Origin of the sequence: Streptomyces sp. NPDC001668 (assembly GCF_042893155.1) — a bacterium.
Lineage (GTDB): Bacteria > Actinomycetota > Actinomycetes > Streptomycetales > Streptomycetaceae > Streptomyces.
Map to the genome: position 1 here is coordinate 113760 of NZ_JBIAUQ010000019.1, position 56331 is coordinate 170090.

At 72.1% G+C, this 56331-nt stretch carries 51 protein-coding genes, 1 pseudogene and 1 riboswitch (2 of these 53 running past the window's edge); of the genes and pseudogenes, 34 read left to right on the forward strand and 18 right to left on the reverse strand.

All coding sequences use genetic code 11. The annotated features are described in order from the left end of the window. The 3 genes from ACFYZ8_RS39360 to ACFYZ8_RS39370 all read left to right on the forward strand — a co-directional run. A protein-coding gene (locus tag ACFYZ8_RS39360; RefSeq protein ID WP_359035858.1) for an MFS transporter crosses the window boundary here: on the forward strand, positions 1-424 show its 3' portion. The gene continues 764 nt to the left of window position 1, outside the view; 424 of the gene's 1188 nt are visible here — the last part of the coding sequence; the start codon falls outside the window, past its left edge; the stop codon is at positions 422-424. A gap of 377 nt (positions 425-801) precedes the next feature. Beyond that, entirely contained in the window at positions 802-1590 is a 789-nt protein-coding gene (locus ACFYZ8_RS39365; protein ID WP_388540339.1) for a carbon-nitrogen hydrolase family protein, read from the forward strand. Positions 1591-1660: 70 nt separating this feature from the next. Next, a complete protein-coding gene (locus ACFYZ8_RS39370) occupies positions 1661-3361 on the forward strand; it encodes a flavin monoamine oxidase family protein (protein ID WP_388540336.1) in 1701 nt (566 codons plus the stop codon). Here ACFYZ8_RS39370 and ACFYZ8_RS39375 read toward each other — a convergent pair. Beyond that, a complete protein-coding gene (locus ACFYZ8_RS39375; protein WP_388540334.1) occupies positions 3358-4290 on the reverse strand; it encodes an LLM class F420-dependent oxidoreductase in 933 nt (310 codons plus the stop codon). The two genes, ACFYZ8_RS39370 and ACFYZ8_RS39375, sit on opposite strands and share 4 nt — an antisense overlap. Before the next feature lie 34 nt (positions 4291-4324). Then, a complete protein-coding gene (locus ACFYZ8_RS39380; RefSeq protein ID WP_388540331.1) occupies positions 4325-5011 on the reverse strand; it encodes a DUF5995 family protein in 687 nt (228 codons plus the stop codon). Positions 5012-5186: 175 nt separating this feature from the next. On the opposite strand from ACFYZ8_RS39380, the gene ACFYZ8_RS39385 reads away from it, so the two are divergent. Together ACFYZ8_RS39385 and ACFYZ8_RS39390 are read left to right on the forward strand one after the other, a co-directional pair. After that, the gene (locus ACFYZ8_RS39385; RefSeq protein WP_359035923.1) at positions 5187-6320 is read left to right on the forward strand and encodes a glycoside hydrolase family 6 protein; all 1134 of its coding nucleotides are present in this window, start codon (positions 5187-5189) and stop codon (positions 6318-6320) included. A gap of 87 nt (positions 6321-6407) precedes the next feature. Continuing rightward, complete coding sequence (locus tag ACFYZ8_RS39390; protein WP_388540329.1) at positions 6408-6866, forward strand: acyl-CoA thioesterase; 459 nt, start codon at positions 6408-6410, stop codon at positions 6864-6866. Here the strand turns inward: ACFYZ8_RS39390 and ACFYZ8_RS39395 are convergent. After that, a complete protein-coding gene (locus tag ACFYZ8_RS39395; RefSeq protein ID WP_388540326.1) occupies positions 6826-8037 on the reverse strand; it encodes an MFS transporter in 1212 nt (403 codons plus the stop codon). The two genes, ACFYZ8_RS39390 and ACFYZ8_RS39395, sit on opposite strands and share 41 nt — an antisense overlap. Before the next feature lie 124 nt (positions 8038-8161). Here ACFYZ8_RS39395 and ACFYZ8_RS39400 point away from each other — a divergent pair, with 124 nt between their 5' ends. From ACFYZ8_RS39400 to ACFYZ8_RS39445, 10 genes are all read left to right on the forward strand, one after another. After that, positions 8162-9334, forward strand: a complete 1173-nt coding sequence (locus ACFYZ8_RS39400) for an ROK family transcriptional regulator (RefSeq protein ID WP_388540323.1) — start codon at positions 8162-8164, stop codon at positions 9332-9334. A 268-nt stretch (positions 9335-9602) separates the two neighbouring features. Next, positions 9603-9733: riboswitch (FMN riboswitch) on the forward strand. 145 nt (positions 9734-9878) lie between these two features. After that, the gene (locus ACFYZ8_RS39405; RefSeq protein ID WP_388540320.1) at positions 9879-10484 is read left to right on the forward strand and encodes a riboflavin synthase; all 606 of its coding nucleotides are present in this window, start codon (positions 9879-9881) and stop codon (positions 10482-10484) included. Then, positions 10481-11122: a nicotinamide riboside transporter PnuC gene (gene pnuC, locus ACFYZ8_RS39410; protein WP_359035840.1), complete on the forward strand. Its 642-nt coding sequence runs from the start codon at positions 10481-10483 to the stop codon at positions 11120-11122. Before ACFYZ8_RS39405 ends, pnuC begins: the two co-directional genes overlap by 4 nt. Then, on the forward strand, positions 11119-12408 hold the full coding sequence (locus ACFYZ8_RS39415) for a bifunctional 3,4-dihydroxy-2-butanone-4-phosphate synthase/GTP cyclohydrolase II (protein ID WP_359035838.1): 1290 nt from the start codon (positions 11119-11121) through the stop codon (positions 12406-12408). Before pnuC ends, ACFYZ8_RS39415 begins: the two co-directional genes overlap by 4 nt. A gap of 29 nt (positions 12409-12437) precedes the next feature. Continuing rightward, a complete protein-coding gene (gene ribH / locus ACFYZ8_RS39420; RefSeq protein ID WP_020128903.1) occupies positions 12438-12923 on the forward strand; it encodes a 6,7-dimethyl-8-ribityllumazine synthase in 486 nt (161 codons plus the stop codon). Positions 12924-12957: 34 nt separating this feature from the next. Then, positions 12958-13230 carry a phosphoribosyl-ATP diphosphatase gene (locus ACFYZ8_RS39425; protein ID WP_020117406.1) on the forward strand — a complete coding sequence of 91 codons (273 nt, stop codon included), beginning with the start codon at positions 12958-12960 and terminating at the stop codon, positions 13228-13230. Between the two features lie 44 nt (positions 13231-13274). Further along, on the forward strand, positions 13275-14123 hold the full coding sequence (gene hisG, locus ACFYZ8_RS39430) for an ATP phosphoribosyltransferase (protein ID WP_359035835.1): 849 nt from the start codon (positions 13275-13277) through the stop codon (positions 14121-14123). Positions 14124-14137: 14 nt separating this feature from the next. Further along, positions 14138-14596 (forward strand): PH domain-containing protein, encoded by a 459-nt coding sequence (locus ACFYZ8_RS39435; RefSeq protein WP_359035833.1) that lies wholly within the window; start codon positions 14138-14140, stop codon positions 14594-14596. A 179-nt stretch (positions 14597-14775) separates the two neighbouring features. Then, the gene (locus ACFYZ8_RS39440) at positions 14776-16116 is read left to right on the forward strand and encodes a hemolysin family protein (RefSeq protein WP_388540314.1); all 1341 of its coding nucleotides are present in this window, start codon (positions 14776-14778) and stop codon (positions 16114-16116) included. Continuing rightward, complete coding sequence (locus tag ACFYZ8_RS39445; RefSeq protein WP_388540311.1) at positions 16113-17189, forward strand: hemolysin family protein; 1077 nt, start codon at positions 16113-16115, stop codon at positions 17187-17189. The genes ACFYZ8_RS39440 and ACFYZ8_RS39445 overlap by 4 nt, the downstream gene beginning before the upstream one ends. A 63-nt stretch (positions 17190-17252) precedes the next feature. On the opposite strand, the gene ACFYZ8_RS39450 is transcribed toward ACFYZ8_RS39445, so the two are convergent. Both ACFYZ8_RS39450 and ACFYZ8_RS39455 read right to left on the reverse strand, forming a co-directional pair. Then, on the reverse strand, positions 17253-19118 hold the full coding sequence (locus ACFYZ8_RS39450) for an AAA family ATPase (protein ID WP_359035827.1): 1866 nt from the start codon (positions 19116-19118) through the stop codon (positions 17253-17255). A 431-nt stretch (positions 19119-19549) separates the two neighbouring features. Further along, positions 19550-20170, reverse strand: a complete 621-nt coding sequence (locus ACFYZ8_RS39455; RefSeq protein ID WP_388540492.1) for a uridine kinase — start codon at positions 20168-20170, stop codon at positions 19550-19552. A gap of 233 nt (positions 20171-20403) precedes the next feature. Here ACFYZ8_RS39455 and ACFYZ8_RS39460 point away from each other — a divergent pair, with 233 nt between their 5' ends. The 3 genes from ACFYZ8_RS39460 to ACFYZ8_RS39470 all read left to right on the forward strand — a co-directional run bounded on the left by ACFYZ8_RS39460 (position 20404) and on the right by ACFYZ8_RS39470 (position 22789). Beyond that, positions 20404-21765: a peptidase C39 family protein gene (locus ACFYZ8_RS39460; protein ID WP_388540309.1), complete on the forward strand. Its 1362-nt coding sequence runs from the start codon at positions 20404-20406 to the stop codon at positions 21763-21765. A gap of 154 nt (positions 21766-21919) precedes the next feature. After that, on the forward strand, positions 21920-22060 hold the full coding sequence (locus ACFYZ8_RS39465) for an SCO1431 family membrane protein (protein WP_359035823.1): 141 nt from the start codon (positions 21920-21922) through the stop codon (positions 22058-22060). A 66-nt stretch (positions 22061-22126) separates the two neighbouring features. Continuing rightward, complete coding sequence (locus ACFYZ8_RS39470) at positions 22127-22789, forward strand: TetR/AcrR family transcriptional regulator (protein WP_359035821.1); 663 nt, start codon at positions 22127-22129, stop codon at positions 22787-22789. A 62-nt stretch (positions 22790-22851) separates the two neighbouring features. Here ACFYZ8_RS39470 and ACFYZ8_RS39475 read toward each other — a convergent pair whose 3' ends face one another. Then, positions 22852-24084 (reverse strand): glycoside hydrolase family 18 protein, encoded by a 1233-nt coding sequence (locus ACFYZ8_RS39475; RefSeq protein WP_388540306.1) that lies wholly within the window; start codon positions 24082-24084, stop codon positions 22852-22854. Positions 24085-24444: 360 nt separating this feature from the next. Here ACFYZ8_RS39475 and ACFYZ8_RS39480 point away from each other — a divergent pair, with 360 nt between their 5' ends. Both ACFYZ8_RS39480 and ACFYZ8_RS39485 read left to right on the forward strand, forming a co-directional pair. Then, positions 24445-25617: an acyl-CoA dehydrogenase gene (locus ACFYZ8_RS39480; protein WP_359035817.1), complete on the forward strand. Its 1173-nt coding sequence runs from the start codon at positions 24445-24447 to the stop codon at positions 25615-25617. A gap of 338 nt (positions 25618-25955) precedes the next feature. Continuing rightward, positions 25956-26771: pseudogene (locus ACFYZ8_RS39485) on the forward strand (phosphotransferase family protein); the annotation flags it as partial. Between the two features lie 10 nt (positions 26772-26781). Here ACFYZ8_RS39485 and ACFYZ8_RS39490 read toward each other — a convergent pair. Further along, positions 26782-27213: a hypothetical protein gene (locus tag ACFYZ8_RS39490; protein ID WP_359035813.1), complete on the reverse strand. Its 432-nt coding sequence runs from the start codon at positions 27211-27213 to the stop codon at positions 26782-26784. A 268-nt stretch (positions 27214-27481) separates the two neighbouring features. Here ACFYZ8_RS39490 and ACFYZ8_RS39495 point away from each other — a divergent pair, with 268 nt between their 5' ends. The 4 genes from ACFYZ8_RS39495 to fxsA all read left to right on the forward strand — a co-directional run bounded on the left by ACFYZ8_RS39495 (position 27482) and on the right by fxsA (position 31569). Next, on the forward strand, positions 27482-27922 hold the full coding sequence (locus ACFYZ8_RS39495; protein ID WP_359035811.1) for an Lrp/AsnC family transcriptional regulator: 441 nt from the start codon (positions 27482-27484) through the stop codon (positions 27920-27922). 76 nt (positions 27923-27998) lie between these two features. Continuing rightward, the gene (locus tag ACFYZ8_RS39500) at positions 27999-29585 is read left to right on the forward strand and encodes an amidohydrolase (protein WP_388540302.1); all 1587 of its coding nucleotides are present in this window, start codon (positions 27999-28001) and stop codon (positions 29583-29585) included. A gap of 550 nt (positions 29586-30135) precedes the next feature. Next, complete coding sequence (locus ACFYZ8_RS39505) at positions 30136-30930, forward strand: polyprenol monophosphomannose synthase (protein ID WP_359035807.1); 795 nt, start codon at positions 30136-30138, stop codon at positions 30928-30930. Positions 30931-31002: 72 nt separating this feature from the next. Further along, a complete protein-coding gene (gene fxsA, locus ACFYZ8_RS39510) occupies positions 31003-31569 on the forward strand; it encodes an FxsA family membrane protein (protein ID WP_359035805.1) in 567 nt (188 codons plus the stop codon). Positions 31570-31686: 117 nt separating this feature from the next. On the opposite strand, the gene ACFYZ8_RS39515 is transcribed toward fxsA, so the two are convergent. The 4 genes from ACFYZ8_RS39515 to ACFYZ8_RS39530 all read right to left on the reverse strand — a co-directional run bounded on the left by ACFYZ8_RS39515 (position 31687) and on the right by ACFYZ8_RS39530 (position 35203). Next, positions 31687-32061, reverse strand: a complete 375-nt coding sequence (locus ACFYZ8_RS39515) for an RNA polymerase-binding protein RbpA (RefSeq protein ID WP_003977404.1) — start codon at positions 32059-32061, stop codon at positions 31687-31689. A 268-nt stretch (positions 32062-32329) separates the two neighbouring features. Beyond that, positions 32330-33685: an MFS transporter gene (locus ACFYZ8_RS39520; protein WP_388540299.1), complete on the reverse strand. Its 1356-nt coding sequence runs from the start codon at positions 33683-33685 to the stop codon at positions 32330-32332. A 64-nt stretch (positions 33686-33749) separates the two neighbouring features. Continuing rightward, entirely contained in the window at positions 33750-34517 is a 768-nt protein-coding gene (locus ACFYZ8_RS39525) for a glycerophosphodiester phosphodiesterase (RefSeq protein WP_359035801.1), read from the reverse strand. Continuing rightward, positions 34514-35203 carry a YitT family protein gene (locus ACFYZ8_RS39530; protein WP_388540296.1) on the reverse strand — a complete coding sequence of 230 codons (690 nt, stop codon included), beginning with the start codon at positions 35201-35203 and terminating at the stop codon, positions 34514-34516. Before ACFYZ8_RS39530 ends, ACFYZ8_RS39525 begins: the two co-directional genes overlap by 4 nt. Before the next feature lie 64 nt (positions 35204-35267). On the opposite strand from ACFYZ8_RS39530, the gene ACFYZ8_RS39535 reads away from it, so the two are divergent. Continuing rightward, entirely contained in the window at positions 35268-36767 is a 1500-nt protein-coding gene (locus tag ACFYZ8_RS39535) for a PLP-dependent aminotransferase family protein (protein ID WP_388540294.1), read from the forward strand. A gap of 74 nt (positions 36768-36841) precedes the next feature. On the opposite strand, the gene ACFYZ8_RS39540 is transcribed toward ACFYZ8_RS39535, so the two are convergent. Beyond that, positions 36842-38404 carry a hypothetical protein gene (locus ACFYZ8_RS39540; RefSeq protein WP_359035795.1) on the reverse strand — a complete coding sequence of 521 codons (1563 nt, stop codon included), beginning with the start codon at positions 38402-38404 and terminating at the stop codon, positions 36842-36844. A gap of 40 nt (positions 38405-38444) precedes the next feature. After that, a complete protein-coding gene (locus ACFYZ8_RS39545) occupies positions 38445-38639 on the reverse strand; it encodes a hypothetical protein (RefSeq protein WP_007380617.1) in 195 nt (64 codons plus the stop codon). A 217-nt stretch (positions 38640-38856) separates the two neighbouring features. Between ACFYZ8_RS39545 and ACFYZ8_RS39550 the strand changes: the two genes are divergently transcribed. The 5 genes from ACFYZ8_RS39550 to ACFYZ8_RS39570 all read left to right on the forward strand — a co-directional run bounded on the left by ACFYZ8_RS39550 (position 38857) and on the right by ACFYZ8_RS39570 (position 44354). After that, entirely contained in the window at positions 38857-39249 is a 393-nt protein-coding gene (locus ACFYZ8_RS39550) for an ankyrin repeat domain-containing protein (protein ID WP_359035793.1), read from the forward strand. Between the two features lie 300 nt (positions 39250-39549). Continuing rightward, positions 39550-40968 (forward strand): HEAT repeat domain-containing protein, encoded by a 1419-nt coding sequence (locus tag ACFYZ8_RS39555; RefSeq protein WP_388540291.1) that lies wholly within the window; start codon positions 39550-39552, stop codon positions 40966-40968. Positions 40969-41165: 197 nt separating this feature from the next. After that, positions 41166-42299, forward strand: a complete 1134-nt coding sequence (locus tag ACFYZ8_RS39560) for a glycosyltransferase family 4 protein (RefSeq protein ID WP_388540289.1) — start codon at positions 41166-41168, stop codon at positions 42297-42299. Continuing rightward, on the forward strand, positions 42296-43459 hold the full coding sequence (locus ACFYZ8_RS39565) for a glycosyltransferase (protein ID WP_388540286.1): 1164 nt from the start codon (positions 42296-42298) through the stop codon (positions 43457-43459). Before ACFYZ8_RS39560 ends, ACFYZ8_RS39565 begins: the two co-directional genes overlap by 4 nt. A 43-nt stretch (positions 43460-43502) precedes the next feature. Continuing rightward, the gene (locus tag ACFYZ8_RS39570; RefSeq protein ID WP_388540283.1) at positions 43503-44354 is read left to right on the forward strand and encodes an SGNH/GDSL hydrolase family protein; all 852 of its coding nucleotides are present in this window, start codon (positions 43503-43505) and stop codon (positions 44352-44354) included. Between the two features lie 66 nt (positions 44355-44420). On the opposite strand, the gene ACFYZ8_RS39575 is transcribed toward ACFYZ8_RS39570, so the two are convergent. The 5 genes from ACFYZ8_RS39575 to ACFYZ8_RS39595 form a co-directional block, all read right to left on the reverse strand. Next, positions 44421-45290, reverse strand: a complete 870-nt coding sequence (locus tag ACFYZ8_RS39575; protein ID WP_359035783.1) for a biotin-dependent carboxyltransferase family protein — start codon at positions 45288-45290, stop codon at positions 44421-44423. Continuing rightward, entirely contained in the window at positions 45287-45898 is a 612-nt protein-coding gene (pxpB, locus tag ACFYZ8_RS39580) for a 5-oxoprolinase subunit PxpB (RefSeq protein ID WP_388540281.1), read from the reverse strand. Before pxpB ends, ACFYZ8_RS39575 begins: the two co-directional genes overlap by 4 nt. Then, positions 45895-46653, reverse strand: a complete 759-nt coding sequence (locus ACFYZ8_RS39585; protein ID WP_388540278.1) for a LamB/YcsF family protein — start codon at positions 46651-46653, stop codon at positions 45895-45897. Before ACFYZ8_RS39585 ends, pxpB begins: the two co-directional genes overlap by 4 nt. Positions 46654-46722: 69 nt before the next feature. Further along, positions 46723-47544: a putative hydro-lyase gene (locus ACFYZ8_RS39590; protein WP_359035777.1), complete on the reverse strand. Its 822-nt coding sequence runs from the start codon at positions 47542-47544 to the stop codon at positions 46723-46725. After that, a complete protein-coding gene (locus ACFYZ8_RS39595) occupies positions 47541-48836 on the reverse strand; it encodes an MFS transporter (RefSeq protein ID WP_359035775.1) in 1296 nt (431 codons plus the stop codon). Before ACFYZ8_RS39595 ends, ACFYZ8_RS39590 begins: the two co-directional genes overlap by 4 nt. A 130-nt stretch (positions 48837-48966) precedes the next feature. Between ACFYZ8_RS39595 and ACFYZ8_RS39600 the strand changes: the two genes are divergently transcribed. The 4 genes from ACFYZ8_RS39600 to ACFYZ8_RS39615 all read left to right on the forward strand — a co-directional run. Then, positions 48967-49686, forward strand: a complete 720-nt coding sequence (locus tag ACFYZ8_RS39600; RefSeq protein ID WP_388540275.1) for a GntR family transcriptional regulator — start codon at positions 48967-48969, stop codon at positions 49684-49686. Positions 49687-49823: 137 nt separating this feature from the next. Next, positions 49824-51353, forward strand: a complete 1530-nt coding sequence (locus ACFYZ8_RS39605) for a hypothetical protein (protein ID WP_359035771.1) — start codon at positions 49824-49826, stop codon at positions 51351-51353. Between the two features lie 121 nt (positions 51354-51474). Continuing rightward, a complete protein-coding gene (locus tag ACFYZ8_RS39610) occupies positions 51475-52353 on the forward strand; it encodes a hypothetical protein (RefSeq protein WP_359035769.1) in 879 nt (292 codons plus the stop codon). Between the two features lie 37 nt (positions 52354-52390). Next, positions 52391-56331, forward strand: partial view of a hypothetical protein gene (locus ACFYZ8_RS39615; protein ID WP_388540272.1) — the 5' portion only. The gene runs 772 nt beyond the window's last position; 3941 of the gene's 4713 nt are visible here — the first part of the coding sequence; the start codon lies at positions 52391-52393; the stop codon falls past the right edge of the window.

Genomic DNA, 56331 nt, shown 5'->3' on the forward strand with positions numbered 1-56331 from the left:
GACCGTGCCCTACCTGGTTCTGCTGGTGTGGGCGATGGTGACCGTCGGCAGCCTGTTCGCCGGACCCGCCGAACACCTCGGCACCCGGGGGCTCGCCACCCTCCTCGCGGGCGCCGCGCTCACCCTGGCCGTGGGCGCCGGAATCCGCACCCCGGCCGGCATCGCCCTCGTCGGCCTCGCCTTCGCCGGCTTCCAACTCGCCGAGGTGCTCGCCGACGTCCGCCTCCAGCACCGCATCGACGACGCCCGCCGCGCCACGCTGACCTCGGTGGCGAGCCTGGGCACGGAGCTGGTCACGGTGACGGTGTTCGGGGTGTACGCCCTGCTGGGGGCGTCCCTGGCGCACAGCACGGTGTTCGTGATCCTGTCCGTGCCGTATCTGGTGACGGCGATGGTGCTGGGGTGGCGGGGGCGGCGGGGCTGACGGGTGTTCGGTGGGGCCCGTTCCGGCCGTGCGCGGGCGAGACGGGGCCCGTCCTGACGGTGCGCGGACAGAGTGCGGGGTGCGTCCCTGCCGCGCGTGGCCGAGGCGCGGCCGTGCGCGGCCGAGGCGCGGAACTCGTCTGGCCGTGCGTGGTCGAGGCGCAGGGCTCGTGCCGGCCGTGCGTGGTCGAGGTGCGGAAGCTCTCCCCTCCGCACGCACCGGACGCAACGAATCGCCGCCCCCCGACCCGCACACGCAACAAACCGCTCACCGGCGCGCAACGGCTCCTCCTTGTCCGCCCCGGTGAGCCGCCCGTACCGTCTACATGGCCCTTCCAGTGGCCCCCACATCCACCTTCCGCCCGGTGAGGATCACGCATGCGCACCGCCCTGCTCCAGAGCTCCGGCCGTCCCGGCTCCGTCGAGGGGAACCTCAAGGTCCTCGACGAGGCCGCGGGCCGGGCCGCCGCCGCGGGTGCCGTGCTGCTGGTCGCGCCGGAGATGTTCCTGACCGGGTACGCCATCGGCGACGACGTGGCCCGCCTCGCCGAAGCCGCCGACGGCGACTCCGCGGACGCCGTCGCGGAGATCGCCGAGCGGCACGGGATCGCGATCACGTACGGGTACCCCGAGCGCCGGGACGGCACGGTCTTCAACTCCGCCCAGCTGATCTCCGCCGACGGCGCCCGCCTCGCCAACTACCGCAAGACGCACCTCTTCGGCTGCTTCGAGCGCGATCACTTCGAGCCGGGCGAACAGCCGGTGGTGCAGGCGGAGTTGGGCGGGCTCACCGTCGGCCTCATGATCTGCTACGACGTCGAGTTCCCGGAGAACGTCCGCGCCCACGCCCTCGCCGGCACCGACCTCCTGCTCGTGCCGACGGCCCAGATGCACCCGTTCCAGTTCGTCGCCGAGTCCCTCGTGCCCGTGCGGGCCTGGGAGAACCAGATGTACGTCGCCTACGTCAACCGGGTCGGCAGAGAAGGGGAGTTCGAGTTCGTCGGGCTGTCCACGCTGGCCGGTCCCGACGGGGTGGCCCGGGCCCGCGCCGGGCGCGGTGAGGAGCTGGTGTTCGCCGACGTGGACCCCGCCCTCCTCGCCGACTCCCGTGCGGCGAACCCCTACCTGACGGACCGTCGGCCCGGCCTCTACGGGTCCCTCGTCTGACGCCCGGCACCCCGACACCCTGACGCCCGACGTCTGCAACACCCCCACCGCTTCAAGGAGTCCGCACCCCATGACGTCCACCGTGCCCAACGCCGTCGAGCACGCAGACGAGCAGCAGCCGCCGATCACCATGTTCGGGCCGGACTTCCCGTACGCGTACGACGACTTCCTCGCCCACCCCGCGGGCCTCGGCCAGATACCGGCCACCGAGCACGGCACCGAGGTCGCGGTGATCGGCGGCGGACTCTCCGGGATCGTGGCCGCGTACGAGCTGATGAAGATGGGCCTCAAGCCGGTCGTGTACGAGGCCGACCAGATCGGCGGGCGGCTGCGGACCGTGGGCTTCGAGGGCCAGGGCACGCAGGGCCTCACCGCCGAGATGGGCGCGATGCGCTTCCCGCCCTCCTCCACCGCCCTCCAGCACTACATCGACCTCGTCGGTCTCGAGACCCGTCCCTTCCCCAACCCCCTTGCGGAGGCGACCCCTTCGACGGTCGTCGACCTCAAGGGCGAGTCCCACTACGCCGAGACCATCGCCGACCTCCCGCAGGTCTACCGCGATGTCGCCGAGGCCTGGAACAGGTGCCTCGAAGAGGGCGCCGACTTCACCGACATGAACCGCGCCCTGCGCGAGCGGGACGTGCCGCGCATCCGCGAGATCTGGTCGCGGCTCGTCGAGAAGCTCGACAACCAGACCTTCTACGGCTTCCTGTGCGACTCGGAGGCCTTCAAGTCCTTCCGGCACCGCGAGATCTTCGGCCAGGTCGGCTTCGGCACCGGCGGCTGGGACACCGACTTCCCGAACTCCATCCTGGAGATCCTGCGCGTCGTCTACACCGAGGCCGACGACCACCACCGCGGGATCGTCGGCGGCTCGCAGCAGCTGCCGCTCAGGCTGTGGGAGCGTGAGCCGGAGAAGATCGTGCACTGGCCCTACGGCACCTCGCTCGCGACGCTGCACCGGGACGGCCTGCCCCGCCCGGCGGTCACCCGACTGCACCGCACGGCCGGCAACCGGATCACCGTGACGGACGCCCAGGGCGACATCCGCACCTACCCGGCGGCGATCTTCACCGCGCAGTCCTGGATGCTGCTGTCCAAGATCGCCTGCGACGACTCGCTCTTCCCGATCGACCACTGGACCGCGATCGAGCGCACCCACTACATGGAGAGCTCGAAGCTCTTCGTCCCCGTCGACCGGCCCTTCTGGCTCGACAAGGACGAGGAGACGGGGCGGGACGTGATGTCGATGACCCTCACCGACCGTATGACGCGCGGGACCTACCTCCTCGACGACGGCCCCGGCAAGCCCGCCGTCATCTGCCTCTCCTACACCTGGTGCGACGACAGCCTGAAGTGGCTGCCGCTGTCCGCGAACGAGCGGATGGAGGTCATGCTGAAGTCGCTCGGCGAGATCTATCCGAAGGTCGACATCCGCAAGCACATCATCGGCAGCCCGGTGACGGTCTCCTGGGAGAACGAGCCCTACTTCATGGGCGCGTTCAAGGCCAACCTGCCCGGCCACTACCGTTACCAGCGGCGCCTGTTCACCCACTTCATGCAGGACACGCTGCCCGAGGACAAGCGGGGCATCTTCCTGGCCGGCGACGACATCTCCTGGACGGCCGGCTGGGCGGAGGGTGCCGTCCAGACCGCACTGAACGCGGTCTGGGGGGTCATGCACCACTTCGGCGGCGAGACCGACGCGACCAACCCGGGTCCGGGGGACGTGTACGAGGAGATCGCGCCGGTCGAGCTCCCCGAGGACTAGATGCCGGCCGCGCGGACCGCTTCGTAGACCTCGGCGGCCACGTCCTTGAGCTCCTCGGCGTCCCGTGCGCCGCCCTGGAGTTCGAAGAAGAACGCGTCGAGGCCGGTGCCGGTGGCGTGGGCCGCGAGGTCCTCGACGATCTGCGCGGTGCTGCCCTGGAAGGGGGAGCGGTCCGTGCCGTCGTAGGCCTTGGGGGAGTACCGGGCGTTGATCCGCACCATCGTCCCGATCGGTTCGGTGCGGCCGCGCTCGGCCGCCAGCTCCTGCAACTGCCGCCACTGCGTGGCCAGTTGGTCGGCGCCCATGGCGATGGGCATCCAGCCGTCGGCGCGGTCGACGAGCCGGGTCATCGCCTTCCTGCTGTTGGCGGGCAGCAGGATCGGGATCGGACGGGCGGGCTTGGGCGCCACCACGGCCGAGGCGATCTTCGTGATCCTGCCGTCGTACGTCACCGGGTCCGGGCCCCACACCGCCCTGCAGACGCCGATGATCTCGTCCAGCACCCGGCCCCGCTCCTCGAACGGCGCCACGCCGGCCGCGGCGTACTCGTCGAGCGACCAGCCGGTGCCGAGGCCCGCCAGCACCCGGCCGCCGCTCGCCGCGTCGAGTGTCGCGAGGGACTTGGCCAGCTGGAAGGGGTTGTGCAGCGGCGCCACCAGGACGCTGGTGCCGAGCCGGGCCCGCTCGGTCGACGCGGCCGCCAGGGTCAGCGTCACCACAGGGTCGGGAACGCCGCGGTACATGTCGGGCCACGCCAGCCCCTCGATGCCGTACAGGCCCTGGGTCGCGGGCTCGGGGAACAGGGCCCGCTCGTAGACCCACAGGCTCTCGTAACCGATCCGTTCGGCGGTGCGGGCCACGTCGGGCACGTCACGTCCGATGTCGTACTGCCGTGCTTGGGGAAGGCTCAGTCCCAACCGGATGGCCATGGGTACGCTCCTTTGCGTCGGTTCAAGGGTCAACTTAATCCGGGAGGGGCGTCAGCAACATGCGGCCCGCGAAGCCGACGGCCGTATCCAGCCGCTCGGTGAACTCCCCGGCCACGTCCGGCAGTCCGCGCAGCGCCCACAGGGCCCGGGCCGCGGTCCAGGTGGCGTCGCGGGCGCGCTCCAGGCTCCAGGAGCCGAGGAGGTGGGTGAGCGGGTCGGCGATCTGGAGGAGGTCGGGACCGGGCATCAGATCTTCGCGGATGCGCTCCTCCAGCGAGACGAGGAGATCACCCACGCGGTCGAACTCGTCCTCGACGTCGGCCGGTTCGCAGCCGAGGCTACGACAGGTGTCCACCACGGCGAGCGCCAGGTCGTGGCCGATGTGCGCGTTGATGCCCGCGAGGGCGAACTGCAGCGGTCGTACGCCGGGATGACGGCGGAACTGGAACAGGGGCCGCCAGCAGGCCGGTGGACGGTGCTCGCGGGCGCCCGCGTCCACCGCCGCGAGATACCGCTCGGCGAACCGCACGTCCAGCGTGATCGCGGCCCGCGCGTCCGCGAACCGGCCCCCGTCGACGCACCGGTCGACCGCCTCGGTGACGGCGAGGTAGACGCGGTTGAAGACCGCTACGCCGTCCCGCTCCGGCAGGTCCTCGTCCATGGCGCGCATACGGGAGACGACCGCGTCGAGGGGAGTGGTGAACTGTTCCAATTGCGCCATGGCGGCAGGGTCCCAGTCCTAGGCTGGCCGCGGTACCGGCGGGCCGGGCGCTTCCCCAGAACGGGGGAACACGACGTCCGCCGCGCGAGGGGGGAGCGAGACGGTGTCAGGCTTACGTGCCCAGCGGCTGGCCGCCCGCCGCGCCGCCCGCAGACGGGCCGTGGGTCGCGCCGCGATGGTCGCCGCGGCCTCGATGGTGGTCGCCGTCGGCACCGCCACCGGGATGCTCTCCGCGCTCGACGACCGCGACGGCTCCCGCGAGGCGGCGCGGGCGCTCGTCAGCGGCTCCCCGAGTCCGGCCCCGCCGCCGGTCGTGCCGTCGGCGTCCGAGTCGGCCGCCGCGTCCGCCTCCGCCGCGCCCTCTGCGAAGGTGAGCGCGTCAGCGCCTCCGAGGAATCCGAAGAAGTCGAGCCCCGGTCCCACGAGAGCCCGCACCACGGCCGCCGCCCGCCTCTACCGCCACCCCGCCTCCCAGGTGCTCGACTGGGTGCGGGACAACCCGCGCGACTGGCGCGCCGACGTCATCGAGTCCCGCATCGCCGACCGGCCGGCCGCGGTCTGGTTCGCCGACTACACCCCGGCGACCATCACCTCCCGGGTCCGTGCGGTCACCTCGGGCGGCGCCGCGCAGGGCCGGGTCCCGGTCGTGGTGGCGTACGCGATCCCGGACCGCGACTGCGGCGGCGCCTCCCAGGGCGGGGCCCCGGATCTCGGCGCGTACGACGCCTGGATCGACCGGTTCGCAGCGGGCCTCGGCTCCGGCGAGGTCGTCGTCGTCCTCGAGCCCGACTCGATCGCCCAGTCCGACTGCCTCTCGGCGGCTCAGAGAGACGGCCGCTTCACCTCGCTGGCCCGCGCGGGCCGCGTCCTGAAGGCCGCGAACCCCAGGGCCCGCGTCTACTACGACGCCGGTCACTCCGGCTGGCGCCCCGCCGCCGAGCAGGCGTCCCTGCTGAAGCAGGCGGGTGCCGGCTCGGCCGCGTCCTCCGACGGGATCTTCAGCAACGTCTCCAACTTCCACACCACGGCCGCCGAGATCGCCTACGACCGTCAGGTCCTCGCAGCCCTCGGTGGACCGTCGAGCCTGGGCGCCGTCATCGACACCAGCCGCAACGGCAACGGCGCCCCGCCCGACGGCGAGTGGTGCGACCCGGCGGGCCGCAGGATCGGCCGGCCACCGACCCTGAGCACCGGCGAACCGGAGATCGACGCCTACCTGTGGGTGAAGCTCCCGGGGGAGTCGGACGGCTGCAAGGGCGCACCGGGCACGTTCAGCCCGTCGTACGCCTATGAGCTGGCCTCGCCGTAGACCGACGGCATCCGGGCCGGGCCGGGGCGCGGTGTGAGCGACTGCTTAGGATAGGGATCGTTGTCCCGTACATCCAGGAGTCCGCCCGTGACCGCCGAAGCCACCCTCGCCCCCGCCCTGTCCTACGGGCGGCTGATCCCGGTGACCGTCCACTTCGACGACCTGGACGCCCTGGGCATGCTCCACAACGCCCGCTACCCGCTGCTCGTCGAGCGGGCCTGGACGGAGTTCTGGCAGGAGCACGGCATCCGCTTCGACGGGGACTGGGCGAGCGCCGGGGACGCCTGCAACGTCGTCAAGGAGCTGCTGATCAGCTACGACGCCCCCGTCACCCGGTCCGGCGCCTACGCCGTCCACCTGTGGCTGGAGCGGCTGGGCACCACCGGCCTGACCTACGGCTTCCGGTTCTGCTCGGCGGACGGGGCCACGACCTACGCGCGCGGCACCCGGGTGCTGGTCCGGCTCGACGCCGGGACCCTGCGCCCCGCGCCGTGGAGCGAGGACTTCAGGGCCGTCGCTCGGGAACTGCTGCGGCCGCAGGACTGAGCTTCGGGCGGTCGCGGTCGCCGGCGCGCAGTACGCCCGCGAAGGCGACCAGGCCGCCGGCCAGGACGGTCACCAGCACGAAGGACACCGTCAGGCTGGTGGCCTGGGCCACCCCGCCCAGCAGGCTCGGCGCGATCAGCCCCGACGTGTAGGTGATGGTCGCGACGCCCGCGATCGCCTGGCTCGGATTGGGCCCGCTGCGTCCCGCCGCCGCGAAGCACAGCGGTACGACCACGGCGATGCCGAGCCCCATCAGGGCGAAGCCGGTCATGGCCACCGCGGGATGGCCCGCGACGACGATGAGCACCCCGCCGCCGGCGGCCAGGGCGCCGCCCAGCCGGACCGTGCGCACCGATCCGAAGCGGTTGACCACGGCGTCACCCGCGATCCGGGCCACCGCCATGGTGAGCATGAAGCCGGTCGTGCAGGCGGCGGCGAGTCCCGCCGAGGAGTCCAGCCGGTCCTTGAGGTACACCGCCGACCAGTCCAGGCTCGCCCCCTCCGCGAACACCGCGCAGAAACCGACCGTCCCGATCAGCAGGGCCGACTTCGGCGGCAGCGCGAACCGGGGCGGCGGCTCCTCGTCCACACCGGCCTGCACGTCCAGGACCCACTGGCACGCCAGCACGCCGAGCAGGGTGAGACAGGCCGCCGCCAGCGCGAAGTGCACGCGCGCGTCCGCGCCCAGATGCGCGGCGAGCGTGCCGCCCGCCGAGCCGACCAGCGCACCCGCGCTCCACATGCCGTGCAATCCGGACATGATCGACTTGCCCAGGAGGTTCTCGATCTCGACGCCCAGCGCGTTCATGACCACGTCGGCCATGCCGGCGCTCGCGCCGTACACGAACATCGCCAGGCACAAGGTGGAGAGATTGGGCGCGAGCCCCGGCAGGACCAGGGACAGTGTCCACATCACGATCAGCCCGCGCAGCGCCGTCCTGCTGCCGAAGCGGTGGCTGACCCGGGCGGCCAGCGGCATCGAGCAGGACGCGCCGAAGGCCGTGAAGGCCAGGGCGAAGCCCAGTTGCCCCGCGCTCACCGAGGCGTGGTCCTGGATCCACGGCACCCGTGTCGCGAACGAGCCGGTCACGGCCCCGTGCACGGCGAACACGGCGGCCACGGCGTACCGGGCCCGCCGTACCTCTGCCGGCGCGTGCACCACATCGCTCATTGTCGGGCCCCTCCCCGGATCCGCGTCTTTCCCTGCTTGCCGTTGTCGGCTGCCGTAAACTATCAGGAAGCCTGCCTGATAGATAGCGCATATTCGGCACTGCGGATCTGAGAGGATTCCCGGCATGCCCGCATCCCCGAGCACCGCCCGGGCCATCAACGACCGGCTCGCCCTGCGACTGCTCCAGCAGGAAGGCCCGCTGACGGCAGGGCAGTTGAAGCAGCTCACCGGACTGTCCCGGCCGTCCGTCGCCGACCTCGTCGAGCGCCTCGCCGCCGCCGGACTGATCGACGTGGTCGGGGAGTCGGGGGAGCAGCGCCGCGGCCCGAACGCCAGGCTCTACGGCATCGTGGCCGACCGTGCCCACCTCGCGGCCCTCGACGTCCGCACCGAGGGCGTCTCCGTCGTCGTCTCCGACCTGCTGGGACGGGTCCTGACCGAGGCGTCGGTGCCGATCGGCGGGGACACCGGGACCGGGCCCGCGGTGGAGCAGGCCGTCGCGCTGGTCGAACGCGCGGCGAAGGAGGCCGGGGTGGCCGAACTCCACACCGTCGGCATCGGCGCCCCCGGCCTGATCGACCCGGCCACCGGCGAACTCCGCGACTCCGGCGGCCTGCCCGCATGGCACCGGCGACTGGTGCTGGCGCTGCAGGAGCGGCTGCCCGAGACCCGCGTCCACGTGGAGAACGAGACCAACCTCGCGGCGCTGGCGGAACAGCGCGACGGAGCCGCCCGGGACCGGGACACCTTCGTCCTGCTGTGGCTCGGCCACGGCACCGGTGCGGCGGTCGTCCTGGACGGCACCCTGCGCAGGGGCGCGTCGGGTGGCACGGGCGAGATCGGTTTCCTGCCGGTGCCGGGCACGGCGGTCCTGCCGTCGGCGAGGGACTGCGAGGGAGGCTTCCACTCCTTGGCGGGCTCGGCGGCGATCGCGCGTCTGGCGGAGGAGTACGGCCTGGCGGCCGCGGACGACGCGTACGAACCGGTGGCCGCCGGGCTGGTGGGGCGGGCGGTGGCCGACGCCTCGACGGCCTTCCTCGACGCCCTCGCCGACCGCCTCGCCGTGGGAGTCGCCTCGGTCGCCGCGATCCTGGACCCCGGGTGCGTGGTGCTGGGAGGCGAGGTCGGCGAGGCGGGCGGCCCCGATCTCGCGGCGAGGGTGGAGCACCGGGTCCGCCGTATGTCACCGCTGCCCACCGAGGTGCGGGCCGGGGTACTGGGCGGCGGCGCGGTCCTGCGGGGAGCCCTGCTGACGGCGAGAGACCGGGCGCAGGACGACCTGTTCGCGCCCCGCTAGAGGCACGGCTCAGCGGCCGGTGCGGAGCCGGGAAGAAGACCCGGCGGCGGGCAAGGGCCGTCGTCACCGCCGCCGGGCCCGTCTCTACGGGTGTCCACGCACGGCGACCCTAAAAAGGACTAGACCATTTCGTCAATGGATCTGCGCCATCCGCCTGTTGGGAATCCGGGCCGTCGCACAAGTCCATCGACACGGCCTGTGAGCCACCCCACACCCTTCGCCTGTATGGACACCGATCAGGCGTGGCAGACTGGCTCTGTACCAGAAGCAGCGCACTCCGGGGTCGGTGAAAGTCCGAACCGGCGGTTACAGTCCGCGACCCGACCGCTTCCAGCGGCCGGTTGACCAGGTGAAATTCCTGGACCGACGGTTAAAGTCCGGATGGGAGGCAGTGCGCGCGGGCGGGCATTCGTGCGCGCCGCCGTATCCGTTCGTCCTGAAGGACGAGTGTGTCCGGCGTCGCCCCCGGTGCTCCCGCTCGTTCATTCTGTCGTCATCGACAGCCCCGGAGTCCGTGCCCGAAGAGGCAGGGAGGACCCGGGAAGTGTTCACCGGAATCGTCGAAGAGCTGGGCGAGATCACCGCCGTCGAGAACCTCGGCGACGCCTGTCGCTTCCGACTGCGCGGACCCGTCGTCACCGAGGGCGCGAAACACGGGGACTCCATCGCCGTCAACGGCGTCTGCCTCACCGTCGTCGACCACGAGGGCGACGAGTTCACCGCCGACGTCATGGCCGAGACCCTCGACCGCTCCAGCCTCGGCGCCCTGGGAGTCGGCTCCCGCGTCAACCTGGAGCGCCCCACCGCCGTGGGCGCCCGCCTCGGCGGGCACATCGTCCAGGGGCATGTGGACGGCACCGGCGAGGTCCTGGAGCGCAAGCCCTCCGAGAACTGGGAGATCATCAAGATCTCGCTGCCCGCTGACCTCTCCCGCTATGTCGTGGAGAAGGGCTCCATCACGGTCGACGGCATCAGCCTCACCGTCGTGGAGGCCGGCCCCGACTACTTCACCGTCAGCCTGATCCCCACCACCCTCGCCCTGACCACGCTCGGCCTCAAGCAGCCCGGCGCCCCGGTCAACCTCGAGGTCGACATCGTCGCCAAGTACGTCGAGCGCCTGCTCGCGAGCGGTCAGGGGGCGGGGAAGTGAACTCCCTCAACACCGAGGCCTTCACCCTGTTCGGCCAGCACATCCTCTGGTCGGACATGACCGGCAACATCCTCGGCCTCATCGCCCTCGCCCTCGGCTGGCGGCGCAACCTGTGGAGCTGGCCGGTGCAGTTCGCCTCCGGCCTCATCCTCTTCGGCGCCTTCTACGGGCACTTGACGGGCAGCGCCGGCAAGCAGGCCGTCGTCATGCTGGTCGCGCTGTACGGCTGGTGGCAGTGGAACCGCAACAAGGGCCAGTCCGGCGACGGACACATCGCACCGCGGTTCGCCACCTGGGCCGAACGCGCCGCGATGATCGGCGCGGCAGCCGTCGGGACCGTCGCCGTCGCCCTGCTCTTCAAGGCCTACCCGAGCCTGTCCTGGGACCCCTGGCCCGACGCCTACATCTTCGTCGGCACCATCGTCGCCATGTACGCCCAGGCCCGCGGCATGGTCGAGTTCTGGTTCGCCTGGCTCCTCGTCGACCTCGTCGGCGTCCCGCTGAACTTCGCCAACGGCTACGCCTTCTCCGGCTTCGTCTACGTCATCTACGGCGCGCTCGTCCTGTGGGGCATGCGCGACTGGTGGCTGCGCTCCCGTGAGTCCGCGCGGCCCGTCATGGAAGGAGCGCCGGCATGACCGCCGCACCGATTCTGTACAGCACCGACGGGTTCGAGGACTTCGCGCTGGACCCCGTCGAGCAGGCCATCGCCGACATCGCGGCCGGCCGCCCCATCGTGGTCGTCGACGACGAGGACCGCGAGAACGAGGGCGACCTGGTCGTCGCCGCCGAGAAGATCACCCCCGAGATCGTCGCCTTCATGATGAGCGAGTGCCGCGGCCTGATCTGCGCCCCCATGGAGGGCGACGAACTGGACCGGCTCAAGCTGCCGCAGATGGTCGACGACAACACCGAGTCCATGAAGACCGCGTTCACCGTCTCCGTGGACGCGTCCGGCGCTCACGGTGTGACCACCGGGATCTCGGCATCCGACCGCGCGACCACGCTCCGGCTCCTCGCGGGCGGCGACGCCGAGCCCACCGACTTCGTCCGCCCCGGCCACATCTTCCCGCTGCGCGCCAAGGACGGAGGCGTCCTCACCCGCAACGGCCACACCGAGGCCGCCGTCGACCTCGCCCGGCTCGCGGGCCTGCGCCCGGCCGGTGCCATCGTGGAGATCGCCGGCGAGGACGGCCGTATGCTCCGCCTCCCCGAGCTGATCCCCTTCGCCCGCAAGCACGGCCTGACGATCATCTCCATCGAGGACCTGATCGCCTACCGCCGCACCAGCGAGCCCACGGTCCGCCGTGAGGCCGAGACCCGGCTGCCCACCGCCCACGGCACGTTCACGGCGTACGGCTACCGCTCCACCGTCGACGGCGTCGAGCACGTCGCCCTCGTCCACGGCGAGATCGGCGACGGCGAGGACGTCCTGGTCCGCGTCCACTCCGAGTGCCTCACCGGCGACATCTTCGGCTCACTGCGCTGCGACTGCGGCCCCCAGCTCGACGCCTCCCTGGAGCGCATCCAGGAAGAGGGCCGGGGAGTGGTGGTCTACCTGCGCGGTCACGAGGGGCGCGGCATCGGCCTGCTCTCCAAGCTGCGGGCGTACGAACTCCAGGAACAGGGCCACGACACCCTCGACGCCAACCTGGAGCTCGGCCTGCCCGCCGACGCCCGGGACTACGGCGCGGGCGCGCAGATCCTGGAGGATCTCGGGGTCCGCAGCCTGCGCCTGATGACCAACAACCCCGACAAGTCCGACGCCCTGCTGCGCCACGGCCTCAAGGTCACCGGACGGGAGCCGATGCCCGTACAGGCGGGCGAGCACAACCTCCGCTACCTGCGCACCAAGCGGGACCGGATGGGCCACGACCTGCCCTGGCTGGACACCACCCCGGTGTCCACCTGCAGCAACCAGTAGCACAAGCACTTCGAGGAGAGTCTGAGAACGTGAGCGGCAAGGGTGCACCGGAGCTGTCCGTACGCAACGTGGGCGACCTGCGGGTCGCCGTCATCGCGGCGCAGTGGCACGAGAAGGTGATGGACGGACTGGTCGACGGCGCCCTGCGGGCCCTGCACGACCTGGGCATCGACGAGCCGACCCTGCTCCGGGTCCCCGGCAGCTGGGAGCTCCCGGTCGTCGCCAAGGTCCTCGCGGGCCGCGGCTACGACGCGATCGTCGCCCTCGGTGTCGTCATCCGCGGTGGCACCCCGCACTTCGAGTACGTGTGCCAGGGCGTCACCCAGGGCCTCACCCAGGTCTCGGTGGAGACCGGCGTGCCCGTCGGCATGGGCGTCCTCACCTGCGACACCGAGGAGCAGGCCCTGGACCGGGCCGGCCTCGAGGGCTCCAACGAGGACAAGGGGCACGAGGCGGTGACCGCCGCGGTGGCCACGGCGGCCACCCTCCGCTCAGTATCTGAACCATGGCGTTAGGTGGTGCGGGCTTACGCGTAAAGTGGGCGCCACCATGTCCAATAAGACGTTCGAGGAGCTCTTCACCGAGCTCCAGCACAAGGCAGCCAACGGCGACCCCGCCACCTCCCGCACCGCGGAACTGGTCGGCAAGGGCGTCCATGCCATCGGCAAGAAGGTCGTCGAAGAGGCCGCCGAGGTCTGGATGGCCGCCGAGTACGAGGGCAAGGAGGCGGCCGCCGAGGAGATCTCGCAGCTGCTCTACCACGTCCAGGTGATGATGGTCGCGCGCGGGATCTCCCTCGACGACGTCTACGCCCACCTGTAAGCCAGTCGCCGCAACAACCCCTGAGAGCAAAGGAAGCCGACCTCATGCTGCGCATCGCCGTCCCCAACAAGGGTTCCCTGTCAGGCCCTGCGGCGGACATGCTGCATGAGGCCGGCTACCAGCAGCGCCGCGAGTCCAAGGAACTGCGGATCGTCGACCCGGTCAACGACGTGGAGTTCTTCTACCTCCGCCCCCGGGACATCGCGATCTACGTCTCCTCCGGCCAGCTCGACATCGGCATCACCGGCCGTGACCTGCTGATCGACTCCGGCGCGGACGCCGAGGAGATCCTCCCGCTCGGCTTCGCCCGCTCCACCTTCCGCTTCGCCTCCAAGCCGGGCACCGCGAGCGGCGTCGAGGACCTCAAGGGTAAGACGGTCGCCACCTCCTACGAGGGGATCGTCGCCGGGCACCTCGCCGACAACGGCATCGACGCCTCCGTCGTCCACCTCGACGGCGCCGTCGAGACCGCCATCGAACTCGGGGTCGCCGAGGTCATCGCGGACGTCGTCGAGACCGGCACCAGCCTGCGCAACGCGGGCCTGGAGGTCTTCGGCGAGCCCATCATGAAGTCCGAGGCGATCGTCATCCGCCGCACCGGCGCCGAGGCGGAAGAGCCCAAGGTGCAGCAGTTCCTGCGCCGTCTCCAGGGCGTCCTGGTGGCCCGGACGTACGTGATGATGGACTACGACTGCCGAGTCGAGCAGCTCGAGAAGGCCGTCGCGCTCACGCCGGGCCTGGAGTCCCCGACCGTCTCCCCGCTGCACAACGAGGGCTGGGTCGCCGTCCGCGCGATGGTCCCCGCCAAGGAGGCGCAGCGGATCATGGACGACCTGTACGACATCGGCGCGCGGGCCATCCTGACGACGGCCATCCACGCCTGCCGTCTGTGAGGGGTGTTCCGCAGATGTCCTCCGAACCGCCCACCCTTCCCGTCACCTTCCGGCCGGGACGCACCCGGGCCGTACTGGTCGGCGCGGGGGTCGCCATCTTCGTGACGATCACCGTGATCGCGCTGCTCCTGGAGCAGCTGGGCCCCGGCGAGCGCCTGAGCTTCATCGTCACCGCGGCCCTGCTCGCCGCTGTGCTGTTCCTGCTGGCCAGGGTGAAGGTCGTCGCCGACGAGTCCGGTGTCACCGTCCAGAACATCGCCGGACGGCGGCATCTGGAGTGGGCCGAGATCATCCAGGTGAACCTCCGGCCGGGCGACCCGTGGGTCTTCCTCAACCTCAGCGACGGCACCAGCCTGCCCGCCCTCGGCATCCAGCCGGGCATCGCGAAGCAGCAGGCCATCGCCGACGCGAAGGCCCTGCGGGCGCTCGCCGAAGCCCGCTCCACAGCCCGTCCCGACGAAGATCAGGGCTGACTCGGGGACTTTCACCCTGCCGCAGTCGCCCTTGTCTTGATTAATCTGTTGGCGGAGGCGTTTTCATCGCGCCTCCGCCTCTCGTTGTTCCTGCTACCCGAGGAGTGACTCCCTCCAGCGATGGACGGATCGTCCTGTAGTACCTGCGCCGCCCCCTCCCGGCATATCGAGGCGGCGGCATGACCATCCCCCTGCTCCTCCTTGGAGCCGCGTTCCTGCTGATCCTCGCCAACGGCTTCTTCGTGGCGGCCGAGTTCGGCCTCGTCACCGTCGAGGCCACGGACGCCGAGAAGGCAGCCGCGGAAGGCGACCGTCGTGCCCGCAGGGTCGCCGACTCGCTCAAGGAGCTGTCGTTCCAGCTCTCCGGCACCCAGCTCGGCATCACCATCACCTCCCTGGTCGTCGGCATGCTCGCCGAACCGGCCCTCGCGGAACTGCTGCACGGCCCGTTCACGGCCCTCGGCATCCCCAAGGGCGCGGTCTCCGGAGTGGCCGTCGTCGTCGGCATGCTGCTGGCCTCGGCCGTGCAGATGGTGATCGGCGAACTCGTGCCCAAGAACTGGGCGGTGTCCAAGCCCATGCAGGTCGCCCGCTTCGTCGCCGGCCCGCAGCACGCCTTCGCCCGCCTGTTCCGGCCGGTGATCGCCGCCCTGAACGCGGTCGCCAACCGCCTCGTCCGCGCGCTCGGCATCGAGCCCGCCGAGGAACTGGCCTCCGCGCGCACCCCGGGCGAGCTGGTCTCCCTGGCCCGCCACTCGGCCCAGGCCGGCACCCTGGAACAGGACACCGCGGACCTCTTCGTGCGCACCCTGTCGCTCGGCGAGCTCACCGCGCAGCACGTCATGACCCCGCGCGTGAAGGTCAGCTCGCTCCAGGCCTCGGCCACCGCCGAGGACGTCGTCAATCTCACCCGGGCCACCGGTCTGTCCCGCTTCCCGGTCTACCGCGAGAAGATCGACGAGATCGTCGGCATGGTCCACCTCAAGGACGCCCTGGCCGTCCCGGTCCAGGACCGGTTGCGCACCCCCGTCGGCCGGATCGCCCGCCCGGCGCTGCTGGTGCCCGAGACCCTCCCCGTCCAGCCCCTCCTCGCCCAGCTGCGCAGCGAGCAGCCCATCGCCGTCGTCGTCGACGAGTACGGCGGCACGGCCGGCGTGGTCACCCTGGAGGACATCGTCGAGGAGATCGTCGGCGAGGTCCGCGACGAGCACGACGACGCGTCCAACGAAGGCCCCGAACTGGCCCCGGCCCCGCCGGAGGACGGCCGCCTGACCTGGGACGCCGACGGCAGCTGCCGGGTCGACATCCTCCAGCGCATAGGCCTCGACGTCCCCGAGGGGCCGTACGAGACCGTCGCCGGACTGGTGGCCGACCTGCTGGGCCGTATCCCCGCCGTCGGTGACCGGGCCGAGCTGCCCGGCTGGCGGCTCACCGTGCGCCAGGTCGGGCACTACCGCGCCGAGCGGGTCCGCCTGGTGCGCCTGGTCCCCACGGTCAACGTCATGGAGGCGGCCCGATGAGCGTGCTCCAACTCCTCTTCGCCGCCCTGCTCGTGCTCGCCAACGGCTTCTTCGTCGGGGCCGAGTTCGCCCTCGTCTCCGTGCGCCGCAGCCAGATCGAACCACTCGGCACCGCACGGGCCCGCCAGGTGCTGTACGGCCTGGAGCGGCTGCCCCAGATGATGGCGGCGGCCCAGTTCGGCATCACGGTGTGCTCACTGACGCTCGGCGCGGTCGCCGAACCGACGGTCGCGCACCTGCTGGAGCCGGTCTTCGAGTGGATCCACCTGCCGCAGGGCATGATCCATCCGCTCGGCTACATCATCGCCCTGGCCGCGGTGGTCTTCTTCCACCTCGTCATCGGCGAGATGGTCCCGAAGAACCTCGCGATGGCGGCGCCGGAGAAGGCCGCGCTCTGGCTCAGTCCCGGCCTGGTCTACTTCGCCCGGCTCTGCAGGCCGATCACCATCGCCCTCGGCGCCTGCGCCCGGGCCATCCTGCGGCTCTTCCACGTCGAGCCCAAGGACGAGGTCGAGGCGGTCTTCACGAGCGAGCAGCTGAACCGGCTGGTCGAGGACTCCGGCCAGGCGGGCCTGCTGGACCCCGAGGAACAGGAACGCCTGGAGGACGCGCTGGAACTGGGCTCCCGCCCGGTGACGGACGTCCTGCTGAAGCGGGAGTCCCTCGTGACGGTGCGCCCCTCGGTGACCCCGGGCCAGATCATCGAACTCACCGGCCGCACCGGGTACTCCCGCTTCCCCATCGCCGCGGACAACGGCGCGTTCATGGGCTACCTGCACGTCAAGGACGTACTGGATCTGGAGGACTCGCAGCGGGCGGTGCCCCAGCAGATCTGGCGCCCGATGACGAAGCTCCGCTCCGACCTGCCGCTGGACGACGCGCTCACGGTGATGCGGCGGGCGGCCACGCATTTGGCCCAGGTGGCGGACGGGTCCGGGAAGGTGCTGGGCCTGGTCGCGCTGGAGGATGTGCTGGAACTGCTGGTCGGTGAGGTACGGGACCCTGCGCACCGGGAGGTGCCGGAGGTCCGGGTCACCGAGCCCCGGAGCAGTGAGGAAGCGCTGGCGTCGTAGGGGTCGTCGTACGGCTGCGGGCCGGTGGGGCTTCTCGCCCCCACCGGCCCGCAGCCGGACAATTCACGTCGCCGACGGATCCTGGGGCCCCCGCCCCGACAAGACCTCCCCGTACGCCTGCATCAGATCCGGCAGACGCAGTGTCGACAAGTCGTCCCGTGTCAGCATCCCGGGATACACGGACAACCGAAGATCCCGGTACGCGCAGCTCTTCTCGTACAGCGTGCGCAGGAACCGTCCGTTGCCCAGCTCGTCGATCCAGCCCTGGTCCACCACATGCCCGGCGATGGAGCGCAGCTCGTCCAGGGCCTCCTCGTCCCAGACGTCCCCGTTCTCATTCGCCAACACCTCGCCGATGGAGGTGAGTTCGAGGGGACGGTACGACGGGAAGTCCACCCGGGTCGTGAAGCGCGAGGACAACCCGGGGTTCGCGGCCAGCAGCCGGTCCATGCCCTCCGGATAGCCCGCCAGGATCACGACCAGGTGATCCCGGTTGTCCTCGGCCCGCTTCAGCAGCACCTGGAGTGCCTCGTCGCCGTACGCGTCGCCCTTGCCGTAACCGGAGTTGGAGAGCGAGTAGGCCTCGTCGACGAAGAGGACACCGCCGAGGGCCGAGTCGATGAGCTCGTTGGCCTTCACCGCGGTCTGGCCGAGGTACTCCCCGACGAGATCCGCCCGCTGCGCCTCCACGAGGTGGTCGCCGCCGAGCAGCCCGAGGGCGTAGAAGACGCGGCCCAGGATGCGGGCCACCGTGGTCTTGCCGGTGCCGGAGGGGCCGGAGAAGACGAAGTGACGCTTGGGTGGCTGGACCGGAAGGCCCTGCCCGGCGCGGAGCCGGGCCATGTTCAACTGCGCGGACAGAGCCTTGACCTGGCGCTTCACCGGCTCCAGGCCCACCATGCGCTCCAGCTCGGTGAGCGCCTCCTCCAGTAAGACCGGATCGGTGGGCCCCGCCGGCAGCGGCCCCGCCCCCGCGCCGGACCTCTCGCGCCCGGCCGGGTCGGTCAGCGAGGGCAGCGGACCGGTGGGCGGCGGCTCCGGAGCGGAGAGCTTCAGGTCCCGCCCCTCCATGCCGAACAGCGGATCGATGCCGTCGGGCCCCTCCAGCACGTCCTGCCCGAACCCGGTGAGTGTGATCGCCGCGAGGTCGGCGGAGTCGTCGTACCCGTCCCCCTCGGCGATGGCGGCGAGCCGGGCCGAGGTGTCCATGAAGGCGGGGTCCACGCGGTGCACGGCCCGGTAGAGGGGGAGGGCGGCCGCGGACCGGCCCGTGCCCTCGTGCGCCCGGGCCAGCCAGTACCGCAGCTCCTTGCGCTGGGGCTGTTCGCTGCGGCAGCGCATCAGGGCCGCCGAGAGCAGGGGTTCGGCCTGGCCGTACATCTCCAGGCGGACCCGGGCCATGCCGCCGAACAGACCGGCCTCGATGCCGAGCATCGGGTCGTCGATCAGCGGGTCGGTGTGCCGGACCAACTGCTCCCAGTCCTTGACGAGATAGGCGCGGCAGGCGTGCAGGAAGCGGACCTGGTGGTCGGTGTCCACCGGGGGCAGGCCCGCGAGGGCCCGGTCCAGCTCCGGGACATGGCGGCCGTCCAGCCAGTGCGAGGCGTGCGCGAGCAGCAGGTCACGCGGGCTCTCCAGGACCGGCTGCACCCACCAGCCCAGCCAGTACCAGGAGTTGAGGGTCCGGCGGTGCCGGGTGCGCTGTTCGCCGAAGCGTTCGCGGTGCCGGTACATCCTGAGCAGCGCGGTCGTCGTGTCGACGCGCAGCGCGTGCAGTCCGAGCCAGCCGTCGGCCATCCCGGGATCGATCCGCACCGCGGCCCGGAACTCCTCCTCCGCCTGCGGATAGGCGCCCATAGTGTAGGCGTCCACACCTCGCAGCCAGGCGAGGTCGGCCGGGGCCTCGGGGCCCCGCGTGCCGAAATCCATCACGTCCCCCACAAACCGTGCCCCCGTGGTTCACCACCGGGCCGACGCCCGGTGGCCGCCTTCGTCCAACCGCTGTGCCGCGGACCGGAGTTGCAACGGTGCGCAGAGCAGTTGTCCGTAGGTCGCACCGAGGGCATCGTACCTGCGGTGGTGTCGCCCGCCGTAGGGTGCCGCACAGGCCATTTGGCGAGGTGGGAGCGGATGGGGCGCACCGGGGGTGGTGACCGAGCGTGAGCGAATCGCGCCTCACGGCGTCCGGAAATCCGTGTGAGGGCAGAACGAAGCCCCCGATCACGGGGGAACAACCGGGGGCTTCGCGACTGCGGGCGGTCTCGAACGGCCGCACATTGAGAACGTAAGACCTGTACGGCCCCTCGGTCAAGCGGAGTTGGGCGACTGAGGCAAGTTCCTACCGGCGGGTCTTCACAGGTTCAACACATTGGCGCCGGACCGTCACCGTGCGTGACACTCCGGTCCGGTCCAACCGTCTCCGCAGGCCCGGGAGTTGTCTCGTACCCCTTCTGGCACTGCCGTACCAGGAGATCCGCGAAGGGGCGGGACGGGTCTTCGGCGAAATGCCGTCGCTCCGCCACGACCCAGCCGTCCCAGAACTCCCTTTGTTCCGCCCCGTCCCGGGAGCGTCCGCGGGCCCAGGACTCCTCGCGGGACACCTCCATCCACAGCAGCTGGGCCAGGTGCGGCCGCAGCGCGCGCCGGCCCGCGCCGACGCCCTCCAGCAGGATCACCGGCGCGGGTGGAAGGGGCCGGGGCGGTCCGAAGCGGCGGGTGTGCCAGTCGTAGGGGGCGTAATACGCCCTCTCGCCGCGGCCGAGCGGTGCGATCAGCTCGTCCAGGAGCCGGCCGGTCCAGCCGAAGAGCTGGTCATGGCTGGCGATGTCGTCGAGGTGCAGCACGGGAGCGCCGTCGAGGGCGTCGGCCAACTGCCCCGCGAACGTGGACTTTCCGGAGCCGGCGTGTCCGTCGACGCCGATGAGTCGGACGGGGCCGCAGGACGGAGGGAGCCGACGGAGCCGGGAGGCGAGCAAATGGATGACGATTCCTGGGGGTGCTCATACGGACGGGCGGTCGTGCCCGTCCAGTCTAATGAGGGGCCCGTGATCTCCGACGGAATCGCAGCCTCCCAGGTCATGCCAGTGGACGAGACCAATATTCATGGGCGTGGCACGGGTCGAAGTGCTGGCAGGAGCATGGCCCCTCATTCATAGTTGGCGCACACACGTGCATTGGACCCGCCCGACTCGGACACCTGGGGGATTTCCCACCCATGAGCAGAGCCGAACAGCCGTCCCGCAGAACCGTTCTGGCCGTCGCGGTCGCCGCCGCCGTGGCCGGTGCCGCGGGCCCCGCGGCCGCCGCAGACAGCGTGACCGACGCGGCACCCGACGAGGCCGCCACCCACCCGGTCGACAACCACGCCTGGATCACGTACGGCGACTGGCGCGCGGGCAGCGCGCAGGGCACCCGTGCCGTCGCGGGCAGCCGCCCCGGAGTCGTGATCAATGCCCCCGCGGGCACCACCGACTACACCGACCCGCACACCGGGACCACCGCCACCTGGGAGTACGCGACCTGGACCGGCCCGGTCCACCGGCTCGCCGTGCCCTCGACCGAAGTGATCGCCTCCTGGAACGCGCACACCCCGGCCGGCACCTGGATCCAGATCGAGCTCAAGGGGACGTACTCCGACGGCACGGCGACCCCCTGGTACGTGATGGGCCGCTGGGCGGCCGGTGACGGGGACATCAAGCGGACCTCCGTCGACGACCAGACCGACGGCAGGAGCAGCGTCTGGACGGACACCTTCGCCATCGACGACCCGTCGACCGGGCTGCGCCTGGCGTTGTACCAGCTGCGCCTGACGCTGTACCGCAAGCCCGGCGCCAAGAACACGCCCACCGTCTGGCGGCTCGGCGCGATGGGCTCGGACGTCCCGGACCGCTTCACCGTCCCGGCCTCCACGCCCGGTCTCGCCAAGGAGCTGATCGTCCCGCGCTACTCGCAGGAGATCCACAAGGGCCAGTACCCGGAGTACGACAACGGCGGCGAGGCCTGGTGCAGCCCCACCTCCTCGCAGATGATCATCGAGTACTGGGGCGGCCGGCTCACCAAGGAACAACTGGCCTGGGTCGACCCGTCGTACGCGGACCCGCAGGTCTGCCACGCGGCCCGGTACACCTACGACTACCAGTACGCGGGCTGCGGCAACTGGCCGTTCAACGCGGCCTACGCGGCCACCTTCGAGGATCTCCGGGGCGTGGTCACCCGGCTCGGCTCGCTCACCGACCTGGAGACGCTGATCGCGGCCGGCATCCCGGCCATAACGTCCCAGTCGTTCCTCAAGGAGGAGCTCACGGGCGCCGGATACGGCACCTCCGGGCACCTCATGACCGTGATCGGCTTCACCGCCGAGGGTGATGTGATCGCCAACGACCCGGCCTCGCCCAGCGACGAGGAGGTACGGCGCGTCTACAAGCGGCGCGAGTGGGAGAACATCTGGCTGCGCACCAAGCGGTACAACGCGAGCGGCAAGGTCGTCTCCGGCACCGGAGGCGTCTGCTATCTGTACTTCCCGGCCTGTCCGACCCCGCGCCAGCGCAAGGCGCTCGCGGCGGTGGGCGTGCGCTGAGTCGTCCGTGCGCTGAGTCGTCCTCGCGGCCCCCGGCATGCGTCGGGGGCCGCGCGCTGTGAGCAAGGTCTCGGCCGCAAAAGCCGCCAGAAGTGGCAAGGTGGACGGATCGCCGGGGGGATTCCGACCAGTACACCGAGATCAGCGAGACGCCATGACCGCACACACTGCCACCGCCGCCCGCGCCCGGACCGGCGGCCCCGAGGACGACGGTCCGAAGATCCTCGAACACGTAGCGGGCTGGGTCCTGGTCGCGGTGATCGCGATGCTCGTCACGCAGCTCGGTCTGCTGTGACCTGATCCACAGGTGACCTGACATACTGCCGATGTCCCGCCGCCAGCCCGAGACCAGGGTCGAAATGTGAATATCAGTGATCAGCGTGAAGCCGCCCGGCCGCGGGCCCGCGGCACCGAGCGCTCGGTTGCGCGCCGTGCCGAACTCATCGCCATCGGGCGGAAGTTGTTCGCGGACACCTCCTACGACGCGCTCTCCATGGACGACATCGCCAGGCAGGCGCATGTCGCCAAGGGGCTGATCTACTACTACTTCCAGTCCAAGCGGGGCTACTACCTGGCGATCATCCAGGACTCCGTCGCCGACCTGGTCACCTACGCGGCGAGCGGCCTCGAGATGGGGCAGGTCGACCGGGTCCAGCGCACCCTGGACAGCTATCTGCGCTACGCCGAGCACAACCAGGCGGCCTACCGCACCGTCGTCAGCGGCGGTGTCGGCTTCGACGCCGAGGTGCACGCCATCCGGGACGGGGTGCGCGAGGCGATCGTCGCGACCATCGCCGAAGGGGCGTACGGCCGTACCGACATCTCCCCGCTGGCCCGGATGGGCCTGCTCGCCTGGGTGTGCAGTGTCGAGGGCGCCACCCTCGACTGGATCGACCGTCCGCCCCAGCTCTCCCGCGACACCATGCGCGACCTCCTGGCGAAGACGCTCGGCGCCTCGATGCGGGCCATCGAGGAGATGGACCCGACCCATCCGGCGCCGGCACCGGCCCGCCGCGACGGCTGACACGGCGGACGGGTTGGGGCGGAGGCTCGTGGTCCCCCGCCCCAAGTCGCTGCCGGGTTCGGCTAGTTGATCGCCCTGATCAGCTCGCCGCCCGAGGTGTCCCCGCTCAGCTCCCAAAAGAAGGTGCCGCCCAGACCCTGCTGGTTCTTGTACGTCATCTTCGTCGCGATGGTCGCGGGGGTGTCGTAACTCCACCAGTTGTTCCCGCACTTGGCGTACGCGGTGCCGCCGACCGTGCCCGTCGCCGGACACTTCGACTTGAGCACCTTGTAGTCGTCGATGCCCTGCTCGTAGGTGCCGGCAGCCGGGCCCGTCGCGGTGCCGCCCGGCGCCGACTGGGTCACGCCGGTCCAGCCACGGCCGTAGAAGCCGATGCCCAGCAGCAGCTTCGAGGCCGGGATGCCGAGGCCCTTGAGCTTGGCGATGGTGGCCGAGGTGTGGTAACCCGCCCTGGGGATCCCGGAGTAGGAGTTCAGCGGGGAGTGCGGGGCCGTCGGTCCTGACGCGTCCCAGGCGCCGAAGTAGTCGTACGTCATCGGGTTGTACCAGTTGACGTACTGGGCCGCGCCCGCGTAGTCCGCCGCGTCGATCTTGCCGCCGGCCGTGGCGTCCGCGGTGATCGCGGCGGTGACGAGCGCACCGCTCCCGAACTTCGCACGCAGCGCCGCCATCAGGTTCCTGAACGCCTCCCTGCCGCTGGTGTCACAGGTGTTGCCGCAGGCGTTCGGGTACTCCCAGTCGATGTCGATGCCGTCGAACACGTCGGCCCACTTGGAGTTCTCGACCAGGTCGTAGCAGGACTGGGCGAACGCGGCGGGGTTGCGGGCGGCCTCGCCGAAGCCGCTCGACCAGGTCCAGCCGCCGAACGACCAGAGGACCTTCAGTCCCGGGTGCTTCTTCTTCAGCTCGCGCAGCTGGTTGAAGTTGCCCCGCAGCGGCTGGTCCCAGGTGTCGGCGACGCCGTCCACGGACTCGGCGGCCGTGTAGGTCCGGTCGGTCGCCGCGTAGGCGTCGCCCATCGCGCACCTGCCGCCGGTGACGTTGCCGAAGGCGTAGTTGATGTGGGTCAGCTTTGCGGCCGAGCCGGAGGTCTCGATGTTCTTGACGTAGTACTTGCGGTCGTAGGTGCCCCATTCGGTGAAGTAGCCGACGATCTTGGAGCCGGCGGCCTTCGCGCGCGGAGCCTCGGGTGTCGCGGTCGCGCTGCTCGCGCCGGCGAGCAGGCCCGCGCCGAGGACCGCGCAACACGCGGCGGAGATCAGCGCCCGGAAGCGGGCGCGGTGGGGAAGGTGCATCGGTGTCTCCTCGTGGGGGAGAGGGGAACGCCGGCCGATTGGCATGAACGCGGCCGATTGGCATGAACGCGGTAAAGCGTTGCCGGAACAGTAGGAGGACTAGACCACCTCGTCAATGGTTCGGACCAATACCGGTTCGATTCGAGGCGGCTGTCGGCGCGCCGGTATATCTTGAAGTAAGCGGTCGTTAACCAGTGACCGGGTGTCTCCTTTCGGGCATACTCACAGGGCGCAGCCGCTGGTCAGCAGCTTCCGTGACCCGGGAGACGCGAGCAGCGGCCGGCGCTCAGTGAGACCAGCGGAGCCGCCCCACCCCACGGCGTGCGCCCGCCAGCGCCCTACAGGGAGGAGAGCGTCGCCATGCCCGACCGCGCCCCGCAGCCGGTGGACCGGCAACTGCCCACGGACGAGGCCCGGGATCTGATCTCGCTCGTCCGCGACATCGCGCAGCACGAGATCGTCCCGCGCGCGGCCGAGGAGGAGGACGCCGGGCACTTCCCGCGCGAGGTCTTCACCCTGCTCTCCCGGACCGGACTGCTCGGCCTGCCCTACGCCTCCGAACACGGCGGCGCCGACCAGCCGTACGAGGTCTACCTCCAGGTCCTCGAAGAACTCGCCGCCGCCCGCCTCACCATCGGCCTCGGCGTCAGCGTGCACACCCTCGCCTCCTACGCCCTCGCCACCTACGGCACCAAGGAGCAGCGGGTCGAACACCTGCCCGCGATGCTCGGCGGTGGACTGCTCGGCGCTTACTGCCTCTCCGAGCCCTCCTCCGGCTCGGACGCGGCCTCGCTGCGCACCCGGGCGGTATGGGACGGCGACAACTGGGTGATCACCGGCACCAAGGCCTGGATCACCCACGGAGGGGTCGCCGACTTCTACACCGTCATGGCGCGCACCGGCGAGGAGGGGCCGCGCGGCATCACCGCGTTCCTGGTGCCCGCCGACGCGGACGGCGTGAGCGCCGCGGCCCCGGAGAAGAAGATGGGCATGAAGGGCTCGCCCACCGCCCAGGTCCACTTCGACGGGGTGCGCGTCCCGGACGCGCGGCGCATCGGCGACGAGGGGCAGGGCTTCGCGATCGCCCTGTCCGCGCTCGACTCGGGGCGGCTCGGCATCGCGGCCTGCGCGATCGGACTGGCCCAGGCGGCCCTCGACGAGGCGGTCGGCTACGCGACCGGGCGACAGCAGTTCGGGCGGCCCATCGCCGACTTCCAGGGGCTGCGCTTCATGCTCGCCGACATGGCCACCCAGATCGAGGCCGGGCGGGCGCTGTACCTCGCGGCGGCGCGGCTGCGGGACGCCGGGCGGCCCTTCGCCAAGCAGGCGGCCATGGCCAAGCTGCACTGCACCGACACCGCGATGAAGGTCACCACCGACGCCGTCCAGGTCCTCGGCGGCTACGGCTACACCGCGGACTTCCCGGCCGAGCGGTACATGCGCGAGGCCAAGGTCCTGCAGATCGTCGAGGGCACCAACCAGATTCAGCGGATGGTCATCGCGCGTCACCTAGCGGGTCCGGAGACGCGCTGAACTGTCCCGGCCTGACCTGCGGCGCCGCGAGCCGTACCCACTCCGGGTCGTGGCGCCCCGGCAGGGTCCGGCCGCGGGTCGCCCAGGTGTGCATCAGGTCCCGGTAGATCGGCGGGTCCTGGGGCGGCGGCGGGGCCGGGCGGAAGGGCGACGGGGCCGGTGGAAGCGATTCTGCGACCGGTGCGAAGGTACGGGTCATACCGGGGCAACGCGGAAGTCGGCGACGGGGTCACCGGTGTCCGCAATCGCGCGTGCGTTCACGGGCGTCCGGCCGGACATCTGGCCACCTGCCGGGGTCTGACGTACCGCCAGCCAACCGCCGCCAGGGAGGTGGGCCGCGCCGCACGGACCTTCCCGTACCGAAGGTGCAGTGGCTGGAGGAGGACCCCGGACCGCTCGGGGCGCCCTTCTTCGTGATGGAGCGCGTGCCGGGGCGGGTGCCGCCGGACGTCATGCCCTACACCTACGAGGGCAACTGGCTGCATGCCGCGAGCGACGCCGAGCGAGAGCACGTGGAGGCGGCCACGATCGGGCTGTTGGCCCGCATCCATGATCAAGTCCCCGTGACGGAGGCCCAGTTCCTCACGCTGCCCGGCGAGGGCGACGCACTGCGCCGCCATGTCACCGCCCAACGCGCCTACGACGACTGTGTGGTGGACGGACGCGCCCGCTCACCCCTCATCGAGCAGGCCTTCGACCGACTGGAGCAGCTCTGGCCGCACGACCCGTGCCCGCCCGTCCTCAACTGGGGCGACGCACGCATCGGCAACGTGATCTACGACGGGTTCGACCCCGTCGCCGTACTGGACTGGGAGATGGCGGCCCTGGCCCCGCGCGAGGTCGACCTCGGCTGGACCGTTTACCTGCACCGCTTCTTCCAGGACCTGACGGTCGCCTTCGGCCGGCGGGGACTGCCCCGCTTCCTGCGCCGCGACCGGATCGAGTCCCGCTACGCCGAACTCACCGGGCACACACCGCACGACATGGAGTTCTTCACGCTGTACGCCGCCGCGCTGCGGCACGCGATCGTCATGCTGCGCATCGCCTGCCGCCAGGCGCACTTCGGCGAGGTGGCCGTACCGTCGGACCCGGACACACTGATCCTGCACCACGGCAGCCTGCGGGCCATGGTGCAGGGCAGCTACTGGGACTGAGCGAGGCGGCTCAGGCGGCCTGGCGGCGCATCACCGGCACGCGCATGGGGCGCGAACCCGGGCCACCGACGTGCGAGAAGGGCTGGGTCCGCCAGTCGAGTCCCTGAGGGAGCGTCAACAGCAGGGCGGTGTCCTGCTCCTGGGGCTCGGCCGACTCGTCCGCCGACCGGGCCTCGGAGGCCTTGCGGCCCGTACCGGTGCAGACCGTGAGGCCGAACGGATTCCACGGCGAGGCGCACAGCGCGTGCTCCGGCAGCACCTCCTCGTCCGCCAGCAGGGCGATGGACTGAGCGCAGTCCGGGCAGATCACCCGGAACATCTCGAAGGTGTCGTACGCGTCGAACTCGTCGTCGAGGGCGTCGGGTTCGACGCCCTCCGGCTCGGACTCGACAACCGCCAGGCGCTTGGGCGCGGTACGACCAGGACGCTGAAGACTCTGCATTGGGTTCTCCCCCTCGGGCTGGGCCGTGAAGGCACTGCGGCCTCGACCACAGCAAGCACTTCCCGTCCCGTCATGGAGGTAATCACGAGAACATCACGGAGGCTCCCCGGGGGGTGTGGCCTTCGTCACATGCCGCTCGCAGATGCCCGTGGCGGTCGCTTTGTCCCCCAGGCGGCGCACAGGCGCCTCCCGGGCACATCACGAACCGGGCATGACCTGGGGCGCTCAGGTATCGGAGGAGATCAGGCGCACTGTAGGTTCTTGCGCCATGGAGGAGCTGGACCGACAAATCGTGCAGCTGCTCGTCAAGGACGGGCGGATGAGTTACACGGACCTGGGCAAGGCCACGGGCCTGTCCACCTCGGCCGTGCATCAGCGGGTGCGACGGCTGGAGCAGCGTGGTGTCATCCGCGGGTACGCCGCGGTGGTCGACCCCGAGGCGGTGGGCCTGCCCATGACCGCCTTCATCTCGGTGAAACCGTTCGACCCCAGCGCCCCCGACGACATCGCGGACCGCCTGAAGGACGTCCCCGAGATCGAGGCGTGCCACAGCGTGGCGGGCGACGAGAACTACATCCTCAAAGTGCGGGTGGCGACGCCGCACGAACTGGAGGAGCTGCTGGCTCGCGTGAGGTCGCTGGCGGGCGTCTCGACCCGCACGACGGTCGTGCTGTCCACTCCCTACGAGGCCAGGCCGCCGCGCATCTGATCAGGCGGTGTGTCCGTTCCCTTCACCGGGCGACCCGCGCCCCGGTGGCGGGACGGCCCCTGGAACACTGTCCCCCATGAGTGAACCGAACACCGTCCTCCTCCGCCGCGGCGAGGTCCACAGCCCCGCCGATCCTTTCGCCACCGCGATGGTCGTCGAACGGGGACAGGTGGCCTGGGTCGGTTCGGAAGGCGCCGCCGACGCCTTCGCGGACGGTGTCGACGAGGTCGTGGACCTGGACGGAGCCCTGGTCACTCCGGCGTTCACCGACGCACATGTGCACACGACCACCACCGGTCTCGCCCTCACCGGCCTCGACCTCTCGAAGGCCCCCTCCCTGGACGCGGCCCTGAGCCTCGTACGGGACTTCGCGACCGCCCGCCCGAGCGACCGTGTCCTCCTCGGGCACGGCTGGGACGCCTCCCGCTGGCCCGGCGGACGCCCGCCCACGCGCGCGGAACTCGACGAGGCGACCGGCGGCCGCCCCCTGTACCTCAGCCGCATCGACGTCCACTCGGCGGTCGCGACGACGGCGCTTCTCGACCTGACGTCCCTGGGCCCCGTGGACGGTCCCCTGACCGCCGACGCCCATCACACCGTCCGCGCCACGGCACTCGGTTCCGTCACGCCCGCCCAGCGCGTCGAGGCCCAGCGGGCCGCCCTCGCGCACGCCGCGTCCCTCGGCATCGGCACCGTTCACGAATGCGCAGGCCCCGAGATCTCCTCCGAGGACGACTTCACCGGTCTGCTGCGGCTCGCCGGCGAGGAGCCCGGCCCGAGAGTGGTCGGCTACTGGGCCGAGCAGGACGTCGACAAGGCACGCGAACTCGGCGCGCTCGGCGCCGCCGGGGACCTCTTCGTCGACGGTGCCCTCGGCTCCCACACGGCCTGCCTGCACGAGCCGTACACCGACGCCGGCCACACCGGGGTCGCCTACCTGGACGCCGCCGCCGTGGCCGCCCATGTCACGGCCTGCACCGAGGAGGGCCTCCAGGCCGGTTTCCACGCGATCGGTGACGCGGCGGTGACCGCCGTGGTCGAGGGTGTCCGCGCCGCCGCCGAGAAGCTCGGCCTCGCCCGCGTCCGCGCCGCCCGGCACCGCGTCGAGCATGTCGAGATGCTCACCCCCGAGACGATCGCCGCCTTCGCCGAGCTCGGCCTCACCGCGTCCGTCCAGCCCGCCTTCGACGCCCTGTGGGGCGGCGAGGACGGGATGTACGCGCGGCGCCTGGGCCGGGAGCGGGCGGGCCGCCTGAACCCCTTCGCGGCCCTCCTGCGCGCCGGTGTCCCGCTCGCCTTCGGCTCGGACAGCCCCGTCACCCCGCTCGACCCGTGGGGCACGGTCCGCGCGGCCGCCTTCCACCGGACCCCCGAGCACCGCGTCTCGGTGCGTGCCGCCTTCACCGCGCACACCCGCGGCGGCTGGCGGGCGGTCGGCCGGGACGACGCGGGTGTCCTGGTGCCCGGCGCCCCCGCCGACTACGCCGTGTGGCGCACCGGCGAACTGCTCGTGCAGGCCCCCGACGACCGGGTCGCCCGCTGGTCCACCGACCCCCGTTCCGGCACGCCCGGCCTGCCCGACCTGACGCCGGGCCGTGACCTGCCCGTCTGCCTGCGCACCGTGGTCGGCGGACGGACGGTCTTCGTACGGCCGGGCGAGTGATCTCCGGGGGCGGCGCGCGGTGACCGCCCGCCGCCCCGCTCTCGCGCGACCTGCGCATCCTCCCCACTGACCTGGGCGTTGCCGACAGACGGGCAGGTCAAACGGCTGTTGACAGCCGACGGCAGGAGGCGGGTAGGTTCGGCCGGGTCCACCACCGGACGCCCGACCGGGGAACCTCCGCCCAGTCGTCGCAGCGCCGCTGGGTCAGGGACGGTGTGCCGCACCGGAGCACCGTCACTGGGAGCCAGGCTCAGCGCTCGCGCCACGGCGAGGGAACGTTCCATCCGGCCGGGAAGGTGTGACCCGGGTGGGGCCCGGGCGCTCAGTAGACAACGGCTTTCGGTCGACCCGCACCCAGCGGGCCCCAGGTCGGCCCGAAGGGCGCCGGGCCCCCATCCGCAGCGAAGGTGAAGATCCGGCCATAGCGGCCGAAAATTATACTCTTACCCCGCTCTTGTGGAAACGACACCAGCATACGAACGCCTTGTCACGTCATCGCAGGCCGTGCGCACTATGGTGGACGCCTGCGTATTGACTCGAAGGGGCAGCAGTGAACGAGGGCGACGGGACCCACACGGGCCAGGAGAGGCGATTCGGCCCGCTCGGCACGGCTTTGGTGATCATTCCGACCTACAACGAGGCGGAGAACATCAAGGCGATCGTCGCCCGGGTGCGCAAGGCCGTCCCGGAGGCGCACGTCCTCGTGGCCGACGACAACAGCCCCGACGGCACCGGCAAGCTCGCCGACGAACTCGCCGTCGGGGACGACCATGTCCAGGTCCTGCACCGCAAGGGCAAGGAAGGCCTCGGCGCCGCCTACCTCGCGGGCTTCCACTGGGGGCTGGAGCACGGCTACGGCGTCCTGGTCGAGATGGACGCTGACGGCTCCCACCAGCCCGAGGAACTGCCCCGTCTGCTCACCGCCCTCAAGAGCGCCGACCTGGTCCTCGGCTCCCGCTGGGTGCCCGGCGGGCGCGTCGTGAACTGGCCCAAGTCCCGCGAGTTCATCTCCCGCGGCGGCAGCCTCTACTCGCGCCTCGCCCTCGACCTTCCGCTGCGTGACATCACGGGCGGCTTCCGGGCCTTCCGCCGCGAGACCCTCGAAGGCCTCGGCCTCGACGACGTCGCCTCCCAGGGCTACTGCTTCCAGGTCGACCTCGCCCGCCGCGCGGTCAAGGCCGGCTACCACGTCGTGGAGGTGCCGATCACCTTCGTCGAACGCGAACTCGGCGACTCCAAGATGAGCCGCGACATCCTCGTGGAGGCCCTGTGGCGGGTCACCACCTGGGGCGTGGGGGAGCGGGTCGGCAGAATCACGGGACGGGACAAGCGCCCACAGGCGTAGTCCCACGACCTCACAGCCGCGGTTGATCGTCCCCTTATGCCGTGTTGAGCCGCGCCCAGGCACACTGGACGTATGACGACAGGCGCTCCGACCCCCACGTACCCCACCCGGCCCCGCCGCTCCCGTGTGCGCACCTTCCTGCCGCTGGGCGTCGCCGCCTGGCTGGTGCTGGAGATCTGGCTGCTGACCGTGGTCGCGGGCGCGGCGAGCGGATTGACCGTGTTCCTGCTGCTGGTCGCCGGCTTCGTGCTCGGCTCGGTGGTCATCAAGCGGGCCGGCCGCCGCGCCTTCCAGAACCTGAACGAGGCGCTCCAGCGGGGCGGCGCCCCGTCGAGCTCCGGCAGCGGTGGCAACGGCCTGATGATGCTGGGCGGCCTGCTCCTGATGATCCCCGGCCTGATCTCGGACGCGGTGGGTCTGCTCCTGCTGCTCCCGCCGGTCCAGAAGGCCGTGGGCCGCTACGCCGAGCGCACCTTCGACCGCAAGCTCCGCGAGGCCGTCCCCGGCACCCTGGGCGACGCGTTCCAGCAGGCCCGGATGCACCGCCCGGACGGCAAGGTGGTCCAGGGCGAGGTGATCGTCCGGGACGAGCCGGGCGACGGCACCCCGCGGGACACCCGCCCGCCGCTCACCCGCTGAGCCGGACCGCCTGCGCCGGACCCGGGCGGACCTGACCGCGGACAGCGCAAACCGCGGGCGCGGTACGTGGATCACGTACCGCGCCCGCGGTTACTTGTTGTATGCGCTGTTTCCCGCTCAGGCCGACTTGCGGCTGTCCCGGGGATGAACAGCGATGTTCATCGCGCCGGAACGCAGAACCGCCAGACGCTCCTCGAGGACCTCTTCGAGTTCCTCGCGGGTGCGTCGCTCCATCAGCATGTCCCAATGTGTACGCGCGGGCTTGGCCTTCTTCTCTTCAGGGCCGTCGCCGTCCACGAGGAGTGCCTGGGCCCCGCAGACCTTGCACTCCCACTCCGGCGGGATCTCCGCCTCGACCGAGAAGGGCATCTCAAAGCGGTGCCCCTTCTCGCATGCGTACTCCACGGCCTGGCGCGGGGCCAGGTCGATGCCGCGGTCCGTCTCGTAGCTGGTCACCACGAGGCGCGTGCCGCGAAGAGCTCGCTCACTCATGAATCGTGCCTCCCGGGCTTGTCGCCCACAGGACAGGTGTCGCTGTCGTCGTCATACCGGTCAACGTCCGGTCGGCGGTAAAGATTCCCGTTCCGGGTCCCGTCCCGGGCAATGCGTCGCCGTCGTAGCCGCCCCTTGTTGTACCCACCAGCGCCCGGTTTGTCACATCTGCTAGCAGATGTCACCCAGCGTTTCGGCTTCTTTGACGCGCAGTAACGGTACGCCTGGCAGGCCAAACGCGTACACTACAGCGCTTTGGTGTTGAACGCTAAATCCTTTCGGGTACGGGATTGCCCGCGTCGCTGATCGCCCGCCGCACCGGAACCCTCGTGAGCAGGGCGAATCCGATGACGAAGAAGGCCACCAGCGAGATGATCGCGTCCCGATAACTTCCGGTCAGCTGGTAGGTGATCCCGAACAGCAGCGGGCCCAGCCAGCTCATGCCACGGTCGCTCATCTCGTACGCCGAGAAGTACTCGGCCTCCTTGCCGGGCGGGACGAGATGGGAGAACAGGGAGCGGGACAGGGCCTGGCTGCCCCCGAGGACGAGTCCGATGCCGGAGGCCAGCACGAAGAACCACACGGGCGCTCCGGCGGGCAGGAAGAACCCGGCCCCGAGGATCACGGCCCAGGCGACCAGCGAGCCGAGAATCGTGCGTTTGGCCCCGTAGGTCCGGGCGAGTCGGCCCAGCGCCAGCGCGCCCGCCACCGCGAGCACCTGGACCAGGAGCACGGCCGCGATGAGCGTCGACTGGCCGAGCCCCAGTTCCTCGGAGCCGTAGACCGACGCCTGGGAGATCACGGTCTGGATGCCGTCGTTGTAGATCAGGTACGCCAGCAGGAAGGCGAGCGTGAGCGGGTGGCGGCGCATGCCGCGCACGGTGGCGGCGAGCTGCCGGAAGCCCGGGGCCGTGGGTTCCTTCGCGTCCCGAGCGGACGGGCGGCGGTCACGCAGCCGGCGTAGCGGGATCAGCGCGAAGCCGCCCCACCAGAGCCCCGCCGAGGCCAGGCAGACGCGGACCGCGGCGCTCTCGGAGAGGCCGAAGGAGTCGTGGCCCATGTAGAGAACCAGGTTCACGACCAGCACCAGGGCGCCCGCCGCGTAGCCGAAGGCCCAGCCCTTGGAGGAGACGGCGTCGCGCTCCTCGGGCGGGGCGATCTGGGGGAGGTAGGAGTTGTAGAGCATCGTCCCCACGGACTGCGCCGCGTTGGCGACGACCAGGAGGACGCCACCGAGGAGATAGCGGTCGCCGCCGAGGAAGAACATGCCGGTCGTCGCGGCGGCCCCGGTGTAGGCGGCGGCCGCCAGGAGCGGCTTCTTGCGGCCGCCGCGGTCGGCGGCGGCGCCCACCAGGGGCATCACCAGGACGGCCACGATCACCGACAGGGACACCGAGTACGCGAAGAAGGAGCCTGTCCTTACCGGGATGCCCAGGGGGTGGACGTATCCGTCGGCGTCCGCCGCGTGTTTCGCGACCGACGTCAGGTAGGGGCCCAGGAACACGGTGAGCACGCTCGTCGAGTAGACGGAGCACGCCCAGTCGTAGAAGTACCAGCCGCGTTGCTCACGCCGCCGGTCGGCGGCCTCGTCCGCCGCGCCCGCCCGCACGGTGTCGGTGCCCACCCGTGCCCTCGCTTCCCCGTGAAGGTGCCGTGCGCGGCACGGGGACGGGCGGGTCGGCCGTGGGTCAGACCCAGACGCCCCGGTCCTCCATGACCTTGCGCAGTGTGTCGATGTGATCGGTCATGATGCCATCGACTCCCAGGTCCAGAAGCCGGTGCATGCGATCGGCTTCGTTGATGGTCCACACATGTACCTGCAGCCCGCGCGCGTGGGCGGCGCGCACGAAGCGGTGGTCGACCACCTGGATGCCGGACTGGACCTCGGGCACCTGGGCGGCGACGGCCGAGCGGCGCAGGGCCGCCGGGACCCCCCAGGAGCGCAGCCGGAGATTGAGCACGCCCCGGGTGCCGTACGAGGTCGCCAGGCGCGGTCCCGCCAGGTGCTGGGCGCGGATCACCCGGGCCTCGGAGAAGGAGCCGACGCAGATCCGGTCCCAGGTGCCGGTGCGCTCGACGAGGTCCAGGAGCGGATGCAGGGCCGGCTCGGCCTTGAGGTCGACGTTCCAGCGGGCCTCGGGGAAGGTCTCCAGGAGCTCCTCGAACAGCGGCACGGGTTCCCTGCCCGCCACCCGCGCGTGCCGTACCTCGGCCCAGGGCAGGTCCGCTATCCGGCCCGCCCCGTCGGTCACCCGGTCCAGGGTCGCGTCGTGGAAGGCGACCAGCTTGCCGTCCGCGGTGGCGTGGACGTCGGTCTCCAGATACCGGTAACCCGCCTCCACGGCCCGCCGGAACTGGAACGCGGTGTTCTCCAGGCCGTCCGCCGCCCCGCCCCGGTGGGCGAAGGGGATGGGGCCCGGATGGTCGAGGTAGGGGTGGCGTATCGGCGCGGTCACGGACGCAGTATCGCTCCGCGCGGTTGCCCGGTGGCAACGACCGTGCTGCCGTCGGATGCCGGGGGAACGGCGAACACGCGCAGGAAGACCTGGGCGAGCGGGCCGATGGACACCGCGTAGAGGACGGTCCCGGCGCCGACGGTGCCGCCGAACACGAACCCCGTGACCACGACGGCCACTTCGACCGCGGTCCGCATCAGCCGGATCGAGCGTCCGGTCCGCCGGTGCAGTCCGGTCATCAGACCGTCCCTGGGACCCGGGCCGAAGCTGGCGGCGATGTAGAGGCCGGTGGCCACACCGTTGAGCACGATGCCGGCCAGCAGGAGCGGGATCCGTACGGCGAGACCGTGCACGCCCGGGACCGCGGCGAGGGTGGCGTCCATGGCGATGCCGACCACGAAGACGTTGGAGACCGTGCCGAGGCCCGGCCGCTGGCGCAGCGGGATCCACAGGAGCAGCACCACCGCGCCCACGACGATCGACACGACCCCGATGGACAGACCCGTCAGCTCGGCGAGGCCCTGGTGCAGCACACCCCAGGGTTCCAGGCCCAGGCCCGCCTCGACGAGCAGCGCGGAGCTGGCTCCGTACAGGGCGAGTCCGACGTACAGCTGGATCAACCGTCGTCCCAGACGGCTCTGCGTGGACAAGGTGGGTCCCCCCGTGGTGGTAGTGGCCTGACGCATGACACCCTGTGGCTTGGGATGGCACGCCATCCATGGCCAATCCGGGGAAGGTGGACTGATTTCAGTGGCGCAGTGGACCTCGGCGGTGGGTGCGGCGCAGCTCGCCCGACTGCTCACCTCCCAGCAGGACCGCCCGGCGGGCCCCGGCACCCGCCGCCCGCCGGCCTACCGCGCGCTCGCCGACGGCATCCGCCTGCTGGTCCTGGAGGGCCGGGTCCCGGTGGCCGCCCGCCTGCCCGCGGAACGCGAGCTGGCCCTGTCCCTGTCCGTCAGCCGTACGACCGTCGCGGCGGCCTACGAGGCGCTGCGGGCCGAGGGATTCCTGGAGTCCCGGCGCGGTGCGGGCAGCTGGACGGCCGTTCCGGCCGGGAACCCGCTCCCCGCGCGCGGGCTCGAACCCCTCCCGCCCGAGGCCCTCGGCTCGATGATCGACCTGGGCTGCGCCGCACTGCCCGCCCCCGAGCCGTGGCTCACCCGCGCGGTCCAGGGCGCCCTGGAGGAGCTGCCGCCGTACGCCCACACCCATGGCGACTATCCGGCGGGCCTGCCGGCGCTGCGCGCGATGATCGCCGAGCGGTACACCGCGCGCGGGATCCCGACGATGCCCGAGCAGATCATGGTCACGACCGGCGCGATGGGCGCGATCGACGCGATCTGTCACCTCTTCGGGGGCCGGGGTGAGCGCATCGCGGTGGAGTCCCCGTCCTACGCGAACATCCTCCAGCTGATGCGGGAGGCGGGTGCCCGGCTCGTGCCCGTCGCGATGGCGGAGGGGCTGACCGGCTGGGACATCGACCGCTGGCGTCAGGTGCTGCGGGACGCGGCACCGCGGATCGCCTATGTCGTCGCCGACTTCCACAATCCGACCGGTGCGCTGGCCGGTGAGGACCAGCGGCGGCAGTTGGTGGAGGCGGCGCGCTCGGCGGGGACCGTGCTGGTGGCGGACGAGACAATGACCGAGCTGTGGCTGGACGAGGAGGTCTCGATGCCGAAGCCGGTGTGCGCCTTCGACCCGGCAGGCTCCACGGTGGTGACCGTCGGCTCCGCCAGCAAGGCGTTCTGGGCGGGGATGCGGATCGGCTGGGTCCGGGGGGCACCGGACGTGATCCGCAGCCTGGTCGCCGCGCGGGCCTACGCCGACCTGGGGACGCCGGTCCTCGAGCAGCTCGCCGTGAACTGGCTGTTCAGCACCGGCGGGTGGGAGCAAGCAGTGGAGCTGCGCCGTAGCCAGGCCCGGGAGAACAGGGACGCGCTGGTCACGGCGCTGCGCAAGGAACTGCCGTCCTGGGAGTTCGAGGTGCCGCAGGGCGGTCTGACGCTGTGGGTAAGGGCTGGAGGCCTCTCGGGCTCGCGGCTGGCCGAAGTGGGGGAGCGGGTCGGGGTACGGGTGCCGTCGGGCCCGCGGTTCGGTGTCGACGGGGCGTTCGAGGGATATGTGCGCCTGCCGTTCACGGTCGGTGGAGCGGTGGCCGAGGAGGCGGCGGCACGGCTGGCCGCGGCGGCGCGGGTGGTGGAGAGCGGCGGGTCGGGCGGCGGGGAGTCCCCTCGTACCTTCGTCGCGTGAAGCGCCCCTCAGGGGCGCGGGGAACTGCGCGACCAGCCCCCACCGGCCGGTAGCCGCCCGACCGCCCTGTGGTATCACGGCGCTTCCGCGACCACCGCTCCCGAGGGGACCGCTTCCGCGTCGGCCGGAGTCGTCCGCTCCGGCAGCAGCGCCAGCACCGCCTGCCGGTCCGTCTCGCTGGTCGCGTCGTCGTACGGATCCGGAGTCGCCGGTACCTGGAGGCGGTGCACCGGCCCCGCCCCCAGGCGGGCGTACCCGCGGCCCGGCGGGACCTGGGCCACCGGGGTCGTGTGCGGAGGCGCCCCCAGGGCCGCCTCCAACTGGTCCGGCGTCGCGGGTCCCAGCACGACACGCGCGCGCGTGTGCTGTCGTACCGGGTCGCTCAGCGCCTCCGCGCTGTCGAGCTGATCGGCCACCACCACCGTGACATTGGCCGCACGCCCGTGCCGCAGGGGGACCTGGAGCAGGGACTGCGGATCCTTGCGGCCGTCCGCTGCGGCCAGGTGGGTGAAGGCGGTGGGGCGGTCCAGGAGGATCCACAGCGGGCGCTTGGTGTCCTCGGGCGGCGGGTGGCCGGCCTGCCGGGCCCGGTTGGTCGCGATCAGACGGCGCTCCGTCTCGGTCGCGGCCCACTCCAGGCTCGCCAGCGCCCCCGTCAGCCCGCACTCGACCGCGAGGACTCCGTCCCGGCCGGTCAGGCACGCGTACTCGCCGGTGCCGCCGCCGTCGAGGATGACGACATCGCCGTACTGGAGGGCCTGGAGCGCGATGGAACGCAGCAGGGTGGAGGTGCCGCTGCCCGGCTGGCCCAGGACCAGCAGGTGCGGCTCGGTGGAGCGGATGCCGGTGCGCCAGACGACCGGCGGGACATCGCGCTGCCCGTCGCCGTAGCCGAGCGGGAGGGTGCGCTGGACCTGGGTGGGGTCGGTGAAGCCGAGGACCGTCTCGCCCGGGGCGGTGACGAAACGCTGGGCCGCGATGTCGGTGGGCAGCGGGGCGAGGACGGTGACGGTGAGTTCGTTGCCCTCCTCGTCCCAGCTGAAGTGGTACTCCCGGCCACGGCCCGACTTGGCGTGCAGCAACTGCTCGATGCGGGCCCGGGACTCGGCCTCGCCGTCGGTGAAGTACGCCGGGTAGCGGATCAGCAGGTGGGTGATGCGGCCGGTGCCGTCGAAGTCGTACGCGGGGAAGGCTTTCTCCCACTCGCCGCCGTGCGTGTACAGCGGGGCCGGGTCCTCGGCCGCCGAGAAGTACGGGACGAGCGCTTCGTACAGCGACTGCAGGCGCTGTGTCTGCGACTCGTCGGGTCCTTCCGGCTCCGGCGGCTTGCGGTCCCGGCCCTGCCAGGCCGCCGCCGCCATCAGGCTGATGACGGCGAGCAGCGGACCGTACGGCACGAGCGCCACGACCAGGATCACCGAGGCCACCAGGAAAAGCAGCGGGCCGCGCTTGTCCTTGGGGGTCTCGGCCCATCTGCGCCGCCCGGCCGAGGCCAGCCGGCGCAGACCGCGGGTGAGCGTGATCAGCGGGTGGAGGACGTCGGTGGCGCTGTCGGCCGCCGTCCGGGCCAGCTCCCGGCTCCGGGCGATCTGCGCGCTGCCTGTGCTCAGGATGCGGGGGAGGGGGCGGCGGGCCACTGCTGTCTCCTGGAGGTGCGTACGGACGGGACGGGCGGCGTCAGAACTTGATGCCGCCGAGGAGGCTCGCCAGGCTCTCGCCGCCGGCCTTGATGCTCGGTGCGATGGCCGTGCTGGCCAGGTAGAAGCCGAACAGCGCCGAGATCAGGGCGTGCGAGGCCTTGAGCCCGTCCTTGCGGAAGAAGATGAAGACGACGATGCCGAGCAGTACGACGCCCGAGATGGAGAGGATCATTTGGGTGCTCCTGGTTCGTGGGGACAGTCACCATGAGTACTTCCAGGATCACAGCATGTATCCATACGACAAAAGGTGCAAATGGATGAATTTCCCGGGATTTCACCGGGTTGGCAGAGCCGTAGTGGTCCTTACCTCCGGCACTTCGGGTCATGTACGGCGCGAGCCAGTACCCTTGCGATTCACCTGAACGGTTGTATGAGAGGCGGACCGGCCGATGACTGAAGCCCCCGACCCGGAGGTCGTGGAGCTGGCGACCAAGATCTTCGATCTGGCCCGGCAGGGGCAGACCGAGGCGCTCGTGGCGTACGTCGACGCGGGTGTTCCGGCAGGCCTCACCAACGACCGCGGGGACTCGCTCGTGATGCTCGCCGCCTACCACGGTCACGCGGACGCGGTGCGCGCGCTCGTCGCCCGCGGGGCGGCGGCCGGCGGGGTCAACGACCGGGGGCAGACGCCCCTCGCCGGGGCTGTCTTCAAGGGCTCCCCGGACGTCATCGAGGCCCTGCTCGAAGGCGGCGCCGATCCGGCCGAGGGGACCCCCTCGGCCGTCGACACGGCCCGCATGTTCGGCCGGACAGAACTGCTCGAACTGTTCACCGCCCACTGACACACATGTTCTGACCAGCGAAAACACAGACAACGGGGGAGGCGGTACAGGGCCGCCGAAATTTCGGTCGCGGCAGATGGAAGTGCCGAGTCATCATGACGTCGTGATTCACGGACGTGAGGGCTGGGCAGGTGATGCCGCACCGCGCGGACCGTGACGCGGTCCGCATGGGCCACCGACGAGAGGCAGAGGAAGATGGCTTGCAGCAAGCAGGAAACGGCGGGCGCCCCGACGTGTTGTCACGCGGCCAGGTAATGCACGTCCCCGGTTGCGTCGACGCTTGATGTGAGGCTGTTTCCCATGTTCGATCCGGTCATAGCGCCCAGCGGTACGCTGCTCGGCCTGCTTCAGCGGGGCCGCGGCGACGGCACACTGCACGCGCTCACCGCCCCGCGCGCCGAGGCGCTCGCGGCCCTGAACCACTGCGTGCTGCGCGATCCCCGCCACGACTGGCAGGTGGAGAACCGCTCCCTGTACTACGCCCGTCTCTTCCTCGACCTGGGTGGCGAGCTGGACGAGATCGAGGCGCACCTGTTCGAGGTCGACGACGTCTTCGACACCGAGGAGTCCCGCACGGGCCTCGCTCTCGCCGTCCTCGGCCACCTCGCCTCCTACGGCAGGCGCGACGCGCTCGAACTGCTGCGCAGGTACGCCGCCTCGGGCTCCAACTGGGCCTGGGCGCTGGACGAACTCGCGCTGCGGGACGACGACGCCGGTCTGCGTGCCCTCGCCGTGCCCGTGCTCGCCCGCTTCGGGACCGATCCCGAGGGCGAGGCCGAGCTCGCCGCCGCCGTACGTGACGCCTTCGAACCGAGGCCATGGCGGCTGTGGGCCGACGATCCCCGCGAATCCGTCTCCACGCGGGTGCGTGCCGCTCACGAGGCCGGCTGTTTCGACCGCTGGCAACGCCAGATGCGACCCGCCGGACCCCGTCCGGGCTGGAGCGTGCAGGCCGTCTTCGAGTGGGCCCAGCAGGGCCTCGAGCGCGGGGCCGCGCTGCATGTGCCCGCCGCGCGCTGTCTGGCGGCCGTCGCGGGCCCCGAGGACCACTCGGACATCCTCGCGGCCGCCAAGGACGGCACCGAGGGGGCCCGGGCGACCGCCCTGCGCTATCTCGCCGACAGCAATGATCCCGACGCCTTCGATCTGATCGAGCTGGCCGTCGCCACGGGCACCCCGGCCGTCGTGGAGGCCGCCCTCGACTCGTTCGAACGCATGCGCAGTATCGCCGCCGTCGAGCGTGCGCGCGGCTGGGCCCGGCGGCCCGATCCGCTGGGCGCCGCCGCCGGGCGCATGCTCGCCTGCCTGGGCGGAGCCCAGGACCGGGACCTAGTGCTCGCGGCCCTCCGCGAGGCCGTACGGGGCGAAGGCCCCGACGCGCCGACCCTGTGGACCCTCGTCGACGGCACCGGACGGCTCGGCATCGCCTGCGCCGCACCCGTGCTGCGCCACATCTACCGGGAGACCGCCTCCTCCCACCTCCGCGGCCGCGCCGCCCGCGCGCTCGCCGCCACCGACCCCTCCTTCGCGACCGGCTTCGCCGTCGAATGCCTGTGGGACTGCGAGGAGACCACCCGCGAGATCGCCGCCCGGCACGCCGAGACCGGCGACGCCCGGGTCGTGGAGCGACTGCGCCGGCTCGCCGCCGATCCGGCCGAGGAGGCCGAGGTCCAGACCGCCGTCCGCAGCCGTATCGGACCGGACACCGCAGCCATGTGAGACAGGTGAAACCACCCTCGGGTGTGAACGTCCGGGCCCCGTCACACCCGCCCGGTGAACTCGGGATGACCCGCGGGTCAGGCCGGCATGGACACGGCCTGACCTGCTCGGGTGCGCAGCGCAACGCTCACGGGACGTTCATCGTTCGCAAAGATCCACGTTGACGCGGCCACGTCCAGCGCGGCGAGAACACCCGTATGCGTGTCGTCATAGTGACCGAATCCTTTCCCCCCGATGTGAACGGCGTGGCCCACTGCGCGCTCCAGACCGCCCGGCACCTCGTAGATCGCGGTCACCTTCCGCTCGTCGTCGCGCCGGCCACCGCGTCCGGCCCCGGGTCCGGTGTGGACGCCCTCGCGCCGTGCCCCGTCGTCCGTGTCCCCTCCCTCCCCCTCCCGGGCTACCCCCAGGTCCGCGTCGCCCTCCCCAGCAGGCGCGTGGCCGCGGCGATCGCCGAGCACCGTGCCGACGTCGTCCACCTGGCCAGCCCCTTCGTCCTCGGCGTCCGCGGCATGGCCGCCGCCGCCCGGCTCGGCATCCCCGCCGTGGCCGTCTACCAGACCGACCTCGCCGGATACGCCCGCACCTACGTGCACGCGGGTGAGGCCGCCGCCTGGCGCCGGATCCGCTCCGTCCACGCCGCCGCCGACCTCACCCTCGCCCCGTCCAGCGCCTCCCTGCGCGACCTGGAGGCGCACGGCGTCCCCCGGGTCAAGCTGTGGCCGCGGGGTGTGGACACCGTCCGCTTCCGCCCCGACCTGCGCGACGAGGCGCTGCGCCGGCAACTCGCCCCCAACGGCGAGATGATCGTCGGCTACGTCGGGCGGCTCGCACCCGAGAAGCACATCGAACTGCTGGCCGGCGCGTCACGCCTGGAGGGCGTCAAGGTCGTGGTGGTCGGCGACGGACCGAGCCTGCCGCACCTCGAGCAGGCGCTGCCGGGCGCGGTCTTCCTGGGCCGTCGCATGGGCGACGAACTGGCCCGGATCTTCGCCTCCTTCGACGTCTTCGCGCACACCGGCCCCTTCGAGACCTTCTGCCAGACCGTGCAGGAGGCCATGGCCAGCGGGGTGCCGGTCGTGGCGCCCGCCGCCGGAGGCCCGCTGGACCTGGTCGCCCACGGGCGCACCGGGCTCCTCGTGCCGCCGCGCGACCCGGCCGCCGTACGGGACGCCGTGTGGTCCCTGACCGCCGACCCCGAGATGCGCGCCTCGTTCGGCCTGGCCGCGCGGGCCATGGTCGAGGGGCGCACCTGGGCGGCCGTCGGCGACCAGCTGATCGGCCACTACGCCGCCGTGCTCAGCGGCCGGAAGACGGCGGTGGCGGCATGAGCGCGCGGTCACTGCGGATCGTCCGCCTCGCCAACTTCGTCGCCCCCGCCTCGGGCGGCCTGCGCACCGCCCTGCGCGAGCTCGGCAAGGGCTACCAGGCGGCCGGTCACGAGTCCGTGCTCATCGTGCCCGGCGACCGCGCGAGCGACCGCCGCACCGAGCAGGGCCGGATCATCACCCTGCCCGGCCCGCTGCTGCCCGGCACCGGCGGCTACCGCGTCCTCGCCGACAAGCGGCGCGTGGCCCGGCTCCTGGAGGAGCTCGCTCCCGACCGTCTGGAGGTCTCCGACCGTACGACCCTCAGGTGGACCGGCAAATGGGCCCGGCGCGCCCGCGTCCCCGCCGTGATGGTCTCCCACGAGACCGCCGACGGCGTGCTGCGCACCTGGGGCCTGTCCGAGGGCGCGGCCCGGCGCGCGGCCGACGCCCTGAACGTCCGTACGGCCCACACGTACGCACGCGTGGTGTGCACCACGGAGTTCGCCGAGCGCGAGTTCGTGCGGATCGGCGCGCGCAATGTCGTACGGGCCCCGCTGGGCGTCGACCTGGTCGAGCGGCACCCGGCGCTGCGCGACGCGGGAGTTCGGGCCCGGTACGCGCGCGAGGACGAGACGCTGCTCGTGACGTGCACCCGGCTGTCCGTCGAGAAGCGGCCCAGCACGGCCCTGGACGCTCTGGAGTCCCTGGTGCGCCGAGGCCGCAGGGCCGTGCTCGTGGTGGCCGGAGACGGCCCGCTGCGGCCGCGCCTCGAACTTCGGGCGCGGGAGCGCGGGCTGCCGGTCACCTTCCTCGGGCATGTCTCCGACCGCGGGCTGCTCGGCGCGCTCCAGGCCTCCGCCGACGTGTGCCTGGCCCCTGGGCCGGCCGAGACCTTCGGGCTCGCCGCGCTGGAGGCCATGGCGTGCGGCACGCCGGTGGTGGTGAGCGCCTCCTCCGCGCTGCCGGAGGTCATCGGATCCGCCGGGGCCGTCGCCGCCGACCGCGGTGAGGCCTTCGCGGACGCCGTGGAGATGCTGCTGGAACGCTCCGGGATCGAGCGGCGCGCGATCGCACGCGCGCGTGCGGAGTGCTTCGGGTGGGACACGGCGGTCCGGGCGTTCCTCGCGGCGCACGACGCGGAGGTCTTGGTACGGCCTTCCGTGCCCGGAGGCGTGGCATGAGCGGGCGCTGGCGTTGGCGCGGGGGCGTGAGCGGGGGCGTGTCATGAGAGGTCCGCGATTCGTCGCCCTCGGTGACTCGCTCACCGAGGGCGTGGGGGACCCCGTGGGCGACGGGTGGCGCGGCTGGGCCGCGCTGCTCGCCGCCGGGCTCTGCGAAGGGGACGTGGACTTCACCAACCTCGCGGTGAGCGGAGCGCAGACCCGGGACGTGCTGGAACGGCAGCTGCCCGCCGGGCTCGCGCTGCGGCCGGACGTCGTGTCCGTGGTCGTCGGCGTCAACGACACCCTGCGCTGCACCTTCGACATCCACGCCGTGGCCGCCCGGCTCGACACGGTCTACGCGGCCTTCCGCGCGCAGGGCGCTGTCCTGCTCACGGCGTGTCTGCCGGACCCGGGCACGATGCTCGGACTGCCCGGGGCGCTGGCACGGCCGCTGGCCCGGCGGCAGCGGGCGGTGAACGCCGTGGTGCACGCGCTGTCCGAGCGGTACGGCGCGGTGCATCTGCACGCCGCCGAGGGGAGTTGGACCACCGAGCGGGCGATGTGGAGCTCGGACCGGTTGCATCCCGGCGAGCGGGGGCACCGGCAGCTGGCGGTGCGGTTTCATGCCCTGCTGGCAGAGCAGGGGGTGGCGGCCGGATTCGCTCCCTCGGCCGAGCCGGAGTTTCCTGTGCCCACCAAGTCGGCGAGTCTGTGGTGGCTGGCCACGGCGGGGACGGGATGGGTGGTGCGGCGGTGCACCGATCTGCTGCCCCAGCTCGTGACGCTCGCCGTCGATGAGATGCGGCATCGGGCTCGGGGGACGAGTGGGCGGTTGGATCTGCGGGCCGCGCACGCGGTGTCCGCGGCGCTGGCCGCCTCGTCCATGGCGGAGCAACGGCCGGAGGCGGCGTGAGATGCGTTGTCGGGCGCGGGTTTGTGGGGGCTGGTCGCGCAGTTCCCCGCGCCCCTGTGGGGCGCGTTACCGCCTGCGTACCTCTGTGAAGCGCACTGGAGTTCCTGGTACCGCCTGAGCCGCGGCCGGGAGGTCGGTCTCGCGGACCACGCCGATCACCGGGTAACCGCCCGTGGTCGGGTGGTCTGCGAGGAAGACCACCGGTCTGCCGTCGGGCGGGACCTGTACCGCGCCCAGGACCATGCCCTCGCTGGGGAGTTCGCCGTTCGGCTTCCTCTCCAGCGAGGGTCCCTCCGTGCGCAGGCCGATGCGGTTGCTCGCCGAGGACACCCGGAAGGTGCGGGAGGTGAACGCCCGTACCGCTTCCGGGCTGAACCAGTCGTCTCGTGGGCCGAGTGTGACGCGCAGGACCAGCTCCGCGGGCGGTGCCGGCTGCGGGGCCGCGTCCACGCGCGTGTGGAGCGGTGACGGCGTGCCCAGGGGCAGCACCGCGCCGTCCGTGAGGGGGGCCGGGCCCAGGCCGGACAGGAGGTCCGTGGAACGGCTGCCCAGCACCGGCTCCACGAGGATGCCCCCGGAGACGGCCACATAACTGCGCAGTCCCGAGACCGCCGTCCCGACGGTGAGCAGCGCTCCGCCCGGCACATGTACCGGTGCGCCCCAGGCCGCCGGACGGCCGTCCACCGTGATCCGGCAGGGAGCGCCGGTGACGGCCACGGTGACCGCCGAACGGGGGCGCAGCGCGCAGCCGTTGAGCGTGGTCTCCAGGACGGCTGCCTCGGGGAGGTTGCCGACCAGACGGTTGGCGAGGGCGGCGGCGGGACCGTCCAGAGCGCCCGAGCGAGGGACGCCGAGGTGCGCGTGGCCCGGGCGGCCCCGGTCCTGGACCGTGGTCAGTGCTCCGGCCCGGACGACCGAGAGGGCGCGGTCCGTCATGGCGCCCCCACGAAGCGCACCCGCGTCCCGGGCGACAGCAGTGCCGCCGGCACGCGCGCGTGGTCCCACAGAACCGCGTCCGTGGTCCCGATGAGCTGCCAGCCGCCCGGCGACGAGCGCGGGTAGACGCCGGTGTACGGGCCCGCGAGCGCCACCGAACCCGCCGGGACGGCTGTGCGCGGGGTCGCCCGGCGGGGGACGTCGTACCGGGCGGGCAGGCCGGTGAGGTAGCCGAAGCCGGGCGCGAATCCGCAGAAGGCGACCGTGAACTCGGTCCCGGAGTGGATGCGGGCCACCTCCTCGGGGGAGACGCCCCAGTACGCGGCCACGTCGGCCAGGTCCGGGCCGTCGTAGCGGACCCGGAGTTCGACCGCCTCACGCGCGCGCGGGGGAGCGGGCGGTACCTCGGAGGCGGTGAGCTCGGCGGCCAGGCGGGCCGGGTCGGCGAGGCCGTCGAGGAGGACCGTGCGGGCCGCGGGGACGATCTCGCGGACCGACAGCGAACCCTCAGCGCGGCGGCGCACCAGCTCGGCGTGGAGCGCCTGGGCCTCCTCGCCCGAGGACACCTCGACGAGCAGGGCGGCGTCTCCGACCGGCAGTGTCCTCATACGAAGGCCTCCACCCGGATGCCCGAGGTCTCCAACCGCTCCCGGACCCGCCGGGCCAGTTCCACCGCGCCCGGGGTGTCCCCGTGCAGGCACAGGGAGCGGGCGTCGACCTCGATGCGGGCGCCGGAGCGGGCGGTGACCGCGTGGTCCCGGGCCAGGCTCAGGGACCGCTCCACGACCGCCTCGGGATCGGCGAGCACCGCGCCCTCCTGGCCACGCGGTACCAGCGTGCCCTCGTCGGTGTACGCCCGGTCCGCGAAGGCCTCCGTGACGACCCCGAGGCCCGCCTTCCCGGCCGCCTCCAGAAGACGCGAGCCGGGCAGGCCCAGCACCGGCAGGGTGGCGTCCGCGAGGAGCACACCGTCGACGACCGCCGCGGCCTGCTCCTGGTCGTGGACCACCCGGTTGTAGAGCGCGCCGTGCGGCTTGACGTACGACACGCGCGTGCCCGCCGCCCGGGCGAAGACCTCCAGGGCGCCGATCTGGTAGGCCACCTCGGCCGTCAGCTCGGCGGACGGCACGTCCATCGCGCGCCGCCCGAACCCCGCGAGATCCCGGTAGGAGACCTGGGCGCCGATCCGGACCCCGCGCGCGGCCGCGAGCTCGCACACCCGCCGCATGGTGACCGCGTCCCCGGCGTGGAACCCGCAGGCCACGTTGGCGCTGGTGACGACGGACAGCAGTTGCTCGTCGTCGGTCAGCCGCCAGCGGCCGAAGCCCTCGCCGAGATCGGCGTTCAGATCGATCGAGGTCATGGACGACTCATGTCTCCTTCCGGGGTTTCCGGTGGTCGATGTGATGTTTTCCAGAGGTCCGAGCGGGTCTCACGCCACTCTGTACTGCTCGTCGCGGGCGTCCGTCAGGAACATCTGCCCCGGCGCGTGCGTGATGGCGAACGGTGGGCGTGAGGCCATCACCGCGGCCTGCGGGGTCACTCCGCAGGCCCAGAACACCGGGATGTCGTCGGGCTCGGCGGCCACGGCGTCTCCGAAGTCGGGGCGGCCCAGGTCCTCGATGCCGAGCGCCGAGGGATCGCCGCAGTGCACGGGGCTGCCGTGCACCGCCGGGAGCAGACTGCTCTCCCTCAGGGCGGCCGCCAGGTGCTGCGGCGGCACCGGACGCATGGAGACCACCATGGGTCCGTGCAGCCGCCCCGCGGGACGGCACTGTCGACTGGTCACATACATGGGAACGTTCCGGCCCTGCTGAATGTGCCGGATCGGGACGCCCGCCTCGGAAAGTGCCCACTCGAAGGTGAAACTGCACCCGATCAGGAACGAGACGAGGTCACCGCGCCAGTGCGCGCGCACGTCCGTCGGCTCGTCCACCAGCTTGCCGTCCTCCCACACCCGGTAGCGCGGGAGATCGGTGCGCAGATCGGCGCCCGCCGCGAGGACGGTGGTCCAGTCGCCGGCGTCCGTGACGTCGAGGACCGGGCACGGCTTGGGGTTGCGCTGGCAGAACAGCAGCATGTCGTACGCCCAGTCGGCGGGCACCGAGATCAGGTTGACCTGGGTGTGGCCGGCCGCGACCCCGGCGGTGGGGCCGGTCAGGCCCGCGCGGAAGCGGGTGCGCGCCTGGGCCGGGCTCCACGCGTGCGCGTGCTCGTCGACGAGGGTCAGGGGACGGTCTTCCGTTCGGTTCACGCGAGTTCCTTCCCACGGGTCTCCGGCAGTCCGAGCAGGGCGAGGGCGGCGATGCCGTAGCCGATGGCGCCGAAGACCAGCGCCCCGCCCACACCCCAGCTGTCGGCCAGGAAGCCGACGGTGGTCGGGAAGACGGCGCCGACCGCGCGGCCCGCGTTGTACGTGAAGCCCTGCCCGGAGCCGCGCACCGCCGTCGGGTACAGCTCGCTCAGATAGGACCCGAAGCCGCTGAAGATCGCCGACATGCAGAACCCGAGCGGGAACCCGAGGACCAGCAGCCAGGTGTCGGCTCCGCTCGGGATGTTGCCGTACGCCACGATGCACACGGCCGACAGCAGGGCGAAGAGCCAGATGTTGCGCCGCCGGCCCAGCCGGTCGGTGAGATAGCCGCCGGTCAGATAGCCGAGGAAGGCGCCGGAGATCAGGAAGGTCAGATAGCCGCCGGTGCCGACGACCGACAGTCCGCGGTCGCTCTTGAGGTACGTCGGCACCCAGGTGGCGAGCGTGTAGTAGCCGCCCTGGACGCCGGTGGACAGCAGCCCCGCGAAGATCGTCGTACGCAGCAGGTCGGGTTTGAAGATCGCCGCGAAGGAGCCCTTGCCCGCGCTCTTCTCGCGCACCGCGATCGCCTCGGGGGCGTCCTGGACCCGGCGTCGCATCCAGACGACCAGCAGCGCGGGCAGCGCACCGGTCCAGAACATCACGCGCCAGGCCGTGCCGTCGTCGAAGACCGAGAAGACCAGCGTGTACATGATCGCCGCCAGGGCCCAGCCCACGGCCCAGGAACTCTGGATCGCGCCCAGCGTGCGCCCCCGGTGCCGGGCGCTCGCGTACTCGGCGACCAGGATCGCGCCGACCGCCCACTCTCCGCCGAAACCGAGGCCCTGAAGGGCGCGGAAGACCAGCAGCGACTCGAAGTTCGGGGCGAAGCCGCAGGCCACGGTGAAGATCGCGTAGGTGACCACCGTGATCATCAGCGCCCTGACCCGGCCGACCCGGTCGGCCAGTACCCCCGCCAGGGCCCCGCCGATGCCGGAGGCCAGCAGGGTGACGGTGGTGAAGAGGCCGGTCTGGCCGCTGTCCAGGCCGAAGTACGCGGCCAGCGCAACCATGCTCAGCGGGAGCGTGAAGTAGTCGTAGGAGTCGAGGGCGTAGCCGCCGAACGCACCGGCGAAGGCACGCCGGCCGCGCGAACCGAGGGCGCGGTACCAGCCCAGCGGCCCGTCTTCGGCGGGGTTCTCGGTCGCTTCGGGGTGGTCGCTCAGGATGTGTGGGGGCGGGGTCGTGCTCATGAGCACCTCGCAGGGGGAGGACGGAGGTCGCGGAGCTGAACCGTGCGGTGCTCAGTAACGTAGAGGATCGTTCAACGATCCTTCAATACCCGTGTTGTTTCGTTCTCGTGTCTGCGGTTGAATTCCGGGCATGGCAGAGCAGCTGAGCGGACTGGCCGACGACCGAGCCCTCCTGGGGCGCACCAGCACGGCCGAGCGGGTCTCGGACATCCTCAGGAGCCGCATCGCCGAGGGCTATTTCCCGCCAGGGACACGGCTGTCGGAGGACAGCATCGGCGGGGCGCTGGGAGTCTCCCGCAACACCCTGCGCGAGGCGTTCCGGCTGCTCACGCATGAGCGCCTGCTCGTCCACGAGCTGAACCGCGGTGTGTTCGTCCGGGTCCTCGCGGTCGAGGACGTCGAGGACATCTACCGCACCCGCGCACTCGTGGAGTGCGCGGTCGTCCGCGGCCTCGGCGAACCGCCGTACGCCCTGGACGCGCTCGCCGAGGCGGTCGTGGAGGGGCAGCGGGCGGTACGCGAAGGTGACTGGAAAGCGCTGGGCACGGCCAACATCCACTTCCACCGCGAACTCGTCGCCCTCGCGGGCAGCGACCGCACCGACGAACTGATGCGCAGCGTCTTCGCCGAACTCCGGCTCGCCTTCCACGTGGTGGACGACCCCAAGGCCCTCCACGAGCCGTACCTGGCCCGCAACCAGCAGATCCTCGGCGCGCTCCAGGCGGGCGACCGGGAAGAGGCAGAGCGACTGCTCGCCGTGTACCTCTCGGACTCTTTGGGGCGAGTGGTCGAGGTGTACAGACGAAGGGTGGGCGAGGACACCTGGCCAGGGGCGCGGGGCGGTTTCTGATATGCGGCTCCGCCGCGTGGGCGCGACCAGCCCCCACCAGCCCGCGGACGAATCTCAACCGTGGCCCCCCGCCCAACCGCCGGAGGCGATCCGCGCCGTTTGGGGAGTTGTCAGACCTAGCACCTAGTCTGTGCACCGTGACTTCGCCTGCGACGACGGACAGCGTTCCGCCCCAGTTCAGCGCGGGGCCGCGCCCCGCTCCGGGCCCGGCCGCCGACGAGGGACTGGCGCGGCGGCTGCGCGCGCTCGCCTGCACCGCGCCGCTGCACGACCTGGACGCGCGCAAGGCCAATCTCGCGGGCGAGTACTCGGTGTACGGCATGGCGGAGGTGGCCCTGGCCGCCATCGACCTGGTCACCCTGAACATGGACTTCGACACCGGCGCCGACCACGACCAGATCGTGGCCCGCCTCATCCCGCGCATCGCCGCCCAGGCCCCGCAGCGGCCCGTCGCCGAGCACGAGCGCGTGGCCCGCTGGGTCCTGGAGAACCTGATCAACGTCGGCAGCGTCGACCGCGGATTCCGCGCGGTCTACGGGACTTTCGCGCCGGACGGGACCTATGTCCGGCGTGACTACGACTTCAAGCTCATCGAGGAGGTCCCGGGACCCGGCGGCTCGGTGTACCTGCGGACCACCGACGAGGCGGTCAACGTCCTCGTGGGCGCCCTCGACACCGACGTCACCAGCGCCCAGATCGCCGCCGAGGTCAAGCTGGAGGTGCTGATCAGCCGCGGCCGCCTCGCCGACGCCCAACTCGCCGCCGAGCAGGCCCGCTACCGGACCGTGCAGTACTCCGAGACCCTGCGCAGGGCCCTGGACGCCACCCGGCGCAACGTCAGGGCGGTCGACTGGCTCAACTCCGTGCCCGACATGATCGCCGAGGCCCTGGACCACGTCGCCGACCGGTACCGCCACGAGAACGCGATCCTGACCAACATCCGCAAGGCGCGGGACGAGTCCGAGGACCCCGAGCAGAAGCGCCGGGCCGCCGAGCTCGTCGACATCGTCAAGGACTGCATCCGGCGCCACACCCAGCTCCAGTCCCGGCTCCTTGAAGCGGGCCCGCTGTTCCGCGCCGAACAGGACCGGCAGGCCTTCGCCACCCCCATGACGACCTCGGGGATAGATCTGTACGGCCACCTCGTCGCGCCCGTGCTGCCCCTGCCGCTGGAGCAGGCCACCCGGGTCACCGACGCGTTCTTCGCGCGCGGGACCGGCCTGCGCACCCCGGTCTCGGTCCGGGTCGGCGACCTCGTCGACATACTGCTGTCGCCGCCGGTGGAGCGGGAGCACCTGGGCGCGGAGATGCCGGAGCCCGACCTCATCGCCACGCCGGACGACAGCCGGTTCAGCGAGGAGCAGCTGGCCCAGGCGAAGGAGCTGCTGGACCTGCCGGCGGACGCGCCGCGACGGCTCTCGGGACTGCTCGCGGAGGCCCGCGGGGCCGGCGGCTTCGATCTGGCCTACCTGGTGGCCCTGCTGGCGATCCACGCGGCCAGCCCAGCCGTCGGCACCGCCTACCGGCAGGGCGAGGAGAAGCTCCTCTTCGCCGTGGACGACGGGACGGAACTGGACGATCCGGACTTCGGTGGCGCCGACCTCATCGTCGGTACCGCCCTGCTGGACGCCGTGGGCATGGCGGCGGATCGGACGGAGGCGGCATGAGCGAGGCCGGATCGGACGGAAGCGGCGTGAGTGAGGTCAGGCCGGACGGAAGCGGCATGAGCGAGGTCAGGCCGGACGGAAGCAGTATGAGCGAGCAAGAGCGTGACAAGGAGCCCCAGCCGTGAGTGAGCAGGTCGAGTGGAGCGACACGGAGGTCCCGGCCCCGTCGGCGCCCGCCGCCGTCACCCCCGCCGACGCCGCCGACGCCGCTCGGCTCGTCGCCTTCGGGCTGCAGCCCAAACTGCAGCCCGCGCGGGACCAGGAGTACGCCGAACTGCTGCGGCGCTACCGGGAGGACCCGCCCTTCGCGCGGCTCGCCGACGCCGTGGCCGCCGGACTCGGTCTGGTCGTGCTCGAGGTGTCCCCGCGCGCGGGGATGGCCGTGACCGCCGCCGAGGACTCGGTGTTCGCCGTCCGGATGGGGGACTACGCGCGTCGTACGTCCGCCGACGGCGGCGACCGGTTCCTGCACGGCCTCGCCCACCTCGCCGTGGCCGCCATGGCGTTCCCGCGGCCCGAGGACCTCGCCGACGACGGATACATCGGGCGCGTCTCGGTCAACGGCGTCGACGCCTTCGTACGACAGGCCTGCCGACGCCTTGAGGAGCGGGCCGAGGAGGTCGGGGAGAACACCGACCCGGCCACCGACGCGCCGGGCCTGGAGGCGGCCTGGCGGATCTGGGCCAGACGCAGCGCGGCCGGCGCGACCAAGGACGCGCGCCGGCTCGCCGGATCCACGACCGGCATCGTGGGCAAGGCCGCCGCCTTCCTCACCGACTCCGGATTCCTCCAGCGCACCGGGGACGACAACGGCGGCACCTACCGGACCACGGCTCGTTACCAGCTCCAGGTGCGGGACATGGCCGGAAGCGCCGCCATGGCCGAACTCCTCGAGCTGGGGGTCGTCCCGGTCACCGACGGCACGCCGACGCTGCTGCCGCCCGAGGACGGCGACGACCTGGAGCTGGCGGCCGACGCCGGACTGCCGTTCCACTCCTGAACTTCCCTGATCTGCCGAAGACTTACGAGAGTCCGCCATGTACGAGCTGTCCCGGATCCGCCTCTACTCCATCGGCCCGGCCGGTGCGCGCTACGCCGACACCGTGCTCGACCTGCGCGGCGTCGGCGCGGAAGTGCCCGACCCCGCGCCCACCCAGGCGGAGTTCTTCGAGGAGGAGCCCGTCGGCCCGCCGCGCCGACCCGCGCCCGCCGGGGTGCTCTTCCTGGAGAACGGCGGCGGCAAGTCGGTCCTGCTCAAGCTGATCTTCTCGGTGATGCTGCCGGGCCACCGGAACACCCTCGGCGGCGCCAGCTCCGGTGTGCTGCGCAAGTTCCTGCTGGCGGACGACTGCGGGCACGTGGCCCTGGAGTGGCAGCACACCCTGACCGGCGAGTGCGTCGTTGTCGGCAAGGTCAGCGAGTGGAGGGGCCGTCAGGTCTCCAACGACCCGCGGAAGTTCGCCGAGGCCTGGTACTCCTTCCGGCCAGGACCGGGGCTCAGCCTCGACAACCTGCCCGTCGCCGAGTCCACCGCCGTCCGGCCGCCCGCCGAGGGCCAGTCGGCCGCGCAGGGCCGCCGGCGCACCATGAAGGGCTTCCGGGACGCCCTCACCGAGGCGGGCAAGGCGTACCCGCATCTGGAGGTGCACTGGGAGGAGATCCACGACCGGTGGATCGAGCACCTGGGTGACCTCGGCCTGGACCCCGAACTCTTCCGCTACCAGCGGGAGATGAACGCCGACGAGGGCGAGGCCGCCGGCCTCTTCGCGGTGAAGAAGGACTCCGACTTCACGGACCTGCTGCTGCGGGCCGTGACCGACACCCGCGACACCGACGGCCTCGCCGACCTCGTCAGCGGGTTCGGCAACAAGCTGGGGCGCCGCGCCGAACTCATCGCCGAACGGGACTTCACCGCGGGGTCGGTGGACCTGCTGGGCCGGATCGTCGAGGCCGCCGAGGCCCGCTCACGCGCGCGTGACATCCACACGGGCGCCGAACGCCGTACCAGGACGCTGGCCCGTCGGCTGTCCGCGCGGGGCGTCAAGGAGCGGGTACGTGCGGCGGACCTGGCCCAGCGGGTCACCGCCGCCGCGTACGCCGTCACCCACGCCGAGGCGGGCCGGGAGCGCAGTGCGCTGATCGCCGCCGAACTCGCCTACCGGCACGCCTCCCTGGCCCTCGCCGCCGCCGAGAAGTCGGCCGCCGCCCAGAAGCGCGAGCTCGCCGAGGCGCGCACCCTGCACTCCGCCTGGCAGGCCGCCGAGGCCGTACTGCGCCACCGCGCCGCCGCCGACCGGGTCGCGCGCGTGGCCGCCGCCATCCAGGAGGCCGAGCGGGACGCGGCCCCCGCGCTCGCCGCCCGCGCCAGGGCCGCCGTCGATCTCGTCCGGGCCCTGCACGCGGCCGCCGAGCGCGCCGAGACGCTCGCCAACGAGGAGGAGGAGCGGTCCGCCGCACTCCAGGAAGTCGGCGAGTCGGCCTACCGGGACTCCACGTCGGCCGCCACCGAGGCGCAGCGCGCCCGCAGCGAGATCGGCCATCTGCGCCAGCGGCTGAGCGAGGTCGAGCAGGAGACCGCCGAGGCCGTGCGCGCGGGCTGGCTCGACGACAGCGCGCCCGACGCCGACCCCGCCCGCGCGGCCCTCGCCGCGAGCGACGCCGAGAAGACGGCCGTCGCCGCCTGGGACGCCGCCCGCGAGTCCTCGAACCGGGCCGCCGAGCACGCGCGCGAAGCGGCCTCCGCCGAGTCCCGCGCCGAGCTCACGGCGGCCCGCGCGGAGGACGCGGCCACGGCGGCCGCCCGGTCCTACGAGGCCGAGCGGCGCCTCGCCGAGGGGCTGGCGGGGGAGGAACGGCTCGCGGAGCTGCTGAGCCTGACCGGGACCTCCGGGATCTCCGGGACTTCAGGGACATCCGGGAGCGTGCCGGGACCGCGCACCGGGGCCGAGAACACCAGGGCGAACGGCGCGGCCGGGCGCGAGGGTGCCGGGAGCGGCACCGACCCGCACGCGGGCTCCACGGGCGCTTCCGACGGCGGACTCACCCCCGAGGACCTCGACCGGTTCGCCGACGAACTGCGTGAGCTGCTCGACGACTCCGTCTCCTCCGCCGAACGCCAGCTCTTCGACCTGCGTACGGCCGCCGCCGACGACTCCCGGATCCTCGGAGCGCTCGGTGACGGCGGCCTCCTGCCGCCGGGCCCCGACGTGCTGGCCACGGTCGAGTTCCTCGGCGAGAACGGCATCCCCGCCCTGCCCGGCTGGCGCTATCTCGCCCAGGCAGTCGACCCCGCGGACCACGCGCGCGTGCTGGCCGCGAGGCCGGAACTGGTCGACGGCGTGATCATCACCGACCCCGACACGCACGCGCGTGCCCGTGAGGCGCTGAACGACGCGGCCCTGCTTCCACGGTCCGCCGTCGCCGTGGGCACGGCGGCCGCCCTCCTCGCACCCACCCCGGCTCCCGACGCGGACAACGGGGACGTCTTCCTCGTACCGCCGAACCCGGCCATGCACGACGAACACGCCGCCGACGAGGAGCGTCAGGCGCTGCGCGCGCGGGCCGGCGAGCGGGACGAGGAGATCCGGTCGCTCGCGGCCCGCCTCGGCAAGGACCGTGAACTGGCCGCGCGGCTCGCCTCCTGGCGCACCGGCTGCCCGGCCGGCCGGCTCGTCGAGCTGGGGCAGGCCGCGCGGGACACGCGCGTGTTCGCCGAGGAGGCGGAGGCCGAGCTGGCCGAGGCGCGCATGGTGCGGGCCGAGGCCGACGAAGCCGCCGCCGAGGCCGCGCAGACGCGCGACGAGCGCCAGGAGGCCGCTCAGAAGGCCCGGCGCGCCGCCGACGCCCTCGCCGGTCTCGCCTACCGGCTGCGCGAGCGGGCCGGCTGGCAGGCCAAACTGCGCGAACTGGCCGACGAGGCCACCGAGTCGGAGGCCCGCGCCCAGGCCTGTCTGGAGCGCGCCAGGGCCGCCGACGAGGACCGGCGCGGTGCCCAGCGGGCCGCCGACGACGCCCGCCGCACCGCGCGTGCGCTGCGTGCCGAGCGTGCCGAGATCGCCGGCGCCCCCGATGACGTACAGGACAGTGACTCCGACCCCTCCAAGTCGTCTCTGCCCGCGCTGCGCGAGGCCTACCGGGCCGCCTCCCAGCTGTACGAGAAGGTCGGTGTCGGAGCCGACCTGCGGGCCGAGCAGGCCCGGGCGGAGAGCGACGAGAGCGCGGCCCTGGCCGAACTGGACCGGCTGAGCAACAAGGTCCGCACCCGCGCGGAGCAGTTGCTCCAGTCGCCCGACGGGTCCGACGGCCCCTCCCGGCAGGCCGCCGCCGCCCGGGCGGAGGAGCTGGTGCAGCTTCTGGAGACCCGTATGTCGACCGCGAGCGAGCAGCTCGGCCGGTTGCGCGGCGAGGCCGAGCGGCACGCACCCGAGGACGGCGAGGCGCACACCGAGCTGTCGCCGGAGCTGGAGCCGCGCGACGCCGAGCACGCACAGGCGCTGTTGCGTACGGCCACCGCCGAACTCGCCTCCCGCACCGAGGCGTTGGCCCAGGCCAGAGACGCGCACGCGGAACTGCTGGACTCCCACCGGGCCGCCGAGGACGCGGCGGGCGGCTTCGACGAGATCGCCGCGATGCTTCGTGACCTGCTGCGCGAGCATGCCATGGAGGACGAGCAGGAGGAGCCGGAGCCGTACCCGGGCAGCCCCGAGGAGGCCCGTCAGGCCGCCGCGGAAGCCCGTCGTTCGCTGCGCGGCTGCGCCGCCGACCTCTCCGCCGCCGAGGCCGCCGTGCGCGAGGCCAGTGACGTGCTCGTCCGGCACGCCAACTCCACACGCTACGAGCAGGTCCGCACCCCCGCGCGGCAGCAGATCCGGGAACTGCCCGCGTCCTCGCTGCCCGAGCACGCGCAGAAGTGGGCGGACGCCTTCGCGCCCCGGCTCCGGGTGCTGACCGACGAGCTGGCGCAGCTGGAGCGGAACCG

Coding starts and splice junctions, on each gene's coding strand:
- ACFYZ8_RS39365 (WP_388540339.1), top strand. CDS start 802: ATGCGCACCGCCCTGCTCCAGAGCTCCGGCCGTCCCGGCTCCGTCGAG.
- ACFYZ8_RS39370 (WP_388540336.1), top strand. CDS start 1,661: ATGACGTCCACCGTGCCCAACGCCGTCGAGCACGCAGACGAGCAGCAG.
- ACFYZ8_RS39375 (WP_388540334.1), bottom strand. CDS start 4,290: ATGGCCATCCGGTTGGGACTGAGCCTTCCCCAAGCACGGCAGTACGAC.
- ACFYZ8_RS39380 (WP_388540331.1), bottom strand. CDS start 5,011: ATGGCGCAATTGGAACAGTTCACCACTCCCCTCGACGCGGTCGTCTCC.
- ACFYZ8_RS39385 (WP_359035923.1), top strand. CDS start 5,187: ATGGTCGCCGCGGCCTCGATGGTGGTCGCCGTCGGCACCGCCACCGGG.
- ACFYZ8_RS39395 (WP_388540326.1), bottom strand. CDS start 8,037: ATGAGCGATGTGGTGCACGCGCCGGCAGAGGTACGGCGGGCCCGGTAC.
- ACFYZ8_RS39400 (WP_388540323.1), top strand. CDS start 8,162: ATGCCCGCATCCCCGAGCACCGCCCGGGCCATCAACGACCGGCTCGCC.
- ACFYZ8_RS39415 (WP_359035838.1), top strand. CDS start 11,119: ATGACCGCCGCACCGATTCTGTACAGCACCGACGGGTTCGAGGACTTC.
- ACFYZ8_RS39425 (WP_020117406.1), top strand. CDS start 12,958: ATGTCCAATAAGACGTTCGAGGAGCTCTTCACCGAGCTCCAGCACAAG.
- hisG (WP_359035835.1), top strand. CDS start 13,275: ATGCTGCGCATCGCCGTCCCCAACAAGGGTTCCCTGTCAGGCCCTGCG.
- ACFYZ8_RS39435 (WP_359035833.1), top strand. CDS start 14,138: ATGTCCTCCGAACCGCCCACCCTTCCCGTCACCTTCCGGCCGGGACGC.
- ACFYZ8_RS39440 (WP_388540314.1), top strand. CDS start 14,776: ATGACCATCCCCCTGCTCCTCCTTGGAGCCGCGTTCCTGCTGATCCTC.
- ACFYZ8_RS39445 (WP_388540311.1), top strand. CDS start 16,113: ATGAGCGTGCTCCAACTCCTCTTCGCCGCCCTGCTCGTGCTCGCCAAC.
- ACFYZ8_RS39450 (WP_359035827.1), bottom strand. CDS start 19,118: ATGGATTTCGGCACGCGGGGCCCCGAGGCCCCGGCCGACCTCGCCTGG.
- ACFYZ8_RS39460 (WP_388540309.1), top strand. CDS start 20,404: ATGAGCAGAGCCGAACAGCCGTCCCGCAGAACCGTTCTGGCCGTCGCG.
- ACFYZ8_RS39465 (WP_359035823.1), top strand. CDS start 21,920: ATGACCGCACACACTGCCACCGCCGCCCGCGCCCGGACCGGCGGCCCC.
- ACFYZ8_RS39475 (WP_388540306.1), bottom strand. CDS start 24,084: ATGCACCTTCCCCACCGCGCCCGCTTCCGGGCGCTGATCTCCGCCGCG.
- ACFYZ8_RS39480 (WP_359035817.1), top strand. CDS start 24,445: ATGCCCGACCGCGCCCCGCAGCCGGTGGACCGGCAACTGCCCACGGAC.
- ACFYZ8_RS39490 (WP_359035813.1), bottom strand. CDS start 27,213: ATGCAGAGTCTTCAGCGTCCTGGTCGTACCGCGCCCAAGCGCCTGGCG.
- ACFYZ8_RS39495 (WP_359035811.1), top strand. CDS start 27,482: ATGGAGGAGCTGGACCGACAAATCGTGCAGCTGCTCGTCAAGGACGGG.
- ACFYZ8_RS39500 (WP_388540302.1), top strand. CDS start 27,999: ATGAGTGAACCGAACACCGTCCTCCTCCGCCGCGGCGAGGTCCACAGC.
- fxsA (WP_359035805.1), top strand. CDS start 31,003: ATGACGACAGGCGCTCCGACCCCCACGTACCCCACCCGGCCCCGCCGC.
- ACFYZ8_RS39515 (WP_003977404.1), bottom strand. CDS start 32,061: ATGAGTGAGCGAGCTCTTCGCGGCACGCGCCTCGTGGTGACCAGCTAC.
- ACFYZ8_RS39530 (WP_388540296.1), bottom strand. CDS start 35,203: ATGCGTCAGGCCACTACCACCACGGGGGGACCCACCTTGTCCACGCAG.
- ACFYZ8_RS39545 (WP_007380617.1), bottom strand. CDS start 38,639: ATGATCCTCTCCATCTCGGGCGTCGTACTGCTCGGCATCGTCGTCTTC.
- ACFYZ8_RS39550 (WP_359035793.1), top strand. CDS start 38,857: ATGACTGAAGCCCCCGACCCGGAGGTCGTGGAGCTGGCGACCAAGATC.
- ACFYZ8_RS39555 (WP_388540291.1), top strand. CDS start 39,550: ATGTTCGATCCGGTCATAGCGCCCAGCGGTACGCTGCTCGGCCTGCTT.
- ACFYZ8_RS39560 (WP_388540289.1), top strand. CDS start 41,166: ATGCGTGTCGTCATAGTGACCGAATCCTTTCCCCCCGATGTGAACGGC.
- ACFYZ8_RS39565 (WP_388540286.1), top strand. CDS start 42,296: ATGAGCGCGCGGTCACTGCGGATCGTCCGCCTCGCCAACTTCGTCGCC.
- ACFYZ8_RS39570 (WP_388540283.1), top strand. CDS start 43,503: ATGAGAGGTCCGCGATTCGTCGCCCTCGGTGACTCGCTCACCGAGGGC.
- ACFYZ8_RS39575 (WP_359035783.1), bottom strand. CDS start 45,290: ATGACGGACCGCGCCCTCTCGGTCGTCCGGGCCGGAGCACTGACCACG.
- pxpB (WP_388540281.1), bottom strand. CDS start 45,898: ATGAGGACACTGCCGGTCGGAGACGCCGCCCTGCTCGTCGAGGTGTCC.
- ACFYZ8_RS39585 (WP_388540278.1), bottom strand. CDS start 46,653: ATGACCTCGATCGATCTGAACGCCGATCTCGGCGAGGGCTTCGGCCGC.
- ACFYZ8_RS39595 (WP_359035775.1), bottom strand. CDS start 48,836: ATGAGCACGACCCCGCCCCCACACATCCTGAGCGACCACCCCGAAGCG.
- ACFYZ8_RS39600 (WP_388540275.1), top strand. CDS start 48,967: ATGGCAGAGCAGCTGAGCGGACTGGCCGACGACCGAGCCCTCCTGGGG.